The 48,312-nt window shown below is 57.4% G+C and carries 32 protein-coding genes (1 of these 32 only partly in view); 19 read left to right on the top strand and 13 right to left on the bottom strand.

What is annotated here, in order from left to right; all coding sequences use genetic code 11:
* The coding region (locus tag GIR22_RS25990; RefSeq protein ID WP_178122335.1) for a dermonecrotic toxin domain-containing protein at positions 1-2,765 on the top strand (2,765 nt) is incomplete at its 5' end.
* An 85-nt stretch (positions 2,766-2,850) separates the two neighbouring features.
* Here the strand turns inward: GIR22_RS25990 and GIR22_RS17795 are convergent.
* Positions 2,851-3,411: a response regulator transcription factor gene (locus GIR22_RS17795; RefSeq protein WP_154744607.1), complete on the bottom strand. Its 561-nt coding sequence runs from the start codon at positions 3,409-3,411 to the stop codon at positions 2,851-2,853.
* Positions 3,404-4,666, bottom strand: a complete 1,263-nt coding sequence (locus tag GIR22_RS17790; protein WP_154744606.1) for an ATP-binding protein — start codon at positions 4,664-4,666, stop codon at positions 3,404-3,406. The genes GIR22_RS17795 and GIR22_RS17790 overlap by 8 nt, the downstream gene beginning before the upstream one ends.
* A gap of 205 nt (positions 4,667-4,871) precedes the next feature.
* Here GIR22_RS17790 and GIR22_RS17785 point away from each other — a divergent pair, with 205 nt between their 5' ends.
* From GIR22_RS17785 to GIR22_RS17735, 11 genes are all read left to right on the top strand, one after another.
* Positions 4,872-5,582, top strand: a complete 711-nt coding sequence (locus tag GIR22_RS17785; protein WP_154744605.1) for an SIMPL domain-containing protein — start codon at positions 4,872-4,874, stop codon at positions 5,580-5,582.
* A 191-nt stretch (positions 5,583-5,773) separates the two neighbouring features.
* Positions 5,774-9,664 carry a dermonecrotic toxin domain-containing protein gene (locus GIR22_RS17780; protein WP_154744604.1) on the top strand — a complete coding sequence of 1,297 codons (3,891 nt, stop codon included), beginning with the start codon at positions 5,774-5,776 and terminating at the stop codon, positions 9,662-9,664.
* 132 nt (positions 9,665-9,796) lie between these two features.
* The gene (locus GIR22_RS17775) at positions 9,797-11,398 is read left to right on the top strand and encodes an ABC transporter substrate-binding protein (protein WP_154744603.1); all 1,602 of its coding nucleotides are present in this window, start codon (positions 9,797-9,799) and stop codon (positions 11,396-11,398) included.
* Positions 11,399-11,655: 257 nt separating this feature from the next.
* A complete protein-coding gene (locus tag GIR22_RS17770) occupies positions 11,656-13,281 on the top strand; it encodes an ABC transporter substrate-binding protein (RefSeq protein ID WP_154744602.1) in 1,626 nt (541 codons plus the stop codon).
* 303 nt (positions 13,282-13,584) lie between these two features.
* Complete coding sequence (locus tag GIR22_RS17765) at positions 13,585-15,189, top strand: ABC transporter substrate-binding protein (RefSeq protein ID WP_154744601.1); 1,605 nt, start codon at positions 13,585-13,587, stop codon at positions 15,187-15,189.
* A 170-nt stretch (positions 15,190-15,359) separates the two neighbouring features.
* Positions 15,360-16,757 (top strand): OprD family outer membrane porin, encoded by a 1,398-nt coding sequence (locus GIR22_RS17760; protein WP_154744600.1) that lies wholly within the window; start codon positions 15,360-15,362, stop codon positions 16,755-16,757.
* A gap of 79 nt (positions 16,758-16,836) precedes the next feature.
* Positions 16,837-18,432, top strand: coding sequence for an ABC transporter substrate-binding protein (locus GIR22_RS17755; RefSeq protein ID WP_154744599.1), 1,596 nt, complete (start codon positions 16,837-16,839; stop codon positions 18,430-18,432).
* A 76-nt stretch (positions 18,433-18,508) separates the two neighbouring features.
* Positions 18,509-19,519, top strand: coding sequence for an ABC transporter permease subunit (locus GIR22_RS17750; RefSeq protein ID WP_084376347.1), 1,011 nt, complete (start codon positions 18,509-18,511; stop codon positions 19,517-19,519).
* 10 nt (positions 19,520-19,529) lie between these two features.
* Positions 19,530-20,441, top strand: coding sequence for an ABC transporter permease subunit (locus GIR22_RS17745; protein WP_154744598.1), 912 nt, complete (start codon positions 19,530-19,532; stop codon positions 20,439-20,441).
* A gap of 10 nt (positions 20,442-20,451) precedes the next feature.
* The gene (locus tag GIR22_RS17740) at positions 20,452-21,420 is read left to right on the top strand and encodes an ABC transporter ATP-binding protein (RefSeq protein WP_154744597.1); all 969 of its coding nucleotides are present in this window, start codon (positions 20,452-20,454) and stop codon (positions 21,418-21,420) included.
* Positions 21,420-22,391: a peptide ABC transporter ATP-binding protein gene (locus GIR22_RS17735; RefSeq protein WP_154744596.1), complete on the top strand. Its 972-nt coding sequence runs from the start codon at positions 21,420-21,422 to the stop codon at positions 22,389-22,391. Before GIR22_RS17740 ends, GIR22_RS17735 begins: the two co-directional genes overlap by 1 nt.
* 230 nt (positions 22,392-22,621) lie before the next feature.
* Here GIR22_RS17735 and GIR22_RS17730 read toward each other — a convergent pair whose 3' ends face one another.
* The 5 genes from GIR22_RS17730 to GIR22_RS17710 all read right to left on the bottom strand — a co-directional run bounded on the left by GIR22_RS17730 (position 22,622) and on the right by GIR22_RS17710 (position 28,331).
* Positions 22,622-23,866, bottom strand: coding sequence for an ATP-grasp domain-containing protein (locus tag GIR22_RS17730; RefSeq protein WP_154744595.1), 1,245 nt, complete (start codon positions 23,864-23,866; stop codon positions 22,622-22,624).
* The gene (locus GIR22_RS17725) at positions 23,859-24,782 is read right to left on the bottom strand and encodes a DMT family transporter (RefSeq protein WP_154744594.1); all 924 of its coding nucleotides are present in this window, start codon (positions 24,780-24,782) and stop codon (positions 23,859-23,861) included. The genes GIR22_RS17730 and GIR22_RS17725 overlap by 8 nt, the downstream gene beginning before the upstream one ends.
* Before the next feature lie 101 nt (positions 24,783-24,883).
* Positions 24,884-25,447 (bottom strand): phosphoribosyltransferase family protein, encoded by a 564-nt coding sequence (locus tag GIR22_RS17720; protein WP_154744593.1) that lies wholly within the window; start codon positions 25,445-25,447, stop codon positions 24,884-24,886.
* A gap of 3 nt (positions 25,448-25,450) precedes the next feature.
* The gene (locus GIR22_RS17715; RefSeq protein ID WP_154744592.1) at positions 25,451-26,398 is read right to left on the bottom strand and encodes a cysteine synthase family protein; all 948 of its coding nucleotides are present in this window, start codon (positions 26,396-26,398) and stop codon (positions 25,451-25,453) included.
* A gap of 349 nt (positions 26,399-26,747) precedes the next feature.
* Positions 26,748-28,331, bottom strand: a complete 1,584-nt coding sequence (locus GIR22_RS17710) for a peptide chain release factor 3 (RefSeq protein ID WP_154744591.1) — start codon at positions 28,329-28,331, stop codon at positions 26,748-26,750.
* A 340-nt stretch (positions 28,332-28,671) separates the two neighbouring features.
* Here GIR22_RS17710 and GIR22_RS17705 point away from each other — a divergent pair, with 340 nt between their 5' ends.
* The 5 genes from GIR22_RS17705 (at position 28,672) to GIR22_RS17685 (ending at position 33,727) form a co-directional block, all read left to right on the top strand.
* Positions 28,672-29,388 carry an ABC transporter permease subunit gene (locus tag GIR22_RS17705; RefSeq protein WP_178122334.1) on the top strand — a complete coding sequence of 239 codons (717 nt, stop codon included), beginning with the start codon at positions 28,672-28,674 and terminating at the stop codon, positions 29,386-29,388.
* Positions 29,389-29,408: 20 nt separating this feature from the next.
* The gene (locus GIR22_RS17700; RefSeq protein ID WP_154744589.1) at positions 29,409-30,302 is read left to right on the top strand and encodes a glycine betaine ABC transporter substrate-binding protein; all 894 of its coding nucleotides are present in this window, start codon (positions 29,409-29,411) and stop codon (positions 30,300-30,302) included.
* 11 nt (positions 30,303-30,313) lie between these two features.
* Complete coding sequence (locus GIR22_RS17695) at positions 30,314-30,967, top strand: ABC transporter permease (protein ID WP_154744588.1); 654 nt, start codon at positions 30,314-30,316, stop codon at positions 30,965-30,967.
* Positions 30,964-32,121, top strand: coding sequence for an osmoprotectant ABC transporter ATP-binding protein OsmV (locus GIR22_RS17690; RefSeq protein WP_154744587.1), 1,158 nt, complete (start codon positions 30,964-30,966; stop codon positions 32,119-32,121). The genes GIR22_RS17695 and GIR22_RS17690 overlap by 4 nt, the downstream gene beginning before the upstream one ends.
* Before the next feature lie 442 nt (positions 32,122-32,563).
* On the top strand, positions 32,564-33,727 hold the full coding sequence (locus GIR22_RS17685; protein ID WP_154744586.1) for a type III PLP-dependent enzyme: 1,164 nt from the start codon (positions 32,564-32,566) through the stop codon (positions 33,725-33,727).
* Positions 33,728-33,833: 106 nt separating this feature from the next.
* On the opposite strand, the gene GIR22_RS17680 is transcribed toward GIR22_RS17685, so the two are convergent.
* Complete coding sequence (locus GIR22_RS17680; protein WP_178122333.1) at positions 33,834-34,589, bottom strand: SEL1-like repeat protein; 756 nt, start codon at positions 34,587-34,589, stop codon at positions 33,834-33,836.
* A 2-nt stretch (positions 34,590-34,591) separates the two neighbouring features.
* Positions 34,592-35,272, bottom strand: a complete 681-nt coding sequence (locus GIR22_RS17675; protein ID WP_154744585.1) for a Fe2+-dependent dioxygenase — start codon at positions 35,270-35,272, stop codon at positions 34,592-34,594.
* A 215-nt stretch (positions 35,273-35,487) separates the two neighbouring features.
* Between GIR22_RS17675 and GIR22_RS17670 the strand changes: the two genes are divergently transcribed.
* Entirely contained in the window at positions 35,488-37,767 is a 2,280-nt protein-coding gene (locus GIR22_RS17670; RefSeq protein ID WP_154744584.1) for a TonB-dependent receptor, read from the top strand.
* A 170-nt stretch (positions 37,768-37,937) separates the two neighbouring features.
* Positions 37,938-40,463, top strand: coding sequence for a PepSY domain-containing protein (locus tag GIR22_RS17665; RefSeq protein WP_178122332.1), 2,526 nt, complete (start codon positions 37,938-37,940; stop codon positions 40,461-40,463).
* A 743-nt stretch (positions 40,464-41,206) separates the two neighbouring features.
* Here GIR22_RS17665 and GIR22_RS17660 read toward each other — a convergent pair.
* The 4 genes from GIR22_RS17660 to ptsP all read right to left on the bottom strand — a co-directional run.
* Positions 41,207-42,748 carry an alkaline phosphatase D family protein gene (locus GIR22_RS17660; protein WP_154744583.1) on the bottom strand — a complete coding sequence of 514 codons (1,542 nt, stop codon included), beginning with the start codon at positions 42,746-42,748 and terminating at the stop codon, positions 41,207-41,209.
* 81 nt (positions 42,749-42,829) lie between these two features.
* Positions 42,830-44,542: a PTS fructose-like transporter subunit IIB gene (locus GIR22_RS17655; RefSeq protein ID WP_154744582.1), complete on the bottom strand. Its 1,713-nt coding sequence runs from the start codon at positions 44,540-44,542 to the stop codon at positions 42,830-42,832.
* Between the two features lie 11 nt (positions 44,543-44,553).
* On the bottom strand, positions 44,554-45,495 hold the full coding sequence (gene pfkB, locus GIR22_RS17650) for a 1-phosphofructokinase (protein ID WP_154744581.1): 942 nt from the start codon (positions 45,493-45,495) through the stop codon (positions 44,554-44,556).
* Positions 45,496-48,312 carry the 3' portion of a phosphoenolpyruvate--protein phosphotransferase gene (ptsP, locus tag GIR22_RS17645; RefSeq protein WP_154744580.1) on the bottom strand. The gene runs 42 nt beyond the window's last position, so the window shows 2,817 of its 2,859 coding nt (coding positions 43-2,859); its start codon lies beyond the right edge, outside the window — the gene reads right to left on this strand; the stop codon is at positions 45,496-45,498.

Below are 48,312 nucleotides of genomic sequence, written 5' to 3'. Positions count from 1 at the left end.
CACCGAAAGAAGAGCAATTGGTACAAGAAGTCAAACCCGAACCTGCAAGCAACGGAGGTTACAAGCAAGAAAGTGTCGATCCCGATCCGGGTAAAAAAGTCGCAAACAGTCAGAAAGTATCGGTGCCAGTCAATATAGGCCCCAATATCAATATTGACCCAGTCGCACAAAAAATCTCCAGCGAATTCAAAACCATCGAACAGGACGCGTCGGGCTTTCTCAAGAAAAAATTCGCTGAGATGAAGGCGAAGGAACCAACCGATAAAGAAAAGTGGGATATCGACCCGGATAATACTTATCTCGTCACTTACGATTACAACAGCCAAGGGGAAAAACCTTTCCCCGCAAAAATCATCCAAAGAATATCATTAACTCAGGCACTCATTCAGAATGCGCAAAACACTCCTGCAGGAAAAGGTTATGAAGTTCCCTTCTTCTCTGGTGGCCCGGACGTAAAAATCCAGAATAGCTTGTCGTCTCATAAACCTGGAACTTTTGACTTCTCGAGCCGCTTTTCCCCTTATAGGGAAAACGCCGACATCACCCATAACTACCAAGGCATTTATAAAGAATCCTCCGACACACCCGCACAGACCTACAATGCCTCGAACCAAAGTTCGATCACTCCGAAGGAATTCAAAAGTCTTATCTGGAATACGGATTTTCAAAAACCCTACACTGAGTTCTTGGATGGCTTCTGGAACAGCCACAAAGAAAAATACCCAGTGCTGGCCAAAGCCGCTTTCGTCAAATCAGCCATGACGCAGCATCAAGAGGGCAGCCTTAGCGCAGAGGGCCGGGAATTGGTCATGCGGGCTGCCGGGTTGTCAGGCCACCAGGAGTCATGGCCTGACATTGAATACGAGGAATTACAAAAAAACCCTCCCAAGGACCCCAGCATTGAAGTCGGCCTGCTCAAAATAGGTGAATATCAATCCACCGACCTCATGTACATGACTGACCATAAGGAGAGGTTTGACGCCAACGGTAAGAAACGCCCCCCACTCACTCTACTGTACATACCGGGAAACTCCTCCCCCCTCCACAGTTTCAACAGCCAGGCAGAGATGAGAAAGTGGCTCGCCGAACAAATGGCCGACCCCACCAAACGCAATGCCATCGCCTCACACTTTGCTCTTAAAGACAAACCTAACGGCTGGGCGCGAGCCGGGATAGACGAAACCCTGGCAGGGCTCGGTACCTGGCCTGAAAAACGTGAAACCCCAGGTGGACAACTTTCCTATGATCATCGGGCGTTTAGCGGTAAATGGGATCCTCAAGAATTCATCACCACAGAACCTAACAACCTGCCATTCCAAGAAATTTCAAAAAGACAGAAAGATCGATCGTACGCGGACGCCGCTGTCAAAATAACCAGTGACGGAGACGTGACCAAACAAAATATCATTGACGGCATGGAAAAGGCTGCGAAAGCGGCTATGTTTTTAACCCCGCTGGCTTTTGTAGTACCTGAAGTAGCACTGGCATTGGATGTCTTTTATTTAGTTGATGGCTTAGCCACTGCTGGCATCGGAGTTGATGACCAAGTACATGGCAAGCCGAAAGGCAATGAGAGAATTGTTTTCGGTGTACTCAATGCCGCATTGGTAGTCGCTCCGAAAGTTATTCCAACGTCAGGAAAATCAGAAGGGGTTCTGGAAGAGGTCGCCGAAGCAGAAGCCAACGCAGAGAAAGAGGCAGCGCAACACGGCGCCCCAGAGCCCGAACCGGCCCCGCCCGCAGAAGCGGCAAACACTTCAACTGTACCGGAAGTCAATCGATTAAGCCGCTCACAGTGGGGCAATATCAGCGACTACGCCGTACCAGATGGAGAAAAATTAATAAAGAATGCCAAGCTCAACTCCCAAGGCATTTATCAAGTAAAAGGGAGCCAAGGTGAAGACCGTTGGTTTATCCGGTATACCGACGACACACATATCAGCCAGCTATATGAGATCGACTCGAAATTCAAACTGCGTGATGGCTATGCTCAGATTATTGATCCTTTCACCCGAAAGTCAGTCATGACAGTCCATGCTACCGCTCATGGAAGCTGGGAGCCAATTAACGGCCCTGGAGGTATAAGATTGCCGTGGAGTCGCGGTACTTCATCTACCGCAAAAAGTCAGCTCGACGAAGCAATCAAAAATATAAATAAAGATCAGGCATCATTCACCGAAGCAGAACGGCAGCAGTTTTCCGATCAACTGACGAGTCTGATACAACAGTCCAAGGCAGAAGAGTCTCAGAGCATGGCCTTGTACACTGAGGCCGGATCGGATGAAATCAATAACGAACTACGACAGCAAATAGACACGAGTAAATACCCACAGAACGTGAAAGAGTTCTTAGCTGACTTTGAGGCACAAACTGATTATCGCGGCACGGCCTACAGGTATGCCCATGTCTCACCAGAAGGCGCAGCAAAACTAAAAAACGGGGTCGGTAAAGTATTCAGAGATCCTGGCGTACAATCTTCCTCGACTCAGCCTATCAATGCAAAAGGGTGGGAGACCTGGGCAAAAGATACGCCCGCCACAACCGGAAATCAATCCGTAATTTATATGTTCGACGAATCCATCTCAAAGAAAAACCTTTCCAGCGATATATTACCTGACCATGTTGCAGTCAAACCGAATGCTTCATTGGAGGTCCTTGCGACAAAAGAGAAAGATGGAATTTTATACGTATACTTTGCATCCCCGACCAAAATGCCGAAAGCGCGTTACAACCTGTTCGACGGCAGCGTCGCCCGCCCATTTTGAGTAGACCTAATACGTTTAATACAAGATAGGGTGCAGCCAGTCTCAGCCAGGCGCACCCTCCTCCCTCACTGTGCCAGAAAGATCGTCAGCGTCTGACCGGGCGCTTTTGCAGCTTGCGTTGCAAGGTGCGACGGTGCATGCCCAGGGCGCGGGCGGTGGCGGAGATATTGCCTTCGTGCTCGGTCAGCACGCGTTGGATGTGCTCCCACTGCAGGCGGTCCACCGACATCGGATTTTCCGGCACCAGGGTGTCGAGGTCGGCGTGCTCGGAAAGCAAGGCAGCCAGCACGTCGTCGGCGTCCGCCGGTTTGCACAGGTAGTTGCACGCGCCGCGCTTGATGGCCTCGACGGCGGTAGCGATGCTGGAATATCCGGTGAGAATCAGCACGCGCATTTCCGGGTCGAGCTCCAGCAGCTTGGGCAACAGCACCAGGCCGGAGTCGCCGTCCATTTTCAGGTCCAGCGCCGCGTAATCCGGCAGGTCGGCCAGGGCAATGGTCAGCCCCTCTTCGGCAGAGCCTGCGGTGCTGACGCGGAAACCGCGACGGCTCATGGCCCGCGCCATCACGCGGGTAAAGGTGGCATCGTCATCTACCAGCAACAGATGCGGCAGTTCTTCGCCTTCGACTTGGATCTCGTCACTCATCGATGTCTCCTCGTGCGACACGAGGCAGGCGCAGCTCGGTGAGCGTGCCGCCTTCCTCGTGGGGGTAAAGTTTCACCGAGCCGCCGGCGCGTGTCACGCTGGCCTTGCTCAAGAACAGGCCCAGGCCGAAGCCTTTGCCCTTGGTGGTAAAGAATGGCTTGCCGATCTGCTCGGCAATGGCCAGTGGCACGCCGGCACCGTGGTCGCGAATGCTGATAGTAAGAGTCTCAACGTCCCAATCAAGCTGCACCTCCAACCCTTCCGGGCAGGCATCGGCGGCATTGTTCAGCAGGTTCAACAGCGCCTGGGTCAAATCCGGCGGTGGCGCCATTCGCGGCACCGCGCCCTGCCCCAGCAAATGGAAGCGGTAGCTGGCTTCGGGGCGCATCAGGTGCCAACGGTTCAGCGCTTCATCGAGCCACCGGGTCACGTTCTGCATCTCAATCGCCAGGCGACGATTGGCTTCAGCGGCACGCACCAACTGCTGCAAGGTTTGCTTGCACGCCTGGACCTGATCCTGCAGCACGCTCAAATCGTCCTGCAAGTCTGGGTCATGATGGTCTTGGCGCATTTCCTTGAGCAGCACACTCATGGTAGCAAGCGGTGTGCCCAGCTCATGGGCCGCGCCGGCCGCCTGGGTGGCAACGGCCAGCAGTTGCTGGTCCCGCAGGCCTTCTTCACGGCGGATCGCCCGCAACTCTTCCTGGCGGCGCAACTCTTCAGCCATGCGCGCGGCAAAGAATGTAATCACTGCGGCAGACAGCGCAAAGCTCAGCCACATGCCGTAGATTTGCAGGTTCTCCCGGGCGATGGGGAACGTTTGCAGCGGATAGAACTGGGCCAACAATAGGGTGTACAGGGTCAAGGCAATCCCTGACAAAATCACCGAATAACGCCAAGGCAATGTCACTGCAGCGATGGTCAATGGCACCAGGTAATAAGATACGAACGGATTGGTGGAACCACCGGAGAAATAAAGCAACACACTGTGAATAAACAGGTCGCAGGCCAGTTGCAGGGCATATTCCAGCTCGGTCACCGGCCACGTGGTGCGCAGGCGGATGGCGGTAAAGGCACACAGCACCGTGGAAAAACCTAGGGTCACGGCCAGTTGCAACCAGGGCAGCGGCAATAAGTCGAGCCAATAGGCCAACCCCACGGAGCCGGCCTGCGCGGCCAATACCAGGGTACGGATAAAAGTCAGCCGCCAGAGGTTCTGGCGAGTGGCGGAAGTCAGTTGTACGGGGGCGAGCATGAGCTCTCCTGATGAGCGCTCCAGGCGGATCGGCACGAGTATAAACGATGCCGACCCGCAGGCACGGCGCGTGTGGCTCTTTGCCGCAGGCGCGCTGAATGACCGTTCGTCGGCCGCAAGCCAACATGTAGCAAATGTGTAAACCCGAAGAACCCGATGTCACCGTCTACAGTCATACCGATACGAACATCCCCAAGGAGCTCTCATGTCACGTTTCACTCGCAGTGCAGCCGTTCTCACGCTCAGCGCCAGCACCCTGGCCAGCCTTCCAGCCCTGGCTGGCGATGAACTGCATTACAACCAGATTTCCCTGCGCGCAGAGGTCAGCCAGGAAGTGGCCCGCGACAAGATGATCGTCACCCTCTACACCGAATCCCAGAACACCGACCCGGCCAAGCTTGCCGCCGAAATCACCACCACCCTGAACACGGCCCTGGGCCAGGCGCGCGAAGTCAAAGCGGTGACACTGCGCCAGGGCAGCCGTAACAGCTACCCGATCTACGACAACAAGAACCAGAAGATCACTGGCTGGCGTGAGCGCGCCGAGCTGCGCCTGGAAAGCGCGGACTTCCCGGCGCTGTCCAAGCTCACCGGCGAACTGCTGAACACCCTGAAAATGGGCAGCATGGACTTCGCCATCGCCGACACCACGCGCAAGACCAGCGAAGATGCACTGCTTAAAGAAGCGGTCGCTGCGTTCAAGGCTCGCGCACAACTGGCCACCGACGCACTGGGCGGCAAGGGTTACAAGATCGTCAACTTGAACTTCAACACCAATGGTTATCCGCAACCGTATGCCCGTGGCGGGATGATGATGAAAGCCGCGATGGCGGATTCGGCGCCGACCCCGGAAGTGGAAGCGGGCACCAGCCAGGTGAACATGAGTGCCGACGGGGTGATTGAAGTGCTTCAGTAAAAACGCCAGCCAACACAAAAACGGCGCGGCCTCAGGCACGCGCCGTTTTTTTATAAGTCGCAATAAGTTGCAATCCATCGAGACAGTCATCATGGAATCATTTGCGCGATTCTCGACACACATCAATATCCACAGTCTGACAAGGAGGGCCCTGCGGATGTGTATTCAAATCACTAGCGAGCATTCCAACGATGAGACTTTCCCCTCAACAATCGACTCCAACCGTCGAGCGCGCGCCTGAGCAAGCCTCCAGCAGGCCTTCAAATCCCGCCACTTCAACCAACCGCTATGCCCAGGGCGATAGCCAATTGGTGCAGAACTTCCTGCCCGTCCTCCAAGCCAAAAACACGACGTATAACGCCCCCGTTCAAATCCCGGCGAACTCCATATTGGGACAGTGGCGGACTCAATTAGCGATCGCACTTAAAAACCCGGACTTTCAAAACTGGATAAAGGAAAAAGGCATCGCGCCTGCAAGCATTGTCATCTTTCCCGACACCAACGCCATTTCGGCCTCCATCAATCATCAGCGTGTAACGTTCAACCTGAACGATAACTCTGGATGGTCCACCGTGGCTGGGCCAATCCTGGCTGCCAGTAAAGTGATCACCAGCGGCGGCACAGATACCGTTCACTACGACGATGCCTTCAGTGATACCACCGACCTGGGGAAAGTAGCGCTGTTTTACGGCCTACCAGACATGACAAAGGCCGAGGTTGACGAACTCAAACGTACCGGGGCTTTTCCATCGAACACACAAACGGGAGCCTACAACTCACCCGCCGCGCGCGACGAACAGGCGCTGGTAGTGCAACAACGCGCCGTGGCAAACATCTACGCACGCCACGAGCGCAGTACCCATCCGGTACCCCCAGGCGACGCAAGACTGGTTGAAGGGTTCACCACCCAATGGCAAAAGAAAGTGAGTGGGGGCAAACAGGAGCTAGTCTCTGTCCCGCCGGAGACAATCCTGGGCCAGTGGCTGGGGCTCTATCAAAAGCACCTGGAACAGCCCGTGTTCCAGCACTGGCTGAACGAGCAGGGAATCGACTTGGCCAGCATGCGAGTCGTCCCGGCCACCGGCACGATGACAGCCACTGTCAATGGCGAAACCAAAACCTTCTCACTGACCGACAATTCAGGCTGGAGACAAGTCTCAGGCCCTTTGCTGGATGCCGGAAAAGTCATCGCGCCTGAGCCTGGACAGTCCCTGTTCGTGTCGTTTGCCAATGGGGAGACGGCAACTTCAATGAAGGTGATCGCCAAGTTTTATGCTGAGCCAACACCTCCCGACGCGGACACAAGCCGCCAGCGCATCAGCCAGTTGAATCGTGAAAAAACCTTCAACGCCCCTGAAAACGACAAGCAATCGCCTCAAGCCCTTGAAGTACAGCGAAGTCGTGCCGAAAAATTTTATACCGAGGCCCCTCAAAAGCTTGCCTTTACTAAACTTGCATCCGATATGGCGCGGGCGATTCCAGACATAAGAAGCCTGGCTAAAGGCGTGGCAGAGGACATCATCAAAAAAGCGTTGCCTGACCAACAAAATGTGGATGCCGACAAACTCTGGCTGATACAGGGCGGTACAGCAGAAAGTTCTCATCCTGATGCGAGTCGTTCTGGTTGGTTTTTTTCTGGCGAGCCGACCCGGGCAGAAACGCTCACTGATGCTGTCATACGCAATTTCTCGGACGCTGAGTGGGCGCCCGGCAATTACGACAGTGGAGGAGGCATCTTCAAGGACGGTCCTGGACAGGGTAAAAAAAACGGGTACGGGGCGCATAACGAATTTCCGCTCACCCCGTCAGTGTTTATGAAGGGTGTGTGGGACGCAGACTTTCAGAGCCTGATGAGCAAAAAAATCGACGAGTTCTGGGATACCCAAGGGGATAGCTACCGTACGGTTGCAAAGGGGAATTTCGTCTATGAGGCGCGCCAGCAGTTAAAAGCCTTTGAGGCGAAAACACCCGAGCAGAAGACACTGCAACCCGACGAGCATAAATTCACGCGGGATGACTATCGATTGGTGATGAAGGCCATCAACAATGTGCCTGTGGATGAAAACACCCCGGTAACCCTTGAACAGTTGCAAGCAGAGGCGCCGGCAAAGGGCAAGCTTCGGGCGCATGCCTTCGATATCAACGGTTGGGGCTCAAGCGACATAATTCGCTTTGCCGAGTTCGATGACGGTCAGGGCAATTATCAGAACAATCGCCGAGACGGCAAGCAGGTTCTCTATATCCCTGGCGCCAACCCCGCGTTTTTGCGGTTCGACTCGCTCAATAAGATGGACGATTGGGTGGTCGAGCAAGCCAAGGACCCAAAAAAACGCGAAGCCTTGACCTCACACTTCTCACTCAAAAACCGTCAGGACGGCGTCACTTTTCTGGGTAAGTCCGGGGTTGACTCTTCACTCGCCCATCTTGCCAACGGTGATTGGAGAAACTCGGAAGGGATAACCATTGACCGTAGCGACGTCAAAATTGAGGGCGACATCTTCAGTTACCTCAAGGAACAAGCGAAGGCGCGCATGACGAGCGATGCCGACTCCACGATCAAATCCGACAGTGAAGTCAGCCGGGATACCGCGCTGAAGACTACTGCGGTAGCCGCGAGCCTCCTTGGCAAACTGGCTCTTCTGGCAGCTCCGGTTGCCGCTGCGGCCGGGCTCGCCGGCATCGTCGAAATCTCACTGGGGGCGGAAAAAACCGCTTCGGGCGACACCCAGGCGGAACGCAAAGACGGTGCCTGGAAAACCTTTGATGGCGCCCTTAACACCTTGTTCTCGGCCAACGCTCGCGGCGGGGCAGGCAAAGATCCGTTCGCGCTGCCTGAGGACGAACTACCGTCGCTTTCTGAGCAGGCGCCAGATGTTCAAGGGGGCATCCCAACAGAAGAACCCGTAGCCGGTACTTCATCCACAGCCCGACGACCGAGTACCACACCTGGCATCGTTCAGCCGCAGACGCCCTCCACGAGCCTGATTAAAATGAGCGAGCATGCCGTGGCCAATGGAGAACGCTTGATTGAAGGTGCCTCCCCGGACGCACTGGGTGTTTATAGGATTCAGAACAAATTTGGTACTTACAAACACTTCGTGCGTTACACCGATGAAACGGGCAACAGCAAAGTTTTCGAGATCGAAAGTCGTTATAAGACGGGTGATAGCATTACGTCGATAATTAGTCCTCGCACCGGGCGGGCGGTGATGCGAATAAACGCTGCCCGTAATGGAGAATGGATGCGTGCCCCAGGAGATGGAGGAATGCCCAAGTTTTGGAAATGGGGGCGCCCTGCTTCACCACCAGCAAGCGAAGTGAAGATCCCGGATAAAATATCGGATAACTTTTTAAACATAGAGGGTAATAAGATACCGGAAGCACAAGAACTCGATAAATACTTGAAGTTCAAGGAAGAAACACACTATGAGTTCTCCGTCAGAAATGAAGAAATAGACTCAGTTCTCAAAACAAGGTTTGGTGTCTCCTGGACGATTAAGGAAGACAATTTTTCTGTTGACCCGACGGAACGGGCGACGTCGTCGAGCTACGGCACGAGCAACTACTCTTCCATTTTCATTCAGGATATCAACCGTAATCCTTACACCATCATCACAAAAAATCCGGAAGGTACCAGCACCGTTAATTTAGATGGGACAGGTGCCTCGGCAGAGGGCATCAAAGCCGCTAGGGTGAATCAGTTCGAAGCAGCGATTCCCGATGCAGACCTACGCGCCAAGATTTCCGAAGTAGCCCATCAAGGCTCTGTGGCGCCCGCCACCATAACGTTAAACCTGCCCGGCGAGTCTGAATTGACCGACGGCTATACCTTCAAGGCCGATGACACGCATTACTACATCGACTATGCGCCAGGCAGCGACAAGACCACTGTCAGGGTCGTGTCCAAAGGTCACCTCAGCAATGCGGACCAGGACCTCACTCATGTTCCCAATGTCGAAGTCAGTATTACCCGAACATTTACCATTACTGAATCAAACGAAATAGATAACAGATTCGCCATCGGCAAAGAGGCGCCTAGTCGAGTGGAAGTGTCAGTAATCACCCCACTAAGTTCGAGCTGAGAAACGCCTGAAAAGTACCTCTAGTTCAGGGGAACGCTCTACCCCCTACCTGAGTAACAAGAACGGCGGTAACCTCGGTTACCGCCGTTTTCGTTTGGGCAGCTCTAAATACCTGCCATTTCAGGGGTCTCCATGGAAAGAATCGCCTTAAAACCGCTCCTCCTCGCCGCAGGCCTGCTGGCGTTTATGCCGATGGCCCAGGCGGCCAGCACCCTGGTCTACTGCTCCGAAGCCAGCCCCGCCGGTTTCGACCCCAGCCAGTACACCAGCGGTACCGATTTTGATGCTTCGGCCGAAACCGTGTTCAACCGCCTGACCCAGTTCAAGCGCGGCGGCACCGAAGTCGAGCCAGGCTTGGCGACAAGCTGGGATATATCCAAAGACGGACTGACGTATACCTTCCACCTGCGCGATGGCGTCAAGTTTCACACCACTGGTTTCTTCACGCCTACCCGCGACTTCAATGCCGATGATGTGTTGTTTACTTTCAACCGCCTGCTGGATGCCGAGAGTCCGTTTCGCAAGGCCTATCCGTCCGAGTCGCCCTATTTCACTGACATGGGCTTGAACACCACAATCAAGAGCGTCGACAAACTCGACACGCACACCGTGCGTTTCAGCCTGAACAACGTCGATGCCTCATTCGTGCAAAACCTGGCCATGAGTTTCGCCTCGGTACAGTCCGCCGAATACGCCGCCCAGTTGCTGGACGAGGGCAAGGCCGAGAACATCAACCAAAAGCCGGTAGGCACCGGGCCATTTGTGTTCAAGCGCTATCAGAAGGACTCGCAGATTCGCTACGTCGCCAATCAAGAGTATTGGAAGCCCGAAGATGTGAAACTCGACAACCTGGTATTTGCCATCACCCCGGACGCCGCGTCGCGCCTGCAAAAACTCAAGGCCGGCGAATGCCAGGTCAGCGGTTACCCGCGCCCAGCCGATATTGAAGTGATGAAGAAAGACCCCAACCTGCGCGTGCTGCAGCAAGCCGGTTTCAACCTGGGCTTTCTGGCCTACAACGTGACCCATCCGCCACTGGACCAGCTCAAGGTGCGCCAGGCCCTGGACATGGCCATCGACAAGCCGGCGATCATCAAGGCGGTGTACCAAAGCGCCGGGCAATTGGCGCAGAATGCCCTTCCTCCGGCGCAGTGGTCTTATGACCCGACCATCAAGGACGCCCCCTACGATCCGACCAAGGCCCGGGCGCTACTAAAAGAAGCAGGGGTTGCACCAGGTACCACCATCAACCTGTGGGCGATGACCGTACAACGTGCCTCCAACCCGAACGCGCGCATGTCGGCACAAATGATCCAGCAGGATTGGGAAAAGATCGGCATCAAGGCCAATATCGTCAGCTATGAGTGGGGCGAATACATCAAGCGCGCCAAAAATGGCGAGCACGACGCGATGATTTATGGTTGGACGGGCGACAACGGCGACCCGGATAACTGGCTCGGCGTGCTCTACAGTTGTGCCGCGGTCAAGGGCAGCAACTACGCCAAATGGTGTAACCCTGCGTACGATAAGCTGGTGCAACAGGCCAAGCTCAGCAGCGACCGCGAGCAACGCATCAAGTGGTATCAACAGGCACAAAAAATACTTAAGGAACAAGTACCTATAACGCCTATTGCGAACTCGACGGTTTTCCAGCCCCTGCGCAAAGAAGTCCATGACTTCAAGATCAGCCCCTTCGGGCTGACGCCGTTCTACGGCGTGAGTCTAGATAAGTAACAGCGGTGCCCCAACCGAGTGCGCTAGACGCCTCGGTTGGTCCTTTCTGGTGCGGCGCCTGCACCGAAAAAACCCTCCAAGCCGCGCAAATATGTCGAAACTTTCATAATTGCGACATTCCTGTACGTTCGTACCACTGTTTCCGCCTTGCAACAGTTCAACATCTTGCAATGGGTATGGCGCCTGCATAAGTATCCGCAGGTCGACTCACGAGGTCGCCCTCACTACAAAAAATGACAACAAATCATGAGGCCAACATGCTTAAACACGCAGTCCTTCCGTTATTAGTCAGCGCTGGCCTTATGGCCGCTGCACCTTTCGCCCAAGCGGCGACTAACCTGGTGTTCTGCTCCGAAGGGAGCCCGGCCGGTTTTGATCCAGGCCAGTACACCACCGGAACAGACTTCGATGCCTCGGCCGAAACTATGTTCAACCGCCTGAGCCAGTTCGAGCGCGGCGGCACCGCCGTTGTTCCTGGCCTGGCTACCAAGTGGGATGTTTCCGAAGATGGCCTGACCTACACCTTCCACCTTCGTGAAGGGGTCAAGTTCCACACCACGCCGTACTTCAAGCCGACTCGTGAATTCAACGCGGACGACGTGCTGTTTACCTTCAACCGGATGATCAACAAAGACGATCCGTTCCGTAAGGCCTACCCCACCGAGTTCCCGTATTTCACGGACATGGGGATGGACACCAACATCAAGAACATCGAGAAGATAGACGAACACACCGTCAAGTTCACCCTTGGCACCGTGGACGCTGCTTTCATCCAGAACCTGGCCATGAGCTTCGCCTCTGTACAGTCAGCCGAGTACGCCGCCCAACTGTTGAAGGAAGGCAAGCCCCAGGACATCAACCAGAAGCCCATTGGCACTGGCCCGTTCGTGTTCAAGAGCTACCAGAAAGACTCCAACATTCGCTACACCGGCAACAAGGATTACTGGAAGCCTGAAGACGTCAAGATCGACAACCTGATCTTCGCCATCACCACCGACCCATCGGTGCGTATCCAGAAGCTCAAGAAGAACGAATGCCAGATCACCCTCTTCCCTCGTCCCGCCGACCTCAAGGCCCTGGGCGAAGACAAGGCACTGAAACTGCCACACCAGGCCGGTTTCAACCTGGGTTATATCGCCTACAACGTCATGCCTGTACTCAAGGGCCAGACTGCGCCCAACCCGCTGTCCGACCTGCGAGTCCGTGAAGCCCTGGACATCTCGGTGAACAAGCAGCAGATCATCGACTCCGTCTACCAGGGCGCAGGCCAACTGGCAGTCAACGCCATGCCGCCAACCCAGTGGTCCTATGATGAAACCATCAAGGATGCCCCGCACGACGTGGCAAAAGCCAAACAACTGCTCAAGGAAGCCGGCGTCAAGGAAGGCACCGAGATCACCTTGTGGGCCATGCCGGTTCAACGCCCGTACAACCCCAACGCCAAGCTGATGGCCGAGATGCTGCAAAACGACTGGAAGCAGATCGGCTTGAAGGTCAACATCGTCAGCTATGAGTGGGGCGAGTACATCAAGCGTTCCAAAGGCGGCGAGAACCAGGCGATGATCATCGGCTGGAGCGGCGACAATGGTGACCCGGATAACTGGCTGAACGTGCTGTTCGGCTGCGACTCCCTGGCTGGCAACAACTTTTCCAAATGGTGTGACAAAAAATTCGACGGCATCGTGAAAGAAGCCAAGGCCACATCGGATGTCGCCAAGCGCACCGAACTGTACAAACAGGCGCAACACATCCTCAAAGATGCAGTCCCGATGACACCTATCGCGCACTCGACGGTGTATCAACCCATGCGCGCCAACGTGCAGGACTTCAAGATCAGCCCATTTGGCTTGAATTCCTTCTACGGCGTGAGTGTCAGCAAGTAAGGATCCCTGGCGGCGACGTTGAAAGACGTCGCCGTTATTGCATCCGCCACGACCATAGGAATCAGACTACTCCCGCGCTTGCTGCCCTCCTACGGCAACGAGCTGCGATTCGGCCGTCCGATGCCTACAAGGTCTGTCAGATTCGACGCATTTACTGTCCGGCTCCCGACCCATAACGTCGTGGTAAGGCAAAGGCATCGTATCTGTAGGGCAACTGCTGAACCAGAAGTCAGTGTTGTCCCCATGCCCTGAACGGCATGGCGACGACTCACTGACAACAATAAACAAGGATTGGGAACTGTCATGCGCCATACCATCGTTCTATCCGCGATTTTGGGCACCAGCCTGCTGGCCGTTGCTTCCCTGGGTCACGCAGCCGACAAAAAAAGCCTGGTGTTTTGCTCCGAAGGCAGCCCGGCCGGCTTCGACACTGCGCAATACACGACCGCCACCGACAACGACGCCGCCGAGCCTATTTATAACCGCCTGGCCGAATTCGAAAAAGGCGCGACCAACGTGGTGCCGGGCCTGGCAACCAGCTGGGATATTTCCGAAGACGGCCTGACCTACACCTTCCACCTGCGCGAAGGCGTGAAATTCCACACGACCAAATACTTCACACCAACCCGCAACTTCGACGCCGACGATGTGTTGTTCACCTTCAATCGCATGCTTGACCCTGAGCATCCGTTCCGCAAGGCCTACCCCACCGAGTTTCCGTACTTCAACGGAATGAGCCTGAACAAGAATATCGCCAAGGTCGAGAAAACCGGCCCACTGACGGTGGTCATGACCCTGAACACGGTAGACGCCGCGTTTATCCAGAACATCGCCATGAGTTTCGCCTCGATCCTGTCAGCCGAGTACGCCGGCAAGCTGCTCAAGGACGGCAAGCCCAGCGATATCAACCAGAAGCCGATCGGCACCGGGCCGTTCGTCTTCAAGAGTTATCAGAAAGACTCCAACATTCGCTATTCGGCCAACAAGCAGTACTGGGACCCAAGCCGGGTCAAACTGGACAACCTGATCTTCGCCATCAACACCGACGCCTCGGTGCGGGTACAGAAGCTCAAGGCCAACGAATGCCAGATCACCCTGCATCCTCGCCCGGCTGACGTCGATGCCCTCAAAGCCGATCCGAAGTTGCAGTTGCTGACCAAACCGGGCTTCAACCTCGGTTACATCGCCTACAACGTGCAGCACAAACCTTTCGACCAGCTCGAAGTGCGCCAGGCGCTGGACATGGCGGTGAACAAGCAGAGCATTCTCAACGCCGTCTACCAGGGCGCGGGGCAACTGGCGGTCAATGCCATGCCACCCACCCAATGGTCCTACGACGACACCATCAAGGACGTCGCCTACAACCCGGAAAAAGCCAAGGAACTGCTCAAGGCCGCCGGCGTCAAGGAAGGCACCGAGATCACCCTGTGGGCGATGCCGGTGCAACGTCCGTACAACCCCAACGCCAAGCTGATGGCCGAAATGCTGCAGAACGACTGGGCCAAGATCGGTCTCAAGGTCAAGATCGTCAGCTATGAATGGGGCGAATACATCAAGCGCACCAAGAATGGCGAGCACGACGTCAGCCTGATCGGCTGGACCGGCGACAACGGTGACCCGGACAACTGGCTGGGCACGCTCTACAGCTGTGACGCCATCGGCGGGAACAACTACTCCATGTGGTGTGACCCGGCGTACGACAAGCTGATCAAGCAAGCCAAGGTCGTGACCGACCGCGAACAAAGGACAGTGCTATACAAACAGGCACAGCAACTGCTTAAAACACAGGTGCCGATCACGCCAGTCGCCCACTCGACGGTCAACCAGCCGTTAAGCGCCAAAGTCGAAGGTTTCAAGGTGAGCCCCTTCGGCCGCAACGTGTTCTCGGGTGTCAGTATCAACCCATAAGAAAATAACCGTATTGCGCAGGGCGAACTCGCCCTGCTGCAAACGTGCAGCTTTAGTTTGGATTTTCCCCAACAGCAAACGTTTGCAAAGGCCTGAGCAAGTTCTACACCCAATAGCCGGTTCACCTAAAAAGACCGGCATAAAAAAAGAGAACCAAAGGAGCTTAACCCATGAAACTGAGCAGCACCGCACTACTGGCCCTGGCCATCAGCAGCATTACGGCAACCGCCTATGCTGAACCTGCAAGCCAGGACTTCGTGCCTACCACTCTGGCCGGCACCAGCGCCCAAAGCGAGGCCAAAGGCTTTGTCGAAGACTTCAGCCTGGGCGGCACTACCCGCAACTGGTACTCCAACGAACAGAAATACCGGGGCGGCACCTTCGCTTACAAAAAGCATGGCCAAACCGTTACCGACCGTCGCCGTGAAAACTGGGTGCAGGGCACCATCCTCAACGCCAGCTCGGGCTTCACCCAAGGCACCGTCGGCGTCAAGACCGAAGTAGCGGTCTACAACGCCCTGGTCCTGGACCGTAGCAAGCGCGATATCAAGGGCGGTTCCAACCGCACCCTGGCTGACTCCAACGGCGATGCCGTCGACCAGTGGAGCAAATTGGGCCTGGCCAACGTCCAGTTCCGTGTCTCCAACACCACCTTGACTGCCGGTCGCCAGAACTTCAGCAGCGGTATCGTCGACTCCATCGGCAACCGTGCGCTGCCTTCAAGCTTTCAAGGCGTGAGCTTCAACAGCGAAGAGTTCAGCAACCTGTCGTTCCAGGGCGGCGTGTTTGATCGCGTTTCCCCACGGTCCGAACAGAGCCTGTCGAAATTTCGCACCGAGTACTCCAGCAATGGCGTGGAAACCGACAAGGTCTACACCCTGGGCGTCAACTACCAGCCGCTCAAGAGCCTGAAAACCAGCTTCTTCGGCGCCAACGTCAAGGACTTCTGGAACCAGTACTACTTCGGCGCTACCCACGAACTGGGTGACATCCAGCAAGTAGCCCTGACCACCGGCTTCAACTACTACAAAACCGTTGATGAAGGCAAAAAGCTGATGGGGGAAATCGACAACGATACCTTCTCCCTGTCCCTGGGACTGGCGCACCAAGCCCACAGCCTGACCTTCTCCTACCAGGCAATCAACGGTGACGAGTACTTCGACTACCTGCACGAAACCAACGGTATCTACCTGGCCAACTCCCTGACCTCCGACTTCAACGGCCCGAACGAGAAATCGTTCCAGATCGCCTACGGCATCAACATGGCCGAATACGGCGTGCCAGGCCTGAAGTTCAACGTCTACTCGGCTCGCGGCTGGGGCATCGACGGTACCCACTACACCGGTAACGGTGGTGTAGCCGGCAAGGGCTATGACGGCATCCAGTCCCAGGACGGCGAAAAACACCAGGAATATGGTGTGGGTGCTTCCTACGCCGTGCAAAGCGGCCTGCTCAAGGCCACCGCCATTCGCGCTACCTACGTCGAGCACCGCGGCAGCGAAAACCAGTCTGATGGCAGCATCAAAGAGTTCCGTCTGGTGACCACCATCCCGTTCAACATCCTTTAATCAGCGCCAGGTAGACGGCAGGCTCAGGACGAGCCTGCCGTCTATGGTTGTCTGGTCCCATGATTGCAGAGGGCTCTTGATGAAAATGCTCCCATTACAAGCTGCCATCGCCGCTGCGCTGTTGAGCGTGGCCGTCGGCATTTCGGCCAAACCGCTGGTGGTCTGCACCGAAGCCAGTCCGGAGGGCTTCGATCCAGTTCTGTACACCACGGCCGTCACGGCTGACGCCGCCGCCGAAACCATGTTCAACCGCTTGGCGGACTTCAAGCCTGGTACAACTGAAGTTGTTCCGGCACTGGCCAGTTCCTGGGAAATCAGTGAGGACGGCCTGACCTATACGTTCCACCTGCGCGATGACGTCAAGTTCCACACCACCGACTACTTCAAGCCCACGCGTAACATGAATGCCGACGACGTACTTTGGAGCTTCCAGCGCCAGCTGGACCCGAAACATCCGTGGCATAACAAGTCCAACGTGGGCTACCCGTACTTCGAAAGCATGGGCTTCAAGGAACTGCTCAAGAGCGTAGAGAAGACCGACGATCACACCGTGGTCTTTACCCTGACCCGTCCTGAGGCACCCTTCCTGGCCGACCTGGCCATGGCGTTTTCCTCGATTCACTCCGCCGAATACGCCGACAAATTGCTGGCCGCCGGCAAGACCGGCGAGCTCAACAGCAAGCCGATCGGCACCGGCCCGTTCATCTTTACCCGCTACCAGAAAGACGCCCAGGTGCGTTTCAAGGCCAACCCGGAATACTTTCGCGGCAAGCCACCAGCCGATCCGCTGATCCTGGCCATCGCCATCGATAACAACGTGCGCCTGCAGAAACTCAAGGCCAATGAGTGCCAGATCGCACTGTACCCAAAACCGGATGACCTGCCGAGCATCAAGGCTGATCCAAACCTCAAAGTCGACGAACTGGCGGCCATGACCACCAGTTACACCGCCTTGAACACCACGCACAAGTACATGAGCGACGCCCGCGTACGTCACGCGATCAACATCGCCTTCGACAAAGCCGGCTATACCGACGTCCTGTACGGCAAAGGCAATGCGGTAGTGGGCACCGGCCCGTACCCGCCAACGCTGCTGGGTTTCAGCGACAAGCTGAAAAACCCGTCCCGTGACCTGGACAAAGCTCGCGCCCTACTCAAGGAAGCCGGCGTACCGGAAGGCACCGAGTTCACCCTGTTCACCCGCAACGGCGGCGGCCCGACCAATCCCAACCCGATGCTCGGCGCCCAGCGCATGCAGGCGGATCTGGCGCAGATTGGCCTGAAGGTCAATATCAGGGTCATGGAGTGGGGCGAAATGCTCAAGCGCGCAAAAGCCGGCGAGCACGACATGGTTTCCGCCGGCTGGGCCGGTGATAACGGTGACCCGGATAACTTCCTCACGCCTAACTTGAGTTGCGATGCGGCGAAAAACGGCGAAAACTACGCCCGCTGGTGTAACAAAGAGTTTCAAGGCCTGATCGACAAGGCGCGAGCTGTCGCTGAACCCACCCAGCGCGCTGCACTCTATGAACAGGCACTGGACGTTTTCGCCAAGGACCAACCATGGATTCCCATGGCCTACCCGAAAATGTTTACCGCCATGCGTAAAAACGTCGAAGGCTATATCCAAAGCCCTCTGACGACCAATAACTTCGCCACCACCCAGGTGAAGTAAATAAGAGAAACGCTCGGCACCGTCGACATTGACGGTGCCGAACCTGCCTAACCGGCTGATTGAGGTACACAACAAGATGTTTAGTTTTATTGCCCGCCGATTGGGGTTATTGATCCCCACGTTTTTCGGCATCACCTTGCTGACTTTCGCGTTGATTCGCATGATCCCTGGCGATCCCGTGGAAGTCATGATGGGCGAACGAAGAGTCGACCCCGAAATGCACGCTCAGGCAATGGAACGCCTTGGCCTTAACAAGCCGTTGTATGCGCAATACCTGGATTACGTCGGCAAGCTCGCCCAGGGCGACCTTGGCGAGTCGCTACGCACCCGCACCAGCGTGTGGACCGAATTCACCGCCCTGTTCCCCGCGACCCTGGAACTGTCCATGGCCGCCCTGTTGTTCGCCGGCATCCTGGGGCTTTTAGCCGGGGTGATCGCGGCCTTGAAGCGAGGATCCCTGTTCGACCATGGGGTGATGGGCATCTCCCTGGCGGGATATTCGATGCCGATCTTCTGGTGGGGCCTGATCCTGATCATGTTTTTCTCGGTGAGCCTGGGCTGGACCCCGGTTTCCGGACGGATCGACCTGCTCTACGACATCGAGCCGCGCACCGGTTTCATGCTGATCGACACCCTGCTGGCTGACGAGCCGGACGCTTTCTGGGATGCGCTGCACCACCTGATCCTGCCGGCCATTGTGCTCGGCACCATCCCGCTGGCGGTGATCGCGCGGATGACCCGTTCGTCAATGCTCGAAGTACTGCGTGAAGACTACATCCGTACCGCCAAGGCCAAAGGCCTGTCGCCGGCGCGCGTGGTATTCGTTCACGGCCTGCGCAACGCGCTGATTCCGGTACTGACCGTGGTTGGCCTGCAAGTCGGCACCCTGCTGGCTGGCGCGGTCTTGACCGAAACCATCTTCTCGTGGCCCGGCATCGGCAAATGGCTCATCGAAGCCATTGGCGCCCGGGACTATCCCGTGGTGCAAAACGGCATCCTGTTAATCGCCTGCCTGGTGATTATGGTGAACTTCGTGGTGGATATCCTCTACGGCTTTGCCAACCCACGCATCCGTCACCAGCGCTGAGATCATGACCATGACCACTCCAACTACTTCGGTAGCAGTCGATCAAAGCCTGCTTTATCCGTCCCCGTACAAAGAATTCTGGCAAGCCTTTTCCAAGAACAAGGGTGCGGTTGCCGGCCTGATGTTCATGATCCTGATCGTGTTCTGCGCGCTCTTTGCGCCATGGGTTGCCCCGCATAACCCGAGCGAGCAGTACCGTGATTTCCTGCTGACCCCGCCGTCATGGCTCGAAGGCGGGCAGATCCAGTTCCTGCTGGGTACCGACGAACTGGGCCGTGACTTGTTGTCGCGCCTGATCCAGGGTTCACGCCTGTCGTTGCTGATCGGCTTGTCCTCGGTGGTGATGTCGCTGATCCCGGGGATCCTGCTGGGTCTGTTTGCCGGTTTCTTCCCGCGCCTGCTGGGCCCGACCATCATGCGCCTGATGGACATCATGCTGGCCCTGCCGTCCCTGCTGCTGGCTGTGGCGATTGTCGCGATCCTTGGCCCTGGCCTGATCAACACCGTCATCGCTATCGCCATCGTGTCCTTGCCGTCCTATGTCCGCCTGACCCGCGCGGCGGTGATGGGCGAGCTGAACCGTGACTACGTGACCGCCGCCCGCCTCGCTGGCGCCGGACTGCCTCGCCTGATGTTCGTCACCGTGCTGCCCAACTGCATGGCACCGCTGATTGTCCAGGCAACCTTGAGCTTTTCTTCGGCGATTCTCGATGCTGCGGCATTGGGCTTCCTCGGCCTTGGCGTACAGCCGCCAACCCCTGAGTGGGGCACCATGCTGGCTTCGGCTCGCGACTACATCGAACGCGCCTGGTGGGTAGTGAGCCTGCCTGGCTTGACCATTTTGCTCAGCGTGCTGGCAATCAACCTGATGGGCGACGGCCTGCGCGATGCGCTGGACCCGAAACTCAAGAATGCCGCCTGAGGAGATTCCCATGTCACTGCTAGAAATCAAGAATCTCAATGTGCGCTTCGGCGACAAGACCGCCGTGCCGGTGGTCGATGGCCTCGACATCAGCGTCGACAAAGGCGAAGTACTGGCGATCGTTGGCGAGTCGGGTTCGGGTAAATCCGTGACCATGATGGCGCTGATGGGCCTGATCGAGCACCCCGGCATCGTCACCGCCGACGCCCTGAACTTCGACGGCAAGGACATGCTCAAACTGAGCAATCGTCAGCGTCGACAGATTGTCGGCAAAGACCTGGCGATGGTCTTCCAGGACCCTATGACCGCCCTGAACCCCAGCTACACAGTGGGTTTCCAGATCGAAGAAGTACTGCGCCTGCACCTGAAGATGTCCAGTAAGCAAGCCCGCAAACGCGCCATCGAGTTGTTGGAGAAAGTCGAAATCCCGGGCGCTTCCAGCCGTATGGACGCCTATCCACACCAACTGTCCGGCGGTATGAGCCAGCGTGTAGCAATCGCCATGGCAATTGCCGGCGAGCCGAAACTGCTGATCGCCGACGAACCAACCACTGCGCTGGACGTAACGATCCAGGCGCAGATCATGGAGTTGCTGCTGGCCCTGCAGAAAGAACAGAACATGGGCCTGGTGCTGATCACCCACGACCTCGCTGTCGTGGCCGAAACCGCCCAGCGTGTGTGTGTGATGTACGCCGGCCAAGCCGTGGAAGTCGGGCAAGTGCCTGGCCTGTTCGACGTGCCGGCACATCCTTACAGCGAAGCACTGCTCAAGGCGATTCCGGAGCATAGCCTCGGCGCCACGCGCCTGGCCACGCTGCCCGGCATCGTGCCTGGCCGCTATGACCGTCCGCAAGGTTGCCTGCTGTCGCCGCGCTGCCCGTACGTACGCGACAACTGCCGCACCGAGCGCCCTGCCCTGGATCCGAAAACCAACAGCCTCGCCCGCTGCTTCTACCCCTTGAACCAGGAGGTGGCGTAATGGCCGTCGTTCTTACCGCCCGCGACCTGACCCGGCATTACGAAGTGTCCCGTGGACTGTTCAAGGGCCACGCCACCGTGCGCGCCCTCAATGGTGTGTCCTTCGAGCTGGAAGCCGGCAAGACCCTCGCGGTCGTCGGCGAGTCCGGGTGCGGAAAGTCCACCCTCGCCCGCGCCCTGACCTTGATTGAAGAACCATCATCAGGCTCGCTGAAAATCGCCGGCCAGGAAGTCGCCGGCGCCGACAAGGCCCAACGCAAGCAACTGCGCAAAGATGTGCAGATGGTGTTCCAGAGCCCGTATGCCTCATTGAACCCACGGCAGAAGGTCGGTGATCAACTGGCAGAGCCGCTGCTGATCAACACCAACCTGTCCGCCGCCGAGCGCCGGGAAAAAGTCCAGGCGATGATGAAGCAAGTGGGCCTGCGTCCTGAGCATTATCAGCGCTACCCGCACATGTTCTCCGGTGGCCAGCGCCAACGGATCGCACTGGCCCGGGCGATGATGTTGCAACCCAAAGTGCTGGTGGCGGACGAACCGACCTCGGCGCTGGACGTGTCGATCCAGGCCCAGGTGCTCAACCTGTTCATGGACCTGCAGCAGGAATTCAACACCGCCTACGTGTTCATCTCCCATAACCTGGCGGTGGTGCAGCACGTGGCAGACGATGTGATGGTGATGTACCTCGGACGCCCGGTGGAAGTAGGTCCGAAGGAAAACATCTACGCTCGTCCGCTGCACCCTTACACCCAGGCGCTGCTGTCGGCCACCCCGACCATTCACCCGGACCCGAACAAGCCGAAGATCAAGATCGTCGGCGAGTTGCCCAACCCGTTGAACCCGCCACCTGGCTGCGCCTTTCACAAACGCTGCCCGTACGCGACCGAGCGCTGCAGCACCGAGGAGCCGCTGTTACGGCCGCTGGATATGCGCCAGGTGGCTTGCCACTATGCGGAGCAATTCGTCGCGTAGGAGCGGGCTTGCCCGCGAAAAAAGTCAACGATAACGCGGGCATCCTGGTTTAACGCGGCGCCTTTGCGCTCTTCGCGAGTAAGGGCCAGTTCACCCTCGCTCCTACAGGGGTAGGTAGTACCGCGTTTCAAAGCCCTTCCCATCAGGTTGCGCATCAGCCTGGCGGGAGGGGCTTCTTTTTCCTGGGTTGTTTACATATCGCTATCGCCGAGCATCCACATTTATACCTATTACATTAGGTAGATAGCCTCAGACTCCATTCTACGAATGGCCTTGTAGTCTGACTCAATCACTGAAAGGTCGGCATGAACTAAATACACAGTTCCCGGCTGACTAAAAACGTCTTTTGTGATAGCTATTTCTTGCCCATCTTGCGCGTAGAATACAGCTTCAAAAAAAGATTCTAACCGAGCAAGCTGCATTAAAAATAGTTCTTTACTGAAAACGCCCTTCGAACTATTTATTAAGCAAACATTATAAGAGTTCTGAAAAAGTTCGTAATGGGTGTCTGTCGCCACCAAGCGTTCAAAGGCAGCAGGATCAGTAATGGACATCGCAGCGGCGTTAATTTGCCCAAGCCTCGTTGTTTGCGCACAGACAGTGTCTCTAAGTATACCGTCGGTCCTCGCTGCAACCTCCACCAGTTTAGGACCATCAGCAGTCAACATTACTTCAGCATGACTCGGACCATTTTTAATCCCCAAGCACATCACCACCTGACGGGTATAATCAACAAGACTTTTATAGACCTCTGAGCTTGACGGCATCATCTCATCAATATCGTAGATTATACTGCCTGTGCCCAGTAACCGCTTCTTGTACCGGACAACCTCAGTTACCAATTGCTTTCCACCCAAAGAAACCATGTTCACAACGTACTCAGTACCGACCAGATACTCCTGTACCAAAACACTTATGTTATCAATATTTAACCTATTCTTAACTCCATATATTTTAGCAAACGCAGCCTCGGCCTCTATCAAATCATTACAGATATAAACACCGTCGGCGCCTGCACTTTCAAGAGGTTTGAGCACAACGGGAAACTTATCATGCGCCTCAATCCATACCCGAGCCGAATCCCACGCGTCAACAACTGCCTGCCGTGCGACTGGCAAGCCAGCAGCAGAAAGGTGCTCAATCATTTCATACTTATTTCTGCGAGCCGTTGTTTTAGAAAAATCGTTACAGTATGAAAGCCCAAAAGCATCATTTAACTCATCTGCCAAAAACACACCACTTTCCGCACCAGCGATGATAACGTGCGGCTTGAATTTTTTTACCTCAGAGACAGTAGAGGAAAAATTCTCGTTTGTGATTACAGCTTTATAAATAGACAGGTCAAATCCGATATAGTAATAATCATCAAGGTGTGAACTCGAAGCAACGTGTAATAAAACACAGCCATCGGCTTGTAGTTTTTTTGCCAGAAATTTACCGGAGGAAAACCCGTCAACCACAACGACTTTAATCATTTCGAACCCGCCTTGCCTCATTGACCTTATAAAGTGCCAGCACACCCAAAAGCAAAACAATAATTATGATCGCCACCATACTAGGAGCCGAGAACTCCACCCTGGAGTCTAGATATTGCAATGCCAACGTAAAGACCGGCAGGGTGAGCAGCACCAGGGACACATGAATCGCACTCAGATGAAATATAGTTTTCTGAATCAAATAAACAGGAAGCAAATGCCCCACAACAACCAGTATCAACATTGGTACTACAAGGCTGCTTGACACACCAAATGACGCACCACTATTGAGTATCAAAACCACACACAGCACAATCATCAGAATATTTCGGGTTGCCAGTATCTCGTGAACAGCCCAAGCGCGAGAAAAAAGCCTCTTCGACACAATGGTGTACAACACCGTCCCCAGCGCACACACTACAACACTAACAATCCCCAGCACACGTTGCTCTTGACTATTTGAAGAAATGCCACTATCGCCGACAAACGAGTTGTACAACATGATCCCAACAGACAACAGCACCAAATAGGAAATAACCGTTTCTATTCTACCGGCCCTACCACCTTCTTTGTCGAACGCCGAAATAACCAAAGTAAGTGCCGGCCCACACGCAACGGACGCGACCCCGACGACGGCAGGCTCCAGATAACGAAGCGCGTAAAATAGCCCTCCCCAATTGAACAAAACAGAAACATTTGCCAGTACCACCAAAGGCATATCTCTTTTAATCCTGAATAACAAGGACGCTTTATCTTTGAGTAGGGTGTAGGCTAAAAATAGAACACCTGAAGAAACAAAACAATAAAAAATCACGAGCAGCGTACTGATTGCTTGAGTCAAAAATGCAACATATACGTCAAAGGCAGCACTAATAAAACAAAATAGCAGGCCTAGTACAACACCGGTTTTTTTCAAGATTCCGACCTCAACTCACCTATCTTTATTAAGGCTACACCGTTCATTTACAGCGCCTACCACATCGTCGAAACTTACACCTACACCCATCAAGGCAGTCATTATTCGACTACCTCGACCCCTTCCTTACTCACCATAATTTTCATTATTGTTTTTACGTTGATGCCAGTCTCCTTGAAGACCTTATTAGCCCCGCCATTTTGAATTTTTTCCACCACACAAATAATGTCAACAACTTTCCCCCCACAATTCCTGATGGCCTCGATAAGGGAGATAACCGCGCCTCCAGTGCTTAAGGTGTCGTCAATAACAGTGATACGGTCTCCAGGCTGAACACCATTGAGATACATTTTCCCCTCAAAGTACTCGGAACTGATACTGACAACACTTTCATTTACCGAATCCAAGCTATATGGATACCATCTCGCCATTGCCATCGGTATACCGGTCAATATGGATACCGCCGTAGCCAGTGGGGCACCCTTATCCTCTTCAGTCACGATTTTATCAGCAGTAAAATCCATCAACTTAATGACTTTGTAAGCGACCTCGAGAAGTACTTCAGGCCTTAATGCCGGCAGCTGGTCGGTAAACTCATTAACGGTAGTCAATGCTTTACCGGAATTAACAACCTTAGCATTTTTATAAATTTCTTTAAGCAACATTATTTATCCCCCCACGTACTCTGGATACAGACCGTCCCACCGGCTTTTGTATTTCCACGAGCTATCAAAAAACAGCGTAACAATGTTTTTATTATCAAATAGCTTGCTTATTTGTTCGCACACGACCAAATTAGCGCCACACGTAGGCCCAATACCTAAATCGCACTCCGCAATAAATCTTTTCATCCTACCCCAAGATTCACCATCATCCACAACCATCACATCGTCAATCAAGCTCGATACGGTATTAACTGATAACACGCCGGCGCCCACCCCCATCAAATTATGGGAATGGTGTTCAAAATCAAGACCGTTCCTTGAAGCATACAAAGGGGCGGAACGGTCAACCTCAATTCCAATCGTTGTAATATTTTTATACTCTCGTTTTAAAATCTCTGCGATACCTGAAAATGTACCCCCTGTACCAATGGAACAAATGAAAAAATCGGGAACCACTCCTTTCGTCTTTAACGCCTCAACTATTTCTTCGCCACACGCGTGCCAAGCTTCTTTGTTGAGCAGAGTATTTGCCTGATCCAAAAAATAGGTATCCCCGTCATTGTGACGTTCTAAATACTTTTTGGCACCGTTCACGGAGCCGTTAAGAAACGTTTCTTTTGGCGTTTCAATAATCTGCGCTCCAAATGAGCGGATTTGCTCTTTCCGCTCCTCTGTCATCCCTTCCGGCATGAAAATCTTGATGCTGTAGCCTTTCTCCTTACCTATCCACGCTAGAGCCGCGCCACCATTACCTGTAGAGCAGTCAATCAGTGTCATACCCTTCTTAATGACACCTTTGCTTTCCAGCGCACTGACTATATTGAGATAGGTTCGATCTTTATGGCTTCCGGTGGGGTTCATAAACTCGCACTTTGAGAAAATACGGTTTCCATTGTTAGCCAGCCGTTCTATTTCCAGAAGAGGAGTATTACCAATGTCATCAAGTTTCATTCCCTGTCCTTTTGGATACCCAGTATCGGCGAACCTATCAACTTCGATTGATATAATGTCGAGCACCTTCCTCGAACCTAGTCGCCTTCGTTCTTAGTGTCGAGAGTAAAAGCCCCAGTACCGTAGAAGAAGAACGAGGCCACAAACCAAAAGAAACAGCCCTACGGAAAAATCCCACTCAACAGTGGTGGCAAGTTTGCTAAGGACCATGATTGACGATAGTGAGCCGTAAGCCGACATCTCACTGGCGGATCTAATGCGTTTGCGGGGAAGCTCAAAAACTGAACGTATTGGCGAAAAAAAAGGGCGAAGCCATCACAGCTTCGCCCTTCTATCTACCGCTCAAACCTTAATGATGTTCACGAGTTGCGCGGAACTTCACGTCCGGCCAGCGTTCTTCCATCAGCGCCAGGTTGACCCGGGTCGGGGCCAGGTAGGTCAGGTGGCCGCCGCCGTCGATGGCGAGGTTTTCGACCGCCTTGACCCTGAACTCTTCGAGCTTTTTCTTATCACTGCAATCGATCCAGCGCGCCGAATACACGGTGATCGGCTCGTAGGAGCACTCGACCTTGTATTCATCCTTCAAGCGACTGGCCACCACATCGAACTGCAGCACGCCCACGGCGCCGAGGATGATGTCGTTGCTGCGTTCGGGGAAGAACACTTGGGTCGCGCCCTCTTCCGCCAACTGCTGCAAGCCCTGACGCAATTGCTTGGACTTGAGCGGATCGCGCAGACGCACACGGCGGAACAGTTCCGGGGCGAAGTGCGGGATGCCGGTGAAGCTCAGCACTTCGCCTTCGGTGAAGGTGTCGCCGATCTGGATGGTGCCGTGGTTGTGCAGGCCGATGATGTCGCCGGCAAAAGCTTCTTCCAACTGCTCACGCTCGGAGGAGAAGAAGGTCAGGGCATCGCCGATGCGCACGTCCTTGCCGGTGCGCACATGGCGCATCTTCATGCCTTTTTCGTATTTGCCGGAGCAGATGCGCATAAAGGCGATACGGTCGCGGTGTTTTGGGTCCATGTTCGCCTGGATCTTGAACACAAAGCCTGCAAATTTCTCTTCCACCGGCTCTACAGTACGTTCGTTGGCAACACGGGCCAGTGGCTTGGGTGCCCAGTTGACCACCGCGTCGAGTACGTGATCGACGCCGAAGTTGCCTAGGGCAGTACCGAAGAATACCGGCGTCAGTTGACCATCCAGGAACTCTTGCTGGTTAAACGCGTGGCAGGCGCCCTGCACCAGTTCCAGTTGGTCGACAAAGCGGTCGTACTCGTCGCCCAAATGGGCACGAGCCTCGTCGGAGTCGAGTTTCTCGATGATTTTGACTTCGGTGCGTTCGTGACCGTGACCGGCGGTGTAGACAATGATGTAGTCGTCGGCCAGGTGGTACACACCCTTGAAGTCGCGGTAGCAGCCGATCGGCCAGGTGATCGGCGCAGCCTTGATCTTCAGCACGGCTTCGATCTCGTCGAGCAGTTCGATCGGGTCACGGATGTCGCGGTCGAGCTTGTTGATGAAGCTGACAATCGGCGTGTCCCGCAGACGGCAGACGTCCATCAGCGCGATGGTACGTGGCTCGACGCCTTTACCGCCATCGAGGACCATCAACGCCGAGTCCACTGCGGTCAGGGTGCGGTAAGTGTCTTCGGAGAAGTCTTCGTGACCCGGGGTGTCCAGCAGGTTGACCATATGGTCGCGATACGGGAACTGCATGACCGAGGTGGTAATGGAAATACCCCGCTGCTTCTCCATCTCCATCCAGTCGGATGTGGCATGGCGGTCGGACTTGCGGGATTTCACCGTGCCGGCCACTGCGATCGCCTTGCCCATCAGCAGGAGCTTTTCGGTGATGGTGGTTTTACCGGCATCGGGGTGGGAAATAATGGCGAAAGTGCGGCGTTTCGCGACTTCGGCGGCCTGGTGGGTCATGGGAAATCGCCTGGCAGGTGAGTCAAAAAAGGGCGGCGAGTATAGCCTAAACCGGGGTTGAGCGACCACCGCTCGACCGGTTGCCCGTGCCAAAAGGGTGGCTAAATGCTGCCAAATATGGAACCTTTTAAAAGGTGGAGGCGTCCACTCTCCTGTTACCGCACTCATAACAGGGGCTGAAAAATCAGCAAGTTAGCCTGACGAGGCTGCGCTCATGGCTCGACCTCATGCCGTCTGACCGGCATTGGCGAGTTGCATTTCGCGACCACATTCACCGGCTGCCAGGAATGGCAATGCCACAGGGGAATGTGTTCGCCGACAGAAATAAAGGAGTCTGCCTGTGGCTATTCGCTATGGCAAAGGGCTGATAGGAGGTGCGGTTGTCGTCGCTCTCCTGGCCCTGCTGGTCCACTGGATCGGCATCAACACGTTCGAGATGTACCGCGACGATTTGTTGTTTTACCTGCAAGCTCACCTGATTCTTGTCCTGGTCTCCATGCTGGCCGCCCTGATTGTGGGGATCCCCGCCGGTATCCTGCTTAGCCGACCGAACATGGTCGGGCGCGCAGAACGCTTCATGCAAATCTTCAACATCGGTAACACCATCCCTCCCCTGGCGGTACTGGCCATCGCCCTCGGCATCCTGGGCATTGGCAGCGGCCCTGCGATCTTCGCCCTGTTTCTCGCCTCGTTACTGCCCATCGTGCGCAACACTTATGAAGGCCTGAAAAACGTCCAGGGTTCCCTGAAAGAAGCCGCCGTCGGCATCGGCATGACCCCACGCCAAGTGCTGTTTCGCGTGGAACTACCCAACGCCGTGCCAATCATCATCGGCGGTGTGCGCGTGGCCCTGGCGATCAACGTCGGTACCGCACCGCTGGCGTTCCTGATTGGCGCCAACAGTCTCGGCAGCCTGATTTTCCCGGGCATCGCCCTGAACAATCAGCCGCAACTGCTACTCGGCGCAGCTTGCACCGCGCTGCTGGCCTTATTGCTCGACGGTCTGGTGACCATGACCAGCCGCCTCTGGCTGGAACGCGGATTGCGCGCGTCTTAAGGCTTGGCAAAGGAATCAACATGAAAAAACTGACTTTGATACTAGGCTGCATCCTGCTGTTGGCAGGTATTGCGCAAGCCGCTGAAAAACCGGTGATCCGCATCGGCGCCCGGGTGTTTACCGAACAGACCCTGCTGGCCGAAATCACCTCCCAGTACCTACGCACCAAGGGCTATGACACCCGCGTGACCAGCGGTCTGGGCAGCAACCTGGCGCGCAGTGCCCAGGAAAGCGGGCAGTTGGACATGCTTTGGGAGTACACCGGCGTGTCGCTGGTAGCCTACAACCATGTCGACGAGAAACTCGACAGTGAACAGTCTTATGCCCGCGTGAAAGAACTCGACGCAAAAAAAGGATTGGTCTGGCTGTCGCCGTCGAAATTCAGCAACACCTACGCCCTGGCACTGCCAGAGAACATGGCCAAGCAATACCCGCAGATCAATAGCATCAGCGACCTGACCCGCGCCCTGGCCGAAGACTCCGGGGAAAATCGCCTGGTAGCCCTGGACACCGAATTCGCCAACCGCTCCGACGGCCTGGCGGGCATGGTCAAGCTGTACGACATGAACCTGACCCGCAAGAACACCCGGCAGATGGACGCCGGCCTGGTCTACACCGCCCTGCGTAACGGGCAAGTGTTTGCGGGCCTGGTCTATACCACCGACGGTCGTCTCAACGCCTTCAAATTGAAGGTACTGGAAGACGACAAGCATTATTTCCCTGACTACACCGCAGCGCCGGTGGTGCGCCAGGTTTATCTCGACGCCCACCCGCAACTGGCCGCTGACCTCAAGCCGCTGGCGGCGCTATTCGATGACGAAACCATGCGCGAACTCAACGCACGGGTCGATGTTGACCATGAAAGCCCATCCGTTGTCGCAGCAGACTTCCTGCGCCAGCATCCAATCAACTAAGAGGAAAAGACATGGAATTTTTAAACGCCTTTTCCCATCTTGACTGGACACAGGTCCTGCACCTGACCTGGCAGCACATCACCCTGGTCGGTATCGCAGTGGTCCTCGCAATTGTCGTCGGCGTGCCCCTGGGTGTGCTGATGACCCGCTTCCCGACACTGGCCGGCCCGCTGCAAGCCAGCGCCACGGTGCTGCTGACGGTGCCATCCATCGCCCTGTTCGGCCTGCTGCTGCCGTTCTACTCCAAGTTCGGCCAGGGCCTGGGGCCAATGCCGGCGATCACCGCCGTGTTCCTCTACTCCCTGTTGCCCATCATGCGTAACACATACCTGGCACTCACGGGCGTGGAGCCGGGCATTCGCGAAGCCGCTCGCGGCATCGGCATGACCTTCGGCCAGCGCCTGCGCATGGTCGAGTTGCCCATTGCCGTGCCGGTGATCCTCGCCGGTGTGCGCACCGCCGTAGTGATGAACATTGGTGTCATGACCATCGCCGCCACCATCGGCGCCGGTGGCCTGGGTGTACTTATTCTGGCTTCCATCAGCCGCAGCGACATGTCGATGCTGATCGTTGGCGCCGTGCTGGTCAGTCTCCTGGCCATCTTCGCCGACCTGCTTCTGCAATGGCTGCAACGCTCGCTGACTCCAAAAGGATTGCTCAAATGATCGAACTTCAAAGCCTGTCCAAGACCTTCCAAAGCAACGGCAAGACCATCACCGCCGTTAACGACGTGAGCCTGACCGTCAACGAAGGCGAGATTTGCGTATTCCTGGGGCCATCGGGCTGCGGCAAGAGCACCACGCTGAAAATGATCAACCGCCTGATCCGTCCGACCTCGGGCAAGATCCTGATCAACGGCGAAGACACCACCGACCTCGACGAAGTGACCCTGCGCCGCAATATCGGCTACGTGATTCAGCAGATCGGCCTGTTCCCCAACATGACCATCGAAGAAAATATCGTGGTCGTGCCCAAATTGCTGGGCTGGGACAAGCAAAAATGCCACGACCGCGCCCGCGAGTTGATGAGCATGATCAAGCTGGAGCCCAAGCAGTACCTGCACCGCTACCCGCGTGAGTTATCTGGCGGCCAGCAACAGCGGATCGGCGTGATTCGCGCCCTGGCGGCCGATGCGCCGTTGCTGCTGATGGACGAGCCGTTCGGCGCGGTCGACCCGATCAACCGCGAGATGATCCAGAACGAATTCTTCGAGATGCAACGCGCGCTGAACAAGACCGTGATCATGGTCAGCCACGACATCGACGAAGCCATCAAGCTGGGAGACAAGATCGCCATCTTCCGCGCCGGCAAGCTGTTGCAGATCGACCACCCGGACACTCTGTTGGCCCACCCTGCCGACGAATTCGTCAGCAGCTTTGTCGGCCAGGACAGCACCCTCAAGCGCCTGTTACTGGTAAAGGCCGAAGACGCGGCGGACAACGCACCCTCGGTGAGCCCGGAAACCCCAGTGGCTGATGCCCTGGAGCTGATGGATGAGCATGACCGCCGCTACGTGGTGGTCACCGATGGCGAGAACAAGGCGCTGGGTTATGTACGACGCCGCGACCTGCATCGTCAGTCCGGTAACTGTGGCCAATACCTGCTGGAGTTCAACGCCACGGCGGCGTTTGACGAGCACTTGCGCATCCTGCTGTCGCGGATGTACGAGTTCAACCGTTCATGGTTGCCGGTGATGGATGCCGAGCGGGTATTCCTCGGGGAAGTGACCCAGGAGTCGATTGCCGAGTACCTGAGTTCCGGCAAGTCCCGTGGCGGCAAGACCAGCATTGTTTCACCGGCCGAGACTGCCCAGGCCTGACCCGATATAAATTGTAGGAGCGAGCTTGCTCGCGAAGAACATCAACAATAGCACTGGCATCCTGAATGTACGCGGTGCCCTGGCGTTTTTCGCGAGCAAGCTCGCTCCTGCATTCCACATTCCGGGGAACATCAATCTGTCACACCGGTCGGCTACATAAGTAGCTGCACAGCACCACACGACGAACGCATGCAAAAACGCGACATTTTTAGTTGATCTCAAGCCTCTCACGCCCTAAAGTTCGCGCCGAACGTCCATGCTGGAAACGATCCATCCGGCTCAAGTACTGACGACGAGACAGCAAGGCCAAGGGAAACTTGATCCCGTGGCCTTTTTTGCTTTCGGCGACATGCCTTGGGAAGTAGGCGAACCAAAGTGGGGATACGGAGGACGTTCATTTGCACCCATTGATCAATCTAGTTTGCCGTTAGGAGTTCCCAGCATGTCGATCAAGGTCGAAGACTATTACGCGCGCGAAACCTTCCAGAAAATGAAGGCCTTCGCCGACACGCAAGAAACCCCGTTCGTGGTGATCGACACCGCGATGATCAGCCAGGCCTACGATGACCTGCGTGCCGGTTTTGATTTCGCCAAGGTGTATTACGCGGTCAAGGCCAACCCGGCCGTCGAAATCATCGACCTGCTGAAAGACAAAGGCTCGAGCTTCGACATCGCCTCGATCTACGAGCTGGACAAAGTGATGGACCGTGGCGTCAGCGCCGACCGTATCAGCTACGGCAACACCATCAAGAAATCCAGGGACATCCGCTACTTCTACGAGAAGGGCGTGCGTCTGTTCTCCACCGACTCCGAAGCCGACCTGCGCAACATCGCCAAGGCCGCCCCGGGCTCGAAAGTCTATGTGCGCATCCTCACCGAAGGCTCGACCACTGCCGACTGGCCCCTGTCGCGCAAATTCGGCTGCCAGACCGACATGGCCATGGACCTGCTGATTCTCGCCCGCGACCTGGGCCTGGTGCCTTACGGCATCTCGTTCCATGTCGGCTCGCAACAGCGCGACATCAGCGTGTGGGACGCGGCCATCGCCAAGGTCAAAGTGATCTTCGAGCGCCTGAAAGAAGAAGACGGCATCGTTCTCAAGCTGATCAACATGGGCGGCGGCTTCCCGGCCAACTACATCACCCGCACCAACAGCCTGGAAACCTACGCCGAGGAAATCATCCGCTTCCTCAAGGAAGACTTCGGCGACGATCTGCCGGAAATCATTCTTGAACCGGGCCGTTCGTTGATCGCCAACGCAGGGATCCTGGTCAGTGAAGTGGTATTGGTTGCGCGTAAATCCCGTACCGCCGTCGAGCGTTGGGTGTACACGGATGTGGGCAAGTTCTCCGGCCTGATCGAAACCATGGACGAAGCCATCAAGTTCCCGATCTGGACCGAGAAGAAAGGCGAGATGGAAGAAGTGGTCATCGCCGGCCCGACCTGCGACAGCGCCGATATCATGTATGAAAACTACAAGTACGGCTTGCCGCTGAACCTGGCGATTGGTGATCGTTTGTACTGGTTGTCCACCGGCGCCTACACCACCAGCTACAGCGCTGTTGAATTCAACGGTTTCCCCCCACTGAAGTCGTTCTACCTGTAAGTAGCTGCCCCTGTAGGAGCGAGCTTGCTCGCGAAGATCGTCAACGATAACGCGCCCATTCTGAATGAACGCGTGGTCCTCAGGTTTTTCGCGAGCAAGCTCGCTCCTACAGAACAGTCAGTAGCTTCAAGCGTCGCTGGTAATCCACAGCCATTGCCCGAATTTGCGGATCATTGGCGGCCGACAATGCGTTGTAAGCCACCCGCAAAAACTTTAGATTCCCGCCCGCCAGTGCCTTGCGCAACCATTCCAGCGCAGCATCGATCTGGCCTCGGTCAGCCAACACTGCCGCGTAACTGAACTGCCCACGAAAATCCCCGCCTTGCGCTGAGCGTCGATACCACTCAACCGCCGCATCCAAATCCTGCGGGCAGAACTGCCCTTCTTCCAGATACCGTCCCAGCAAGTTCATCGATTTGGCATGACCCAACTCTGCCGCTTGTCGATAACACATCAGGGCTTGCTGCTGATCGCAGGGCACACCCCTCCCGGTCGCCTGCAGGTTGGCGTAGTTGTACAAGCCCCAATCCAGGCCGGCTTGCGCTGCCAGGCGATATTCCCGGGCGGCCGTCCCGGAGTCGGCGGTACAGCCCCAACCATGCTCAAAGCAACGACCGGCCATATTTCGCGCCATCACATGACCACCCTGGGCCGCGATCTGGAACCAGCGCAGCGCCAGCGCCTCATCACGTTCAATGCCGCGTCCTTCCAGGAGGATTTGCCCCAGCAGCGCCTGGGCGTCAAGCAGGCCCGCCTTGGCCGCCATCAGGATCGCCTGGGCGGCGCGTGCCGGGGATTCGTCGAGCATGGCGCGCAGTTGCTCGCCGTCGAGAACTTCTTCACGGTGCACTTGAAAGCCCACAGTCAAACCTCGACCCAACGGCGCAACAGGTTGTGATAAGTGCCAGTGAGTTGGATCAGTGCCGGGTGATCGGGCACATCCGCAGTGAGTTGCCGGATAGCACCGTCCATTTCAAACAACAAGGTGCGCTGGCTGTCTTCGCGCACCAGGCTCTGGGTCCAGAAAAATGCGGCGTAGCGGGCGCCACGGGTCACGGCGTTGACTTTATGCAAGCTGGAGCCGGGGTACAGCACCATATCGCCGGCTGGCAGTTTGACCCGCTGCACGCCGAAGGTGTCCTGGATTTCCAACTCGCCGCCGTCGTAGTCGTCTGGGTCGCTGAAAAACAGCGTGGCGGAAAGGTCGGTGCGCACCCGCTCATGGCTACCCTTGGGCTGGCGCACGGCGTTGTCGATGTGGAAGTCGAAACTGCCACCGGCGGTGTAACAGTTGAGCAACGGCGGGAAAACTTTGTGCGGTAACGCCGCTGACATAAACAACGGATTTTTCCATAGCCGATCCAGCATCGCCGCACCGACTTCCTGGGCCAGTGGATGACCTTCCGGCAGTTGCAGGTTGTGTTTGGCCTTGGCCGATTGATGCCCCGCGGTGATTTTGCCGTCGGCCCAATCGGCCTGCGCCAGGGCTTCGCGGATGCGCAGCACTTCCTCGCGAGAGAACAAGCCGGGAATGTGCAGCAACATGGGGCAATACCTGGGGCAAAGGGACGCCAATGGTATTGATTCTTATTGGGTGTGTAAAACCCTGTTCGGCGCTTCTGACGAACGAGATCGTGAAAACCGTAAGTAAAAAGTGTAAAGAATGTAAATTCAACGCGAATAGTAATGTATCGCAATTGATAGAAATACTTGTTCACCCTATATTCCGCGACCTAACATCCTTGGGGAAAGGACACGTCATGTCGCGCACTTCTATAAAAACACCGGTCAATTCACCTCGCTTGCTGGCTTCGGCCATCGGCGTTGCCATCAGCGCCAGCTCTGCAGCCCACCTGGCTCAAGCGGCCGAAGACACCAGTCAAAAAGGCGAGCGCGACAGCATTTCCCTGGGTGCGACCAGCATCACCGGGCAAGAACAGGACGCAACGTCCTACCAGGTAGAAAAAGCCTCTTCGCAAAAGTACACCGCACCGCTGGTGGATACCCCGCGCTCGGTCACCGTGGTAGCGCAGCAAGTCCTCAAGGACACAGCCGCCACCTCGTTGCAGGACGCCTTGCGCACCGTACCGGGCATTACCTTCGGCGCCGGCGAAGGTGGCAACCCTCAAGGCGACCGTCCGTTCATTCGCGGTTTTGACGCCCAGGGCGACACCTACCTCGACGGTGTGCGCGACACCGGCGGGCAGAGCCGGGAAATTTTCGACATCGAGTCCATCGAAGTCAGCAAAGGCCCCAACTCTTCCTTTGGCGGTCGCGGCTCGGCCGGTGGCAGCCTCAACCTGGTGAGCAAGACCCCACAGGCGCGGGACTTCCTCAATGGCGGCTTCACCTACGGTTCCGACCAGACCCGTCGTTATGTACTCGACGTCAACCGTCAGTTCCTGGACAACGCCGCGTTCCGCCTGAACCTGATGAGCCACGAACAGAACGTGGCCGGTCGCGACACCATCAACTACGACCGCTGGGGCGTGGCCCCATCGCTGACCTTCGGCCTGGGTACGCCAACCCGCGTCAACTTCAGCTACTACCATATGGAAAGCAATGACCTGCCGGACTCGGGGATTCCATATGGCTACAGCTCGCCGACGGCAACAGCACACGTTCACGACAAACCGACCGACGGCGGCGACAGCAATAATTTCTATGGCTTGAAAGATCGCGACTTCCGCAAGACCCGCGCCGATATCGCCACGTTCTCCATTGAGCACGACCTGAACGACAGCATGACGCTGAAAAACACGTTGCGTCATGGCAGCACCGGGCAGGATTACATTCTTACTCAACCGGATGACAGCAAACGCAATGTCAGCCAGTTCGGTACTGTTTGGCGCCGCGCCAACGCACGGGTATCCACCACCACCACCACGACCAACCAAACCGATCTGTTTGGCAGTTTCCAGGCCCTGGGCTTCAAGCACTCCTACTCCACCGGCCTGGAATTCACCGGTGAAGAAACACGCGTCAGTGGCTATGACTTTGGCACGTCCAACGGCGCACAGGTCTGTAATCCAGGAAGCACACCAAGCTGCACATCACTCGCCAACCCGAATCCTGGCGATGCGTGGGATAGCAGCATCGCGCGCAACTACTACGGCACCAACACCAAGGCCACCAGCCGCGCCGCCTACGTATTCGACACCATCGAGCTCGATCCGAAATGGCTGTTGAACGTCGGCCTGCGCTACGACACTTTCGACACCGAAGCCAACACCAACGCGGCAGCCGGCAGAACCAAGGTCAAGGACGACAGCCAGTTCTTCAACTGGCAGGCCGGCCTGGTCTGGAAGCCTCTGGAAAACGGCAGCATCTATACCTCCTATGCGACCTCGGCCTCCCCGGCCGGCGGCCTGGTGGGTGAAGGTGCTGATCCCAATGGGTTCGTCACCGGTATCAACACCAGCGACCTGAAACCCGAAGAAACCGTCAACTACGAGTTGGGCACCAAGTGGGACTTGTTCCATAGCCGCCTCTCCCTGACCGCCGCGGTGTTTCGCACCGAGAAGAAAAACGCCCGGATCCTGGTGGACTCCAACACCTATGAAACCGCCGGTGAATCCCGGGTCGACGGCCTGGAGTTGTCGGCCAGCGGCAAACTTACCGATAAATGGCAAGTGTTCGCCGGCTACAGCTACCTGAAAAGCGAGCTGGTTGACCCAGGTAAAAACGGTAACCGCGCAGGTGCTGTCACTGCTGGCTCCAACAAAGGCAATGAAATGCCCAACACACCAAAGAACTCCTTCAGCCTGTGGACCACCTATGAGGTGACCCCGAAACTGACTATCGGCGGCGGTGCGTTTTATGTCGATGAGGTCTACGGCGATGCGGCCAATACCGTATACGTGCCCTCCTACACCCGCTACGACGCCATGGCCAGCTACAAGCTGACCAAGAACGTCGACCTGCAATTGAACGTACAGAACCTGACCGACAAGACCTACTACGACAAGGCTTACGCCTCACACTTCGCCAACCAGGCAGCCGGTCGTACGGCGCTGTTGACCACCAGCTTCCACTTCTGACGCGGGGTCCCTGTAGCCGCTGATGCCAGCGGCTACAGGGACTTGGGCAACGACAAAGCCCCACGTACCGGATGCGTGGGGTTTTTGTGTGTAAAACAGAATGTTTCTCGAACACCCACGGCATAATGCGTGCCGTGACGAATATATCCCGATGAACGAGGCCGCCCGACGTGTTGAAGAAAACCCTGTTCCAGTTGCATTGGTTCTTCGGCATTACCGCTGGGCTAGTGTTGGCATTGATGGGGATTACCGGGGCCACAGTCTCGTTTCAGGATGAAATCCTCAAGGCACTCAACCCGACGGTGCTCACCGTAGAGCAGCGTCCGGCCGGAGTTTTGCCGCCGGCCGAACTGGTGCGCAAACTTGAGGCCCGCGAAGGCAAGGTGGTGTCGATGCTTTGGGTGACGCGCGAAAGCGACAGCGCCGCCCGGGTGTTCTTCACCCCGCCGCCAGGCGAGCGGCGTGGCCAGATGCGCTACTTCGACCCGTACACCGGCAACTACATGGGCGACGCCCTCGGCCAGGACTTCTTCGGTTTCGTATTGAAACTGCACCGCTTCCTGGCCATGGGCGACACCGGCCGGCAAATCACCGGTGCCTGTACGTTGATTCTGGTGTTCTTCTGCCTGTCCGGCCTGTACCTGCGCTGGCCTCGCCAAGTGGCGAGTTGGCGCGTCTGGTTGACCCTGGACTGGCGCAAAAAGGGCCGCAGTTTCAATTGGGACCTGCACTCGGTATTCGGCACCTGGTGCCTGCTGTTCTATCTCTTGGCGGCGTTGACCGGCTTATCGTGGTCTTACGAGTGGTACAACCAGGGCCTCAGGAAACTGTTGTCGGATGCCCCGCAAAACGAGCGTATGCGCAAGCGCGGTCCGCCTCCTGAAGGCCCGGCACCCGTGGCCAACTACGAGGCGATGTGGAGCAGCATCTACAGCAATGCCGGCCCGACGTTGAGTACCTACAACATCCGTATGCCGGCCGTCGCCGGGCAGCCGGCCACGGTTTTCTATCTATTACAGGACTCTCCCCATGACCGGGCGCTGAACCAGATCACCCTGGACCCGGCCACCGGCGAGGTCAAACGCCATGATCAATACGCCAGCAAAAGCCTGAAAGCACAGTTACTGACCAGCATTTATGCACTGCACGTCGGCAGTTACTTCGGCCTGGTGGGACGGATCATGCTCACCCTTACCGCGCTGTGCATGCCGCTGTTCTTTATCACCGGCTGGCTGTTGTACCTGGACCGTCGCCGCAAAAAGCGCCAGGTCCAAGAGGCTCGTAAAGGCCTGGGTGAAAACCACAGCGACGCTCCTGCCTGGTTGATCGGGTTCGCCAGCCAGAGCGGCTTTGCCGAACAACTGGCCTGGCAAACCGCCGGGCAGTTGCAAGCCGCAGGTTTGCCGGTGAAGGTGCAGCCCTTGGGCAGCGTCAGCGAAGAAGACTTGCGCCAATCGAAAAATGCGTTGTTTGTGGTCAGTACTTTCGGTGACGGTGAGGCACCAGACAGCGCACGCGGTTTCGAACGCAGCGTATTGGGCCGTGACCTGTCCCTCAAAGGCTTGAACTACTCGGTATTGGCTCTGGGTGATCGCCAGTACCAGCACTTTTGCGGTTTTGCCCGGCGCCTGCACTTCTGGCTGACCAACCAGGGCGGCAACCCGTTGTTTGCCCCGGTTGAAGTCGACAGCGGCGACAGCGAGGCCTTGCTGCATTGGCAACAGCAGCTGGGTCAACTGACCGGTCATGCACCGACCGCTGCGTGGGCCAGCCCACACTACGAAAATTGGACCTTGAGCCAACGCGTTCTGCTCAATCCGCACAGCAGCGGCTCTGGCGTCTATCTGCTTGGGCTGACACCGCCAGGCCCACAGACCTGGCTGGCCGGGGACTTGGTAGAAGTACTACCGCGCAATTGCCCCGGGGCCATCGAACACTTCCTCGCCGGCCTCGGCATTGCTGGCAGCGATGGAGTGATGCTGGACGGTCTGGCACAGACCCTCAAACAGGCTCTGGCCAGCCGCCAGCTCCCGGACAATCGCGCCCATCTGGTGGGCCTGCATGCCCAGGCGCTGGTCAATGCGCTGGTGCCTCTGGCCATGCGCGAATACTCCATCGCCTCGATTGCCAGCGACGGTGTACTGGAACTGATCGTGCGCCAGGAGCGTCACCCCGACGCCAGCCTCGGCCTGGGTTCCGGCTGGCTGACCGAGCACGCCGCCATCGGTTCGGGCATCAGCCTGCGCGTGCGGCGCAACAGTGGCTTCCATTTGCCTGATACGCCCGCGCCGCTGATTCTGCTGGGCAACGGCACCGGCCTCGCCGGATTGCGCAGCCTGCTCAAGGCGCGAATTGCCGACGGCCAGCAACGCAACTGGCTGCTGTTTGGGGAACGTCATATCGCCCACGATTACCACTGCCAGGACGAACTGCAAGGTTGGCTGGCCAGCGGTGACCTGGCGTTGCTGGACTTGGCTTTTTCTCGGGACCAAGCGGAAAAAGTCTACGTTCAGGACCGCTTGCGTGAATCCGCAGAGGTGCTGCGTAAGTGGTTGGCGCAGGGGGCGGCGATTTATGTCTGCGGCAGCTTGCAGGGCATGGCGGCCGGGGTGGATCAGGTGTTGGTGGATGTGTTGGGCAGCGAGGCGGTGGAGCGGTTAATCGAGCAAGGTCGCTATCGCCGGGATGTCTATTGACCCTATCAAGACCCAGGCGACTGCTGCGCAGCCGATCGCAGGCTGCGCCAGCGGCTACAAGTGACCAGTGATCGACGGTCCTTGTAGCCGCTGTCGAGGCACGAGGCTGCGATAAGGGCCGAAGGACCTTCAACAATCTCAAGACCCAAACGACTGCTGCGCAGCCGATCGCAGGCTGCGCCAGCGGCTACAAGTGATCGGTGATCGACGGGCTTCTGTAGCCGCTGTCGAGGCACGAGGCTGCGATAAGGGCCGCAGGACCTTCAACAATTTCAAGGCCCAGGCGACTGCTGCGCAGCCGATCGCAGGCTGCGCCAGCGGCTACAAGTGATCAGTGGTCGACGGTCCCTGTAGCCGCTGTCGAGGCACGAGGCTGCGATAAGGGCCGCAGGACCTTCAGCGATCTCAAGACCCAAACGACTGCTACGCAGCCGATCGCAGGCTACGCCAGCGGCTACAGGTGATCGGTGATCGGCGGCCCTTGTAGCCGCTGTCGAGGCACGAGGCTGCGATAAGGGCCGAAGGACCTTCAACAATCTCAAGACCCAAACGACTGCTGCGCAGCCGATCGCAGGCTGCGCCAGCGGCTACAGGTGATCGGTGATCGGTGATCGGCGGCCCTTGTAGCCGCTGCCGAGGCACGAGGCTGCGATAAGGGCCGAAGGACCTTCAACAATCTCAAGACCCAAACGACTGCTGCGCAGCCGATCGCAGGCTGCGCCAGCGGCTACAGTGACTGGCACTCAAACCGGCTGCAATTTCTGTTCGAACACCGAGATTCCATCCAAGTCCCGCAGGATCACCGTCAGCTCAGCCGTCTGCCCATCAATCTGCACTTCCCCAAAAAACTGGAAGCCAGCAAACGGCGAGGTGTTTTGTGCCGGTGGTGCTTTTTCGAACACCACTTGCGGGCCAAAGGTCTTGTCCAGCGGATTAGGCCCAAAACTACCAGCATTGAGCGGCCCGGCGACAAACTCCCAAAACGGCTCGAAATCCTGGAACGCAGCCCGATCCGGGTGGTAGTGATGGGCCGCGCAGTAATGCACATCGGCGGTCAACCACACATGGTTGCGTACCTCTTGCGCCCGCAGGAACGCCAACAGTTCGGCAATTTCCAACTCGCGCCCCTGGGCCGGGCCCGGGTCGCCATTGGCGATGGCTTCCCAGCGCGGCACACCCGGGCTGACTTCACCGTCGGGCACACCGAGACCGATGGGCATGTCGGCGGCAATGACTTTCCACTGGGCCTTGGAGGCCTTGAGTTCACGCTTGAGCCAGTCCAGTTGCTCACGCCCCAGGAAGGGTTTTTCGCCCCCCAGGTTGTCGTCGTTCGGCCCCCGATAGCTGCGCATGTCGAGCACGAATACATCCAGTAGCGGCCCATAGCTGAGCTTGCGATAGATGCGCCCACCTTGGTCGGCGCTCTGCAGGCGCATCGGTGCATATTCCAGCCAGGCCTGGCGCGCTCGGCCAACCAGGGCATTGACGTCTTTGGTCTGGTAACGATCATCCAACTGCTTGCTCGACGACCAGTTGTTGAGCACTTCGTGGTCATCCCACTGCCAGATCTGCGGCACTTGGGCGTTGAAGCGGCGGATGTTTTCGTCCATCAGGTTGTAGCGATAGTTGCCGCGGTATTCGTCCAGGGTCTCGGCGACTTTGCTTTTGGCTTCGGTGGTGATGTTGCGCCAGATGCGCCCACCTTCAGTGGGCAATTGAGCCGGCACCGGGCCGTCAGCGTAGATGGTGTCGCCACTGTGGATAAAAAAGTCCGGCAAGCGCAAGCGCATGGCTTCGTAGATACGCATGCCGCCGATGTCCGGATTGATGCCAAAACCTTGGCCAACGGTGTCGCCGCTCCAGACGAAACGGATGTCGCGGCGCTGTTGCGGCACGCTGCGCAGGTGGCCGAACCAAGGTTCACTGGCGACGCCAGTCTGGGCGTCTTCGAAGTGCACGCGGTAGAAAATCGCCTGGTCGGCGGGCAGCCCGGTCAGTTCAACCCGGGCAGTGAAATCAGTACGGCCGTCGGCCAGGGGCGAGATGAAACGGCGTGGGTTGCTGAACACGCTACGGGTGTCCCACTCCACCACCATCCGCGCCGGGCGGTCGCTGCGGCTCCAGATCATCGCCCGGTCGCCCTGCAGGTCGCCGGACTGCACGCCGTCGGTGAGTTGCGGCCGGTCCTTGACCGAGGCAATCACCGCCGGCGCCAGGCCCGGTAACAACAGGCCGGCGCCGACGGCTTGCATCACACGGCGGCGACCGAGGTCAAAGTGGTTCATGGTGGGTTCCCCTCGCTGGACCAAAAGGGGAACTTAAACACGCGGGGATGAAGCAGATATGACAGTCCTGTATTAACCGCGTCAGGCCTTGGCGGCCGCGACGCTTAGCTCAATTGCCTCAGGTCGCTTGAGCAGCGCGTAGATCACCGCCGTCAACAAGCTCCCGGCCACAATCGCCAGCAAATACAACAGCGCATGATTGATCGCATTGGGGATCAGCATCACAAACAGCCCGCCATGGGGCGCCATCAACTTGCAACCAAAATACATCGACAGCGCACCGGTCAATGCACCACCGGCGATGCTCGCCGGAATCACCCGCAACGGGTCCTTGGCGGCGAACGGGATAGCCCCTTCGGAGATAAAGCACATGCCAAGGATCAACGCCGCCTTGCCCGCTTCGCGCTCGGTCTGGGCAAACTTGCGTCGCGCCAGGAAGGTGGCGATGGCCATGCCAATGGGTGGCACCATGCCCGCGGCCATGGTGGCAGCCATCGGCGCACCGCTTTGTGCCGCCAGCAACCCGACGGAAAATGCATAAGCCGCCTTGTTGATCGGACCGCCCAAGTCAACACACATCATCGCGCCCAGCAGGATGCCCAGCAGCACCGCGTTGGCCGTGCCCATGTTGCTGAGAAAATCCGTCAGCCCCGTCAGCATCTGTGCCACCGGCGGGCCCACCAGGTAGATCATCACCAAGCCGGTGAACAGGCTCGCCAACAATGGAATGATCAGGATCGGCTTGAGGGCTTCAAGGCTTTGCGGCAGTCGTACCACACGGCTGATCGACTTTACGCAGTAACCCGCGAGGAATCCCGCGAGAATCCCGCCGATAAATCCGGCGCCCAGGGTGCTGGCCAGCAGGCCGCCGATCATCCCCGGTGCCAGGCCCGGGCGGTCAGCGATTGAGTACGCGATATAACCCGCCAGCAACGGCACCATCAGCATGAATGCTTGATCGCCAACGGTTTTCAGGGCCGCCGCCAGCGTGCCTTTTTCTTCAAAAGCCTGGATCCCAAAAACGAAGGACAAGGCGATTAACAGACCGCCCGCCACCACCATCGGCAGCATGAACGACACACCGGTCAGCAGGTGCTTGTAGACCCCGGTCGTCTCGGGCTTGGCCGTTGCGCCACTGGCGGCGCTTTCCTGCTTGCCTTCGGCCAGTGCTTTATTGAGGGTGGCTTCTGACTGCTTGAGGGCAATGCCGGTGCCACAACGGTAGATCTTCTTACCGGCAAAACGCTCAGTGGCGACTTCGATATCGGCTGCCAGCAACACCACATCCGCGTCACGAATCGCTTCCGGGCTCAACGGTGTACGCGCACCGACCGAACCCTGGGTTTCCACCTGCAGCTCATACCCCAGGCGCTTGGCCGTCTGTTGCAAGGCTTCGGCGGCCATGAACGTGTGGGCAACGCCGGTCGGGCAGGCGGTGATCGCCACAATGCGCGGCGTGCTTTTAGCCGGGGCCTGATCAGCCACTTGCACCTGAGCTTCCTCGGCGCCCCGGCGCAACACTGCTTCCACATCCTGCAACGCCTGAGCCGGCGTGCTCTGGAACACTCGCTTACCGACAAAACGCTGCCTATCCACCGGCGTACTGCTGACCAGCAACACCCACTCGGCAGCCTCGATGGTCGCAGCAGACAACTGGCGCTCCGGGTGCTGCATATCGACCACTTCGACACTGGTGCTCCACCCTTGGCGCTGCGCGGCGGCGTCCAACAAGCGGGCGCACAGCACACTGGTGACCATGCCGTTGGGGCAGGCAGTAACAATGGCTAACTTCATGAAAAACCCTCTTATTGTTCTGTCAGCGGGCGCACGCGAACGCCGCTTTCGAGACGCGCCAACTGCGCGTCATCGCTGATACCGAAACCGATCTGCGTCACCGCCAGCGCGGCAATGGCCGTGGCCCGGCGCAAAGTCGTTTCAGGCACATCGAAGTTGAGCAAACCGTGGAGCATTCCGGCCAACAGCGAATCCCCCGCACCCACGGTACTGGCGACACTGACCTTGGGCGGCGTAGCGTGCAATGCCGTGCCGGAGCTGAACCAGTTGACGCCATCGGCGCCGTGGGAGATCACCACATGCTCGATACCTTGGCTATGCAAACGCGCGGCGGCTTGCACCTGCTGCATGACCGAATCCATCGGGCAATCCAGGGCCTCGGCCAGTTCCATGGTATTGGGCTTGATCAACCACGGGCCAATATTGAGCCCGGCACGCAAGGCCTCGCCGCTGGTATCCAGGACGACTTTGAGCCCCTGGTTTTTCAGTTGCACCAGCAGCCCCTGCAACCACTGCGGGCTCACACCAAGGGGCAGGCTGCCAGCAACCACCACGGCGTCGTGCCCGGGCGCAATGCGTGCCAGTTGATCGAGCAACGCCTGTTGCGCCTGCTCACTGATCACCAAGCCGGGTCCATTAACGTCGGTGACTCGCCCGTTGTGCTCGACAATCTTGATATTGCTGCGGGTTTCTCCCGGCACGCGAATGAAGGCATCGACAAAACCACGGCGAGCGATCAACGTTTCGAAAGCTTGTAGATTGTCCTCACCCAAAAAACCACACACGGTCACCTGGTGACCCAGGTCCGCCAGCACTTGGGCGACGTTGACGCCCTTGCCGGCCGCATGGGTGATCATGGCTTCGCTGCGATTGACCTCGCCCGGTTCCAGGCGCGCCAGTGGCACCGTCAGGTCTAACGCCGGGTTCAGCGTCAGGCTTAGGATTCTTGCCATTTACACGGCCTCCACAAGAGCACGCACTTGCGCGGGAGTACCCACCGCCAAGGCTTGTTGCGCCAAGTCCTGGGCCTGGCTCAGGGTAAATTCGCGCACCCGGGCCTTGACCTCTGGGATGCTGCGGGCCGAGACGCTCAGCTCATCGACACCCAGGCCGACCAGCACCGGGACGGCCAACGGGTCCGCCGCCAATTCCCCGCACACACCGACCCATTTGCCATGGGCATGGGCCGCGCGCACGGTGATATCGATCAACTGCAACACCGCCGGATGCAAGCCGTCGGCCTGGGCCGAGAGGGTTGGATGACCACGGTCGATGGCTAGGGTGTATTGCGTCAGGTCGTTGGTGCCGACGCTGAAAAAGTCCACCTCCCTGGCTAGCACTGGCGCCAGCAACGCAGCCGACGGGACTTCGATCATGATGCCCAGTTGCAAGTCGGCCACCGGAATCTCCAGGCGCAGGCGCTCAGTCATGTCCCGGGCCTGGCGCCATTCGTCGACGCTACCGACCATGGGGAACATGATCCGCAATGGTCGATTATCCGCCGAGCGCAGCAGCGCACGTAATTGCGCTTCCATGATCTGTGGTCGTTGCAAGGTCAGGCGAATGCCGCGCACGCCGAGGAACGGGTTTTCTTCCTTGGCTATCGGCCAGTACGGCAATGGTTTATCGCCACCCACATCCAGGGTGCGCACCACCAGCGGCCGACCGCCAAGGCCATCGAGCACCCGACGGTACTCGGCTTCCTGGGTGGCTTCGTCGGGCGCCTGTTGATGGGCCATGAAAATCAGTTCGGTGCGCAGTAAGCCAATGCCTTCGGCGCCCTGCTCTACCGCGCTGGCCACGCCGGTGCTTTCACCGATATTGGCGAACACTTCCACGGGGTGACCGTCGCGGGTCAAGGCTGGCTCGTGACGCTGGTTGGCAGCGGCTTGCAGGCGTTGCTCACGGGTGTCGCGCTCAACCGTCGCACGCTGCAAAGTCGCGGCGTCAGCATCGACATGCAGGCGACCACGCTGGCCGTCCAGCAGCAACGGCGTACCCGCTGCCAGCAGCAACACCGCCGGGCCTGCACCCACCAACGCCGGTATGCCCAAGGCACGGGCGACAATGGCGCTGTGAGCAGTGGCGCCGCCACGGGCGGTGAGAATGCCGGCAACGCGTGCCGGGTCAAGACGGGCCACGTCCGAGGGGCCGACTTCATCCATCACCAGGATGTAGGGTTCATCCGGTTCCTGTGCGGTCTCGACGCCACACAATTGCGCCAGCACCCGACGGCCGATGTCCCGCAGATCGGCGGCGCGTTCAGCCAATAATGCATCCAGCAAGGACTCCTGCTGCCTCGCAGCGGCTTCTATCACGCTCATCCAGGCCGCTTCGGCGCTTTCGCCTTGCTTGAGGCGAGTGTCGACATCGTCGGTGAGTTCCGGGTCGTCGAGCATTTCCTGGTGGGTGATGAAGATCTCGCGGATGGCCTTGGATTTGCTGCGTTCGACCAAACCCTGGATATCACGGCGCACATCAGTCAGGGCGGCGTGCAGGCGTTGGCGTTCGATGGCGGCCGACTCACCACGCAGCGGGTACTCAAACGGTTGCAGTACCTGGATATGCGCAGGGCCAATGGCGATACCGGGCGCGGCGGCGATGGCCTGGACCAGGCTACCGGCCAATGGAGCACTGACTTGGGGTTGGAGGTCGACGACTTCCTGCACGGAGCTCCCGACAGGCAATGGCTCGACGTCTTCACCGAGCCCCGCTTCGACGGCCGCTAACATGGCGGGCAATGCATCACTGGCAATGGCAGGTTCGGCGACAAACTCCAGCACCTGGCCACGCCGGGCGCCGAGGCTCAGCAACTTGCTCAAGCTCTTAACCGACACGGCGCTACCTTGGGCGTCGACGATACGCACGCGGATTTCTCCAGTAAAACTTTTCGCCAGTTGCGCGAGGATCTTTGCCGGACGTGCATGCAAACCGTGCGCGTTGGCCAAGGCGATTCGCGCGTTGGGCCAATCGGCGGGCAGTTCGCCACCGAGTACTTCCAACACCGCGCGGCTGCTGGTGGCACGGCCCAGTTCCTGGCCCCGGCCTTCGATCAGCAATGCGCACAGGCGTTCGAGCAAGGCCTGGTGGGCTTCGCCAAGACTGGCCAGGCAGAACAGGCCGCTCAGGGGCTGGCCGAGGTAACGCATGGGTTTGTCCGGGGTGACGAACGCCAGTCCCGGCCGCTTGACCGTTTGCTCGCTGTGCAACCACCACAGGCCGTCGCCCAGCGGCAGCGCGTCAACCTGTTGCAGTACGGCAGCAAAGCCATTACTCACGCAGTCGGCCTGGCGCAGCAGGCGGGCGCCGCGCCATACCAACTCTTCAAAATCATCGGCGGACACCCCAAGGCTGATCATCTGCGCATCCAGCGCCAGTTCTTGCGGCGCGCCTTGCAGCAGTTTCAGCAGCGCTTCAGCGGAACTGGCGCGACGCAACGCCTGGCCCAGATCAGTTTCACCGAGCGCGCGGGTCAGCAGTTGCAGCAGGCGTAGGTGTTCGTCGGATTTGGCGGCAATGCCGATCGCCAGGTAGACCATCTGGCCATCACCCCAATCCACCCCTTCGGGAAACTGCAGCAGGCGCACGCCAGTGGTGAACACCTGATCGCGGGTTGCGGGAGTGCCATGGGGGATTGCGATACCTTGGCCAAGAAAGGTCGAGCCTTGGGCTTCACGGGCTTGCAGGCCACTCAAATAACCTTCGGCGACCAGACCGTCGGTCACCAGTTTGTCTGCGAGCAAGCGCAAGGCAGCAGACTTATCCACAGC

This window comes from Pseudomonas karstica (assembly GCF_009707515.1).
Lineage (GTDB): Bacteria > Pseudomonadota > Gammaproteobacteria > Pseudomonadales > Pseudomonadaceae > Aquipseudomonas > Aquipseudomonas karstica.
The sequence above is the reverse complement of the archived record's forward strand: the minus strand, read 5'-3'. Positions and strand labels throughout refer to the sequence as shown.

What these genes read in the sequence shown, in the direction of transcription:
- GIR22_RS17765 (WP_154744601.1), top strand. Translation starts at nt 13,585, where the DNA reads ATGCGCCATACCATCGTTCTATCCGCGATTTTGGGCACCAGCCTGCTG.
- GIR22_RS17760 (WP_154744600.1), top strand. Translation starts at nt 15,360, where the DNA reads ATGAAACTGAGCAGCACCGCACTACTGGCCCTGGCCATCAGCAGCATT.
- pfkB (WP_154744581.1), bottom strand. Translation starts at nt 45,495, where the DNA reads ATGGCAAGAATCCTAAGCCTGACGCTGAACCCGGCGTTAGACCTGACG.
- GIR22_RS17720 (WP_154744593.1), bottom strand. Translation starts at nt 25,447, where the DNA reads ATGTTGCTTAAAGAAATTTATAAAAATGCTAAGGTTGTTAATTCCGGT.
- GIR22_RS17670 (WP_154744584.1), top strand. Translation starts at nt 35,488, where the DNA reads ATGTCGCGCACTTCTATAAAAACACCGGTCAATTCACCTCGCTTGCTG.
- GIR22_RS17780 (WP_154744604.1), top strand. Translation starts at nt 5,774, where the DNA reads ATGAGACTTTCCCCTCAACAATCGACTCCAACCGTCGAGCGCGCGCCT.
- GIR22_RS17755 (WP_154744599.1), top strand. Translation starts at nt 16,837, where the DNA reads ATGAAAATGCTCCCATTACAAGCTGCCATCGCCGCTGCGCTGTTGAGC.
- GIR22_RS17775 (WP_154744603.1), top strand. Translation starts at nt 9,797, where the DNA reads ATGGAAAGAATCGCCTTAAAACCGCTCCTCCTCGCCGCAGGCCTGCTG.
- GIR22_RS17745 (WP_154744598.1), top strand. Translation starts at nt 19,530, where the DNA reads ATGACCACTCCAACTACTTCGGTAGCAGTCGATCAAAGCCTGCTTTAT.
- GIR22_RS17730 (WP_154744595.1), bottom strand. Translation starts at nt 23,866, where the DNA reads ATGATTAAAGTCGTTGTGGTTGACGGGTTTTCCTCCGGTAAATTTCTG.
- GIR22_RS17700 (WP_154744589.1), top strand. Translation starts at nt 29,409, where the DNA reads ATGAAAAAACTGACTTTGATACTAGGCTGCATCCTGCTGTTGGCAGGT.
- GIR22_RS17790 (WP_154744606.1), bottom strand. Translation starts at nt 4,666, where the DNA reads ATGCTCGCCCCCGTACAACTGACTTCCGCCACTCGCCAGAACCTCTGG.
- GIR22_RS17685 (WP_154744586.1), top strand. Translation starts at nt 32,564, where the DNA reads ATGTCGATCAAGGTCGAAGACTATTACGCGCGCGAAACCTTCCAGAAA.
- GIR22_RS17785 (WP_154744605.1), top strand. Translation starts at nt 4,872, where the DNA reads ATGTCACGTTTCACTCGCAGTGCAGCCGTTCTCACGCTCAGCGCCAGC.
- GIR22_RS17690 (WP_154744587.1), top strand. Translation starts at nt 30,964, where the DNA reads ATGATCGAACTTCAAAGCCTGTCCAAGACCTTCCAAAGCAACGGCAAG.
- GIR22_RS17675 (WP_154744585.1), bottom strand. Translation starts at nt 35,272, where the DNA reads ATGTTGCTGCACATTCCCGGCTTGTTCTCTCGCGAGGAAGTGCTGCGC.
- GIR22_RS17695 (WP_154744588.1), top strand. Translation starts at nt 30,314, where the DNA reads ATGGAATTTTTAAACGCCTTTTCCCATCTTGACTGGACACAGGTCCTG.
- GIR22_RS17770 (WP_154744602.1), top strand. Translation starts at nt 11,656, where the DNA reads ATGCTTAAACACGCAGTCCTTCCGTTATTAGTCAGCGCTGGCCTTATG.
- GIR22_RS17750 (WP_084376347.1), top strand. Translation starts at nt 18,509, where the DNA reads ATGTTTAGTTTTATTGCCCGCCGATTGGGGTTATTGATCCCCACGTTT.
- GIR22_RS17735 (WP_154744596.1), top strand. Translation starts at nt 21,420, where the DNA reads ATGGCCGTCGTTCTTACCGCCCGCGACCTGACCCGGCATTACGAAGTG.
- GIR22_RS17740 (WP_154744597.1), top strand. Translation starts at nt 20,452, where the DNA reads ATGTCACTGCTAGAAATCAAGAATCTCAATGTGCGCTTCGGCGACAAG.
- GIR22_RS17660 (WP_154744583.1), bottom strand. Translation starts at nt 42,748, where the DNA reads ATGAACCACTTTGACCTCGGTCGCCGCCGTGTGATGCAAGCCGTCGGC.
- GIR22_RS17710 (WP_154744591.1), bottom strand. Translation starts at nt 28,331, where the DNA reads ATGACCCACCAGGCCGCCGAAGTCGCGAAACGCCGCACTTTCGCCATT.
- GIR22_RS17655 (WP_154744582.1), bottom strand. Translation starts at nt 44,542, where the DNA reads ATGAAGTTAGCCATTGTTACTGCCTGCCCCAACGGCATGGTCACCAGT.
- GIR22_RS17795 (WP_154744607.1), bottom strand. Translation starts at nt 3,411, where the DNA reads ATGAGTGACGAGATCCAAGTCGAAGGCGAAGAACTGCCGCATCTGTTG.
- GIR22_RS17715 (WP_154744592.1), bottom strand. Translation starts at nt 26,398, where the DNA reads ATGAAACTTGATGACATTGGTAATACTCCTCTTCTGGAAATAGAACGG.